Genomic DNA, 57,671 nt, shown 5'->3' with positions numbered 1-57,671 from the left:
TCACCCGGCACAGAGACGGACGAGCGGCACGGCATCCCGGAACGCCTGGCCGACGATCTCTTTCGCTTCCTGCGAGGGCACCGGAACCTGTTGTTCGGCGGCTCTCGGGAGCGGGTCGAGCTCTATGCGGATCGGCTCCGCCTCATGTGCGAGGAAAATCGGGTCCCGAACGAGTTCTTCCCCCATCACGGAAGCCTCTCCAAGGCCGAACGCGAGGATGTCGAGCTCAGGCTCCGCGACGATCCCCGCCCGACGACGGCAGTCGCGACGACGACTTTGGAACTCGGCATCGACATCGGCGACGTTGAGTCCGTTGCTCAGATCGGTCCGGGCTTTTCGGTGTCGTCGCTCAGGCAGCGCCTCGGCCGTTCGGGACGACGGGCCGGAAGCCCGGCCGTCATGCGGATGTTCGTCATCGAGCGCAATCCGGGTCGCGGACAGCATCCGCTCGAGCGCCTGAACCTCGGGCTTGTCCAATCGATCGCCATGATCGAATGCCTCAAGGATGGCTGGTGCGAGCCGCCTGCGCCGACAGGCGTGCACCTTTCGACCCTCTTGCACCAGATTCTCGCGCTCATCCTCCAGAAGGGGGGCGTTTCGCCGCAGGCCGCGTGGAAAGTCCTATGCGACCGCGGACCCTTCAAGTCGGTGGATCGCGCGATATTCGCCGATCTCCTGCGCTGCATGGCTTCTGACGAAAATAGGCTCATCGAGCAATCGCCGGAGGGCCTGCTGATGATCGGAGAGTTTGGGGAAAGGATCACCGAGGCGCACGACTTCTACCCGGTCTTTTCGACGGAGCGGGAATACCGGATCTTGCATGACGCCAGAACGCTGGGCACGTACCCGCTGGATTCGGCGATAAGGTCGGGAGAGACGCTGATTTTCGCCGGGCGGCGTTGGCAGGTCCTCGAGGTTGACGATGCCACTCGGGTCATATCCGTGAAACCGACCCGTGGCGGGAAGCCGCCCCGCTTCAGCGGAAATGGCGGTGGACTGCACGATCGCATCGCGCTGGAAATGAAACGCGTGCTCCAAGGCAGCGAGCAATACGCCTACATCGACCGCGTCGCTGCGGAAATGTTGGGTAACGCCCGGGCGTGTTTTGGCGAACTTGGGCTGGCAACGCGATCGATCCTGCCCTACGCCGATGGCGCTATGGTTCTCCCCTGGATCGGTACCAGGAAGTTGACCACCCTCGCCCTCGCTTTCCTCTCGCGTGATTTCCGGACAGCGCAGTACCAGCACTCCCTGGAACTCCAGGACTGCGATCCCGAAGGCATCGATCAATGCCTTGGTCGATGGGCTGCGGGAGACGTGCCGACGATCGAGGCCCTAATGACCGGGGTGGCCCGGCCGAATGTCGCACGCTTCGACAATCATCTCTCATGGAACCTGATGACGATGGTCACCGTTCGGGAGCGGCTTGATTATGACTCCCTTCAGGGCGTTGCTGCCGGACTGGCCTCGGTCGGTAGAGACTGACGCCTTGTTCCCGACAGGACGAGCGCACTGGTTTCAGGAAGCCTGGCATCGTGCAGATATGGTCCTCTTTACCCCGAAGCTGCGTTTTCTGAGGCCGGAGGGAGCGAGGGGAAGTCGCCGTCGAACGGCACCGCGCTTTTCGCTGTTGGCAGCAAAGGTTCTATGGCGCTCGAGCGAGCCTCTCTGGCAAAAGCCGGGATTCTGGGGCGTCCAGTTCGCGATAGCCTGACGACGTGTGAGAAAACTGCTAGGCAATCCACGGTTTTCCACGGTCGTTAAGCCCTTCTTAATATCGGCCGGCCACCGTCGGTAGCCGACACAATCAAAAATCGGCCTCCTGTGGCATGTTTCTGCTCGATACGAACATCATTTGCGATGCGCGGAAGCCCAAACCTCCGCCGGCGCTTAAAAGCTGGCTCCGTTCCCAGGACGAGATAGCCATACCCTTTCCCGCGATGCTCGAGATCGAACAAGGTATAGCTGAGCTGCGCAAGACCAACCCCTTGAAGGCCCAGGAGCTCAGGGATTGGATGGACAGCGTTCTCGCTGGACGCCATTATTACCCGGCGATCAATTCGGACGTCGCGCGTATCCTGGCGGAGATGTACTGCTGCCGCCCCCTCAAGAACCTCTGGTACATCGAAACCGGAAAAAAGGAGAAGAAGCCGGGGCAGGACCTGTTCGTCGCGGCCATCGCGATATGCCATTCACTCCCGATCGCCACCTCGGACACCTACGATTTCGTCCTGATCAACCGCCATTTTCCGCTACCCGGGGTTTTCTCTCCGATGGCGCAGGAATGGGCTGTCCCGCTGCCCACCTTCACGCCGGAGCGCAGCCGGATACCGCCGAGGGCGACGGTCACCTTTGGGGATCACGCTCTTTCGGAACAGTCCGTTTTCTTTGGCTAGTCTTCGGAGGGGCCGCCTCGAGAGAGTACGTCCGCGGCGTTCTGACCGTTGTCGGCCCTGAAGGTGAGTTCGAATACGCCTTCGCGATCCACGATCCGCTGGACACGGCCTCGCTTGGCATCGTCGAAAACATCGACGATGCGCTGCTCCGCATCCGCCCTAAGCCATTCCCGGATCGTGTTTGACAAATGAGTCTCCGATAATTCATGACCTCATACACGAAAGAGGCAATAATTGGAACTCGCTGTCGGAAAACGCCATCGTGGCGCTTTGCCTTGGCAAAGCGGAAGAGTCCTCCAGCGGAGTCTTGAGAACGGGTCGAAAGACATAGCCAGCCCGCCGCCGTTGAAATTCGTCAGCTGTCCGGGTTTCTGTTCATCTTTGTTCGCTTCAACGGCCGTCTGTCGATACCCCGGCGGACTTGGATACGGTCACGTCTGACGATCTCACCGTCTTCCTCGATCGCACCAAGAAACGTTCCGGACGGCCCATCGTCACCCTCATCTTCAAGCGCCTTATCGACTTGTTTCTTGTCCGACACTTTGGTCCCTTCGTCGAAAAATGGAGACGGGACCCGTTCAAACGCATCCCATCGCCGGGCAGACATTAGCGTTAATGTGGTTTGAGAGAACGACGGCGCAGGGAGCCTCAGCGACCATTGACCTACCCCGCCGCGTCAGGGGCGGCAGCGTGTCATATGCGTGAAGGGCAAGAAAGCTGTGCCATGGTGCGAACATATAGAGAACGCATCATCCAGTCAACCCCTCGTGATGTCGGCGGCACGATGCGCGGTCAACCGCTGGCCAATTTCAGTGGCAACGTGAACTCGAAACGGCATCCGGGCGCGTCCCCCTGCACCAGCCGCATCTGCCCTCCATGGTTCTCCACGATCGTACGGCAGATCGAAAGCCCCATGCCCATCCCGTTCGCCTTGGTCGTTTCGAAAGGCCTGAATATGTTTTCGACGCGGTCCTCGGTGATGCCCGGTCCGTTGTCATTGACGCCGATCGTCGCAAATTCACCGTCATGCCTGATGTCGATGGCGAGGGCCCGGTCGCGGTCAGACATTTCCCGCAACGCCTCGATGGCGTTCAGGATTAAATTCACGACAACCTGTTGAAGTTGCACGCGATCGACCGGAACCGCCGGAAGGTCGTCGGGAATGTCGAGCTTGAGCGCGACCTTGGTTTTCTGAAGCTCACCGCGTGTCAGGGAAATGACGTCACCGATGAGCTCGGCCATCCCGATGGGTTCGACCGTCGCCATCTCCTTCCGGAACATCTTCCGAATTCTGGTGACAATCTCGCTGGCGCGCCTTCCGTCGTCGATGACGTTCTTGAGGCTGTCCCTGGCTCTGGCAACGTCCGGTGTCGCCTTGGAGAGCCACCGCAGCGCAGCTCCACCGCTGGCGACGATCCCCGTAAGCGGCTGGTTGACTTCGTGCGCGATGGAGGCGGCCAGTTCACCCATCGTGGTTGCGCGCGCTACATGCTCCAATTCGGCCTGGACTTCCCTGAGATGCGCCGCGCTTCTGAGGAGTTCCGACTCGACCCTCTTGCGCTCGGTTATGTCCATCGTCGTTCCGACATAACCCGTCACCTCGCCCGACTGCCCGGTCGAGGCCCTCCCGGTGCAGAGCAATTGAATCACATTTCCGCCGGGAAGTGTCGCCTGGTACTCGAACTGGAGATCCGTCCTCTCCGCGACCGCCCTCCGCATAGCATCCCTCACCAAGGTGGCTTCCTCGGGACGCATTCTATCGAGCATGCTGCCGAGCGTTCCCCCGACCTCCGATACGTTGTAGCCAAAGATGTTGCCATGTTCTTCCGACCATTCCAGCTTGTCGTTCGCTACGGTCCAAGCCCAGCTGCCCGTGTGCGAGATACGCTGGCCTTCCGCGAGCATCGCCTCGCTCTTCCTGAGCGCGTCCTCGGAAATCTTGCGTTCCAGGACAAAGCTCGCGAGCTGTGTGAAGCGGTCGATGGTCTGTCGCTCGCGATCGCCCGCCGACCGAGGCCTGTTCGAGTAGACGGCGATAGTGCCGAACACGGATCCGCGACCGGACATGATGGGAGTGGACCAGCAGGCCTTGAAGCCGAAGCGTTCGACCACGTCACGTGCGCAGTCCCATCGGGGATCCGTATCGACGTCATCGATCCACACGGGCTCCTGCTTGAAAGCGGCGGTCCCGCAAGAGCCGAATTCGGGTCCCACGGGAATTCCGCACACCGCGTCGTTAAACCCCTCGGGAACTTTATGCCCCCCGCCCGGCCGTAACGTGCGGCCCTCTTCGTCCTGCAGCATGATCGTGACAAAAGTCGCGTCGGTGAGCACGAAGAGCGTCTGGCAGAGCGAATCCAGGATTGTCGTCAGCGGTTGTTCAGTCGTCATCATCTCGAAGGACCGCTTCTCTCCCGCCAGGAGAATTTCGGCTCTCTTGAGATCGTCGATGTCGCTCTCAGCGCCATAGCACCTGACAATGCGTCCGGTTGCGTCGCAGTGGGGCTTCGCTCTCACGATAAACCAGCGGTACTCTCCGTCGTGACGGCGCTTCCGCGCCTCCAGCCCGCTCATCTCGCGCTTGGTTACGATTCGATGCCATGTCGCAGCGGACTCCGCCCGGTCGTCGGGGTGGAAGACGTATTTCCATCCGCCGTTGCAGGCTTGCTCGGGTGTCAGCCCGGTGTATTCGTACCATTCCTTGTTGAACCACTCGTTCGCCCCGTTGGCGTCTGCGCTCCACGTCATCGATGGCATCGTGTCGTTCGCCATCCGGAACTCGTGCTCGCGTTCCGCGAGGTCGGCCTTCTCGCGCTCCAGTTCGGCGAACAGTTTCGCATTGTCGAGGGCGATCGCGGCATGCGGTGCGATCGCGACGAGTGTTGAGAACCCTTCCCGGCCGAGCTGTGCGCTGTCCTCGACACCCGACAGATAAAGGATGGCGATGAGCCGGGATTTCTTGACCAGCGGGACAAAGTAGCCTTCGTGGGCCGGGCGTTCGATACTCTCCTCCTTGAATAAGGAGTCTCCGCCGTCTTCTCCCAGAAAGGGTTCCATGGTACGTGCGACCTGGAGGACAGCAGCTCGGGATATCTCCCCTTCTCCAGCAGCCGTACGCTGGACGCTGTAGGAAATTTCGCCCCCCTCACGAATTCCGGATGCGGCGATCCATATCTCTGAGCTGTCCAGCTCGATCAGCATCACCCTGTCCGCTCCGGACATATCCAACGCCGTCTTGAGGATAGTCTCCGCGAGCGGGGCATAGCCGATGATGGAAGACATGGCCTGGGAAATATCGAGCACGGCCTCCAGTCGACCGCCTTTGCCGACGGTCGACGATTGCCGCGGTTGCGGTTCGACATATCCCGCAAAGACGCCGGAAGAAGCGCTCTCGAGTTGCGCCACCTTGCCTCCGGCTCCCCAACGGAGATAGCAATCCCTTGCCCTCACGAGATGTGATTTCGCCGACTGTCCCATTCCAGACGTCGCGTAGAAACGACCGGCGACTTCACAGGCAAGCGCCTCGTCTACGAGCAGACCGAACCTCGCGGCCGCGTCGATCGCCTGCTCGTAGAGGCGCTCGGCCCGCTTCGCATCTCCGTCGATCCGTGCAAGTTCGGCTAGAGCGAGCAGCCGCTTGCTCTGGAATGTCTCGGGGCATGTATCGGCCCATCGGGCAAGCCAGTCCACATGGCCGACGATCGCGGCCCTGTCGGCTTGGGTGCCATTGTCGGATTCCGCGGCGAGAGCCAGCGCGGCGATGAAGTGATACACGGCGAGCTGGAGATGTCCGGTGCATGCCCAGATGAGGCCTGAGATGCGCCTGACGGCGTCCGCCGCGGTATTGAAATCGCCGTACACGAAGGACGCGTGCGCCTTGAGAATCCAGTAGAAGCAGATGTAGGTTGGCGTCTGTTCAGGGATGAATTTGGCCTCGAAGGCGCGGGTGTCGAAGCCATCGCGATCGAAGATATCGCCGACGCCGCGGCCCTCCGCCATCGTGCGGACGAACGCTCTCTGTGAATGCAGAGCCATAAGAGGAGCGGCAAAGCTCGCTTTTTCGACGAACCCGACGGCACTATCGAGTTCTGCCGAAACGTCGACAAGGCTGTCGCCTTGAGCGAGCCTGTAGGCCACGATACGAACCCGGGCGTAACATGAATAGGGAATGTCCCTGCTACCCGCCGCCGCCGCAATGCACGATCTGGTTAGCTCGATCACTGAGCGCAATGGACGTGCCCATACGGCAACCAGCTCGATATAGCTGATGGCTTTTACTTCGTGCTCCCAGAATCCGTGGACCTGGACGAGTTCCCTTGCGGCTTCGCAGAATTTCAAACCGTCGTGGTAACGCCCGAAATGGTTGCTGAGAAAGAAGCCGAAGAGGCCAAAGGCGAGAACGGCCGCCTTGGTGATCCCGTGCTCGAGGGTCAGATTGACCATATGGCTGAGTGTGACACCCAGCAGCCTTTCGTCCGTTAGTTGTGCGGAATTTGTCATGGCGGAGAGGACGCTGACAATCGCTTCCACCTCGGGATTATCCATCCTCGGTAGATGGACGAGTTCTTCTACCGGACGTCCGTAAAGTCGCTCCCATACGCCGATAGTGGCGGTCTCGAGATCGACCTGGTCTGGCCGAAGCGGTACGTCGAGACCGAACTCCTTGAGGCATTCGAGACCTGCCGCGACGCTTTCAGGAACCTCCGACCTACGAAGATGCCAGTCAATCTTGAGACAGCAGACCTCGGCCTTTTGGACCTTTGTCGTCGCCATTGCGGAAGCAAGCAGAATATTTCGCTCGGACGCGGCGAGATCAGCGGCGGCCAGGCTGGTCTTGGCCGCCTCTAACGCCGTGTAGAAGCTCCCGTGGTCCTCGGTGTCGGTGGTAACCGCCGTGCGATCGTCCGGTTGGCTGGAATTTTCGACTCGGGATGACATCCGTTCGCTCTGTGACCGTGCTTTCAAGCCGAAGCTGACATCTGTTTTGGCATCGATGCTTGCGATTGGGAACCGTGCTTGTTCTATGCTGAGAAGAAAATACGCAGAAATGGCTACGTGGCAGCCGTGTCATTCGGAAAAAACGGAAACACGACGTCATTCCCGCCACGACATCGACACCTGAAAGCGAGCGCGGCGACACCGGACCCCGCGCTCGCGGCCCAGATCGTCACGAGCCAGTCAAGTCGGCCCCAAAGCGACGACGGTCCGGAAGCCTTGTCCATCAATGGTATCCCTCCCCTGCCTCCACCTTGACGCGGAACACGTGGTAGGACCCCGTCGTGTAGGCCAGAATAAACGGGCTGATGAAAAGCGCGTCGACCAACGCGAACCCGAGGCTCTGGGGGTGCCGAGGCCGCGTCCCAGATGGAGATGGCCGGCGGCAGATGTTTGGCCCCATGCTGATCGCCAGTCCCGTGTAGCCGAGGAAAAGCAACGTCAGAGTCAGTACGAACGGCAGCGCATGGCTTCCGCTTGCTAGCGTCCTGGACAATGCCAGGTAGAAAGCACGACCAGAATAGGGAACAGGCACAAATAGGAAGCAGTTCGGCAGCGAGAACCAACCCCCAGCGATCGCGTCGTGCGCCAGCGGCGTCCAAAGGCTTATGGCGACAAATCACGACAACACGATCAGCCCGCCTGTCCGGTGAAACGGGGAGCACTCCGACCACGACTTGAAGCATGATCGGGTATCCTAGATTTCGATGACAAGCCCCGGTTCGAAGCCTGTCCTCTCTCCCGGATAACCGCGGGGGTTGGCGACGACCCTGCACTCTCCGACCCAGTAATCGACCTTCTGATGAACGTGACCATGCACCCACAATGAAGGCTGCCCTTCAACGATCAGGTCCCCCAGTTCGCTGGCGTAGCAGGCGGACAGCGGATCGCCTTGGAACTCGAGCGGAATTGACCTGGATGACGGAGCGTGATGGCTTAGGACCACCGTCTTTCCATCCGAGGTCGCCGACAATGCGGATTTGAGGAACGCCCTGGATTCGTAGTGCTTTCGGTAAGCATGGATCGGCCTGAACTTCCTGTATGGAAGCTTGGTAAACTTGACCTTTTTGTAGTCGTTCATCCCGCTTTGGGCGGCCGCCATCGCGAGTTCAGGATCGCCGCCGTTGATGCGGAAGTCGGTCCAGAGTGTCGCGCCAACAAACCTGACGCCGCCGATATCCACGACCTCGTTTTCGAGAAAGTGAAGGTGCGGAAAGCGGTCACGCAACAGGCGCGCGTCACGGATGCTCTCCTGCACGGAGGCTCCATAGTATTCATGGTTCCCCGCGGTGAATACAACGGGCATCGAAGAAGGAATGTTGGTCGCCAGCCATTCGATGCTAGGGACGATGCCGCGTGTCAATAGATCGCCCGCGCAAACCAGGACATCGGCCTCAGGAGGCGGCCCAACGAAGGGTTGGCCGAATTCCAAATGCAAGTCGGAAATAATCCAGAGTTTCATGCTTCGGCACCGTCTGTAGGTCGAAGCGTCGTCTGAACCTGATCGTCGACCGAATTCCGGACGACTTCTGCGTATTCATGACACGTCTGCTGATTTTGATCTCTTGATGCCATCCTAACCTCGATACAATAGCTGCCGCCTCCGCTTGCGCGGGTGAACGTCAACCTACTCGTATGGGAAACAGGACAGCTTTGATCATGGCAAGAACATTTAGAGAACGCACATTCTCCCGTCAAGAGGGTTCTGGGATGTCGAGTGGCTAGTCTGACTGTTTTTGTTCGGGCGGGACCTGTCAGCGCTTGCCGGATGACTGCCCGGAGCTCAAGGTGCGTTCGACCAAGTAATGGGAGAGAGCGATGGCTCGGCCAGCATACCGCAAGCCCCAACGAAAGGCAGTAAGGGAAACCTCGCTGGGCCGCGCCTTGGACGAGATAGGATTCAAGCCGCTCGGCCGTCGGATAAAAATTAAGCAGGGCGTCGATCAGGTGAAGCTCCGCCTGCGTTTGATTGCAAACGCCGCGGGACAGCGAGAGTCCTAACTGTTGGCCGTCGCGTCTCGTCCGTCGTAGTGGGCATGACGCTTTATCGTTTTCCGGTAGGCACGCCACCTATTGCTGGCACGCTGGCGACTCCAAAGTGATCGACGACTAAACCGCCAACCAACGCGCCTGATCCAATGCCGAGTTGCGTAGTCGAAACAAACAACACTGCCCACGCTTTCGCGCTGGTCGGGCGCGAAGCTGAACATATAGGTTTGCATGGCGACCAGAAGCATCCCGAAGCCGAAGCCCCAGATGAGTGTACAGATCGTAGCGGCCAGCGCGCTATCTCTATTTATCGGCGAAAGGGTTAAGTCTCGCCTTTTCCAGAGATTGGCAGACGCCAGCTCTATTTCCCGCGCGGCGGACATACCGCCGGGTTCGCGTTCACGGGTGCCTTCGCGTCCAGGTAAATTGCGGCTATGGGTGCTCCGCATAGCGCTTTAACGGTGCAGTCACATGCCCTCAAAACGGTGACACGTGACTGCTGTGGACTTTGGCAACAACGTCGCTCCAACGCCTAATTGTCAGCTGGCCAGCGGTACCGCGCGCGAAACCGCGGCCTGTGCAAGCCGATCGGCAGCCTCCTCGGTCGTCCACAGCGCGTTCGCGAACCAGCGGAAGTTCACAAGAGCCGCGAGATAGGCATCGCCCTCCGGCAGCTTGCTCCCCGCGGTGGCGTCGCGGACCACGGCGACCTCGAAGCCCTTCTCGACGAAGTCACGGAGGTGGGATTCGACGCAGAAGTTCGCTGCCATGCCAGCCAAGATCACCTTGTCGATGCGCTTCTTGCGCAGCTGGAAGACCACGTCGTTGGTCTGCGGCCCTGCGATCTTGTGTGGCGAGCACACGATCGTCTTGCCGTCATCGATATACTGCTTGTACTCGGGCATCCAGTCCGCGCCCGAGTTCTCGAAGCCTTCAAGCGACAGCGGGTCTTGGCGGTCGAACATCCGGAGCTTGTGCATTAGCGTCTCGCCGGTCGCGGCGAAATCCCAGCGGTGATCGAAAGGGTAGTAGTAGTGGGGCGAAATGACTACCTCGATCCCGGCCTTCTTCGACGCCTCGAAGAGCTTGCCGATGTTCTCGACGGTATTGTGTTCGGTGATGCTTTCGCCGAAAGCGCCCCATCCCGCGCCCTTGGGGCTGAGGAAGTCGACCTGAGGGTCGGTGATGACCAACGCCGTCCGCGGGATATCGATCTCGACGTCGGTCTTGGGAAGTGCGGGGTTCTGCGGGTCGCGGTAGGCGAGCGGAATGACTTTTTCGGTCATGGAAGTTTCCTCTAGGGCGGTTTGCCTTGCGGCGATCTCTCGTCGTCGCGATCGCGGGCCTTGTGACTGATTTCGGGAACCAGTATCCATCGAGATCGGCCAGCGATCCGATGCGACGTCGCGGACTTAATTCTCGAGGATACAGAGACGAGAATGGGGTCGCGGGAGGCCGCGGGATTGTAACATCCTGTCACCTTGTGTCCCGTCAAGCTTCCTCAGGCATCGCCGCCATTCTCAACGCGGTGAAGCGATGGATCGCATACGATAGGTCGAACGCCAAATTGCTGATCAGGTACTCGAGCACGCATCACTAGGCTCGCGGCAAGAAGGATCGCAGCTTTCACGTCATTTCCCGCTGGCACTCCCAGCCCACTGAGGTCAGACCTGCCGAGGCGTTGTTTTTGCCGCCGAGTTTCGTCCCGCGTCAATCATGTAGTCCCGGGGGAGAGGAAGCGCCGAAACGTTCTTTGTCAGCTGAAGCTGCCAGTTCATGTGGCCAAAGCGGCACGCGCCCGAACGGCAGGCGCGGAAGCTCTCACGATGCCGCGTTAGCCGCCCGCCATCGCCAACGGTTAATTGCCGTCGCGTGCTCGACTGTGGGCGTCGGCAACGCATCGCACAAGTTCATCCGCGTCGATCGGCTTATTGAGAAAATGCACCGCCCCGTTCTCGAGCGCCTTCATCCTCGTGACATCGTCATCGTGGGAGGTGACGAAAACAATTGGGAGCGTGCTGCGCTGTCGCTGCAATTGAGCCTGGAGCTCCAAACCGCTCATTCCCGGTAGCCGCTGATCCAGGATCAGGCACTCCACTTCGTCGTGACAACTCGAGGAAATGAAATCTTCGGCTGACCCGAAGGCTTTCACCTCGTATCCGTACGACGACATCAGGTCCGCATATGCGAGCCTTACCCCGTCATCGTCCTCAACTATTGCGATCGTCAGCAATTCACATGGCTCCGACGGCCTCTTTGGAACTCCCGCGATGACTTTGCGGTATTGGGTATGGTGCAAAGCATCCCGGACTTCATATTCCAACGCGGCTAACGACTTTACAGACGAACGCTCGGATCCGATTCCGGAATCCGACCCTGGGCATCCAGTTCGCGAAACCGCGAACATGCGCGCGACCTTATCGGACGCCAAGCTCCAGTCCACCTAGCTCTAGGTATAGAGGCGCGCCAAACGCTCTCGTACACGATGATACAATAAAGACGAGTATCGTCGTCGTAAATTTACTCCCACACGATGACTGACGAGCGGCCGAAAGCCGACGAGCACACGCGGCATGTCGAAAACGGTCGCCGAATGGGAGTTTGAAAATGGACAACGCCAAGACGATAGGAAGCTTCTCCGGAACCTTGAAAATCGGCGATTTCGTCGTAAACAGGCTGGGGTTCGGGTCGATGCGGCTCACGGGTCGCGGCATCTGGGGTCCCCCGGCGGACCGCAACGAAGCGCTGGCAACCGTACGCCGCGCAGCCGAACTGGGAGTGAACTTCATCGACACCGCGGACTCCTACGGCCCGGACGTCGCCGAGGAACTGATAGGGGAGGCCCTGGCGGGCCGCGACGACATCCTCGTCGCCACCAAGGCCGGACTTCGCCGGCCCGGTCCAGACCAATGGATGCCCGACGGTCGACCTGAGTACCTGATCGAGCGCGCAAAGGGCAGCCTCAAGAAGCTGGGCGTAGAACAGATCGGTCTTTGGCAGTTGCACAGGATCGATCCGCGCGTCCCCATGCAGGAGCAGTTCGCCGCCATCCGTGAACTGCTCGACGAGGGTGTGATCGCCAACGCCGGACTCAGCGAGGTTTCTATCGAAGAAATCGCGGCCGCCTCCCGGTACTTCAAGGTCGCCACCGTCCAGAACCGCTACAATCTGGTCGACCGTGGAAGCGAGGACGTTCTCGATTACTGCGAGCGCAACGGCATCGGGTTCATTCCCTGGTTCCCCCTGGCTGCCGGCGACCTCGTCCGTCCGGGTGGACTTCTCGACTCGCTCGCCAAGCACCACGCCGCGACAGTTGGTCAGATCGCGCTGGCGTGGATGCTCAAGCGGAGCCCGGTCATGCTGCCGATCCCCGGCACTTCGAAGATCAGCCACCTGGAGCAGAACGTAGCGGCTGCGCGTCTCCAGCTTTCCGACGACGAATTCCAGGAACTCGAGAGAAGTGTACGCTGATCATGTCCCGTTCGACCGGCCGCCGCGGCAGACACGTCGGTGGCGATCGGCGAAGTCTTCGGTGTCCGGCAGGATGTACGGAAAGCCCGCTCCCGCGAAATAGTCGGCGTCTTGCTAACGAGACGCACTCCCTTCTCTCAGCCGAAATGCGCGTTCGGAAGCCTGTCCCACCAGACCTTGGTTCCTGCCGTCATGGCAGGGCCCGAGCTTTCCGACTGCGAACTTCCAACACAACCGAGGATCTGTCATGACCGCCACCCTGGAAGCCGCAGTAACTGAATATGTAGAAGCGCGAGGAGCGAAGCTCGCCTATCGCCGGATCGGACATCGGTTCGCCCGGAAGCTGGTCCTTTTGCAGCACTTCACCGGAACCATGGATGCCTGGGACCCCTCCGTCGTGAACGCTCTGGCCGAGGTCAGCGAGGTCTTTGTGTTTGACAACGCTGGCGTCGGCTCCTCCGGCGGCACGACGCCGGACAGCGTGGAGGGAATGGCGGACTACGCCGAAGGTTTCATAGCGGCACTGGGTCTCGGCGAGGTCGATCTTCTGGGCTTTTCGCTCGGAGGTTTCCTCGCCCAGGTGATGGCTGCGCGCAAGCGTGTGGCGATCGGACGGATGGTCGTCGCCGGGAGCGCGCCCGCCGGTGGCGAGGAGCACCTCCTCGAGGTAGTCGAGAAGGCATTCGCGCAGAACGCCCCTGACGTGCGCCTTCCATTGTTCTTCACTCCGTCCGCAAAGAGCCAGGCAGCCGGGAAGGCATTCGTCGACCGAACGCTTGCTCGCTCCCACGATCGGGCTCCGGACAAGGGTGTTTCCGTAAGCGATCCGCAGGCCAAGGCGATCATCGAGTGGTGCGCCCGGACGGATCCCGAGCATCTGTCACTCAAGTCGATTGCTACCGCCACGCTCATTGTGCACGGCAGCGACGACACGATGTTCCCCTCCGACAATGCCTACACGATGTTCAAGAACATGCAGGACGCCACCCTGATTCTCTATCCGGACTCAGGGCACGGCGCGCTCTTCCAGCAGCCGGAGACGTTCGTCACGCACGTGAAGACCTTTCTGGAACTCTAAATCCCGCAACTCAAAGGATAATGAAATGAAAGCGATCGTCAGCAAGATCATCGACGCCCATGGCGGCCTCGAAAGATGGAAGAGGTTCTCCCTTCTCAAGGCGCGGCTCAGCCAGGGCGGAGCTTTGTGGGCCCTCAAAGGACAGCCCACGACGCTTTCCGAAACCAGCGTGACCGTCGATCTCGTGAAGGAGTGGGCGTCGCACTCTCCGTTCGGCCCGGAAGCAAAGGTCTCGAGCTTCGAACCGGGCAGGGTCGCGCTGAGCAACGCGCAGGGCAAGGTTCTCGAAGAGCTGCACAACCCGCGTTCGTCGTTCGCCGGACATACGCTTGAGACACCGTGGAACGAGCTTCAGCTCGCGTACTTCGCTGGCTGCGCCATGTGGACCTACCTGAACATGCCGTTCCTGCTCGTCCACGAGGGCGTTCTGACGGAGGAACTGTCAGACTGGTCCGAGAACGGCGAAACCTGGCATAGGCTCAAGATTACTTTTCCAGCGGACATCGTCAGCCACAGCGCGGTGCAGACGATCTATTTCGATGACGCGGGCTTGCTCAAGCGCCACGACTACGACGTCGAAATCGCGGGCGGCACTCCGGGAGCCCATTACATCGGCGGTTACAAGGAGGTCCAGGGCGTCAAAATCCCGACGCACCGCCGCATCTTCCCGAGACAGCCGGACGGTCAGGCGATGGCGGAGCCTCTCGTCGTTTCGATCGATCTCTCCGACATCGTGCTAACGTGAAGGACGCGGCCGTCTCGGCGAAATGTACACCGAGACGGCTGTTCGGCTTCCGTTCCGGTTACTGCGCCACGACCCAATCTTACAATAATAGGCGCTGGCCCCCTGGGATAAGGCAAAGAGCATATCCGCTAAAGGGCCACACAGAGCGCGTCATGACTGATACGACAGAAACCTATCTCGCCGTCCAGGCCGTCTCGCCTGGCAAGCTCGAGCTTAGCAGGAAGCCGATGCAGGCACCGGGTCCCGGTCATGTCCGCATCAAGATCGAGGCCTGCGGGGTCTGCCATTCGGACGCTGCCACCGTCGAGGGCGTTTTTCCAATCAGTTGGCCGCGGGTCCCGGGGCACGAGGTCGTCGGGAAAATCGAAAGCCTCGGCGAGGGCGTCGAGGGCTGGAACGTCGGCCAGAGAGTCGGTGTGGGCTTCTTGGCAGGCAGCTGTGGACATTGTTCCGAATGCCGCTCCGGCCACCTAGTAAACTGCAAGAACCAGGAATTCACGGGCGTCCACCACGACGGCGGCTATGCCGAATGGATGGTGGCCAAGGCCTCGGGACTGATGTCTGTTCCCGACAACCTCACCGACGTCGAGGCCGCTCCCCTCCTGTGCGCTGGACTCACGACCTTCAGCGCGCTGAGAAATTCCGGCGCTAAGGCCGGGGACGTTGTTGCGGTCATCGGCATCGGTGGGCTTGGCCACCTTGCTGTTCAATACGCGCGCGGCATGGGATTCGAGGTCGTGGCGATCGGGCGCGGCCCGGCCGTCGGAGAACTGGCGGCCAAGCTGGGCGCTCACCATTATATCGACAGTAACGCCGAGCCCGTCGCCGACGCGCTACGGTGGCTCGGTGGCGCGGACCTCGTGCTTGCGACCGCCTCGGGCGGCAAGGGTGTGGCGGATTCGGTCAAGGGCCTCAAAGCCCGCGGCAAGACGATCGTCATCGGGGCGACAGCCGAGCCCATCGAACTCGCGTCCGGCGACCTCTTCCTCAAGGAGCGTTCGGTCGAGGGCGCGCTCACCGGAGATCCGGCGACAGGCGACACGACGCTTCGCTTCAGTTCGCTTTTCGGCATCTCCGCGATGATCGAAGAATTTCCGCTGGAACGGGCGGTCGAAGCCTACGACAAGATGATGCACGGCAAGCCACGCTTCCGCGTCGTTCTGACGATGGGCTCCTGACCCCGCCGGGAAGCGCCCACCCCGATTCAGTTCCCAGGGTGGGCATTTTCGAGCCCTCGCTCGCCAACCGACACCATTGGCAAGCGGTGAGACACATGCCGACGCCTTGTGGCGTCGGCCGTCCCCCGGCGTTGACGCAGAACCGGAGCCTGTCATGAGCGGAGACCTGACTATGCAAGAAGCGATCGCCGACAACATGATAGCGCTCGTCAACGCTGCGGACGGCATGGACCAATCGTCGTTTGCCCGCCTACTGGAAAGCGTCGCCCTCAGACTGGCGTCCGAAGGCAAGAAGCGGCGTTCCGGAAGGGTCAATCTTTCGACAACCGAGTTCCTGCGCGAAGGGTTCTGCTCGCATTCGAAACAAGTCCGTACGGATGATCACTCACATTTTCCAAGCCCCTGATCTCGTTCCCTGCTTTACGAGATGGCCGCAACAAACCGCCTTGTAACGCGGCCTTGCGTAAGGGGTCTACGCAAACGTTTTCCGACTTCTACGCGCATCGTGACCTGTCTTTAGGGATAGGTCGGATCACCCCACAGTACAATTGTTCCCAGCCACCGGTCGTATATCGATTACATGGGGCGAGCCTATAAGGCGCTGTCCCTGGTTTTTATCTTGGAATCGCTACGGTGGATTTGGCCGGATCGATCCCAATGTGAGCGCAGGTGGACGATGACGATACTGCGGTTTGACGATTTCGAAATGGACATCCAAGCCCGAAGCCTCAAACGGTCCGGTGGCGACATCCGTATCGGCTCCCGCGCCTTCGATCTATTGGCCGCTTTGGCATCGAAGCAGGGAGAAATCCTGTCGAAGGCGGAATTGATGGAGGTCGCCTGGCCCGAAACACATGTAGAGGAGAGTTCTCTGCGTGTGAACATCGTATCCCTACGCAAAGCACTCGACGGGGGCAATCCCTACAGTATGGTCGAGAATGTCGCCGGACGCGGCTACACGTTTACTGTCCCGGTCACAAAGCTGGACGAGAACCGAGCCGCCGGATCGACGCTGCGGGCGTCGCGGACGCAAAGCCTCCCGAACACATGCGCGCGCCTCGTCGGACGTGAGCAACTGATCTCGAAATGGGCGGACGAAATTGGCGCGGGCATCACGACAATCGTCGGACAGGGAGGGATCGGCAAAACCGCGGTGGCACTCCAGATGGCCCGCCTCCTCCAGGACGCCTATGATAGCGTTCAGTTCATAAACATAGTGGACCAGACCGCGACCCCGACTACGCCGATCGCCGAGGCCTTATGGGCAGTGAGCCTGACGTCGGATACGCTCCGACAGGCTATGGAGAGCCTCAATGGAAGGTCAGTTCTGCTGGTTCTCGACGGATGCGACTGGTCCATCGACCGGGTCGCGCTAATCGCCGAGTCGGTTGCAGACAAGCATCCGGACGTCGCCATTCTCACGACAAGCCGTGAACCTCTCGGGATCATCGGCGAAAACGTGCTTCATCTTCCCGGGCTGGCCGTTCCGGCAGCCAGGCAGCGCATAGACGATGTTGCGACGTTCAGCGCCATGGAGCTGTTCGCAGAACGCGTGTCCATGGTCGCTGAAGAATATGCGATCGACGGTCCGAGAGGCATCGAACTCGCCGCCGAAGTTGTGCGCAAGACGGACGGCAATCCCTTGGCTATCGAGCTGGCTGCATCTCGCGTCGCAGACCTCGGGCTCGAAAACCTGGTTATATCCCTCGATCGTCCGCTGAGGACACTGCGGCGCGGAAACCGGACATCGCATCCACGCCAGCAGACGTTGCGTGCTAACATCGACTGGAGCTACAACCTTCTCGACAGGAACATGCAGTCGCTGCTCGGTCTGCTTTCCACGTTCGAAGCCGACTTCACGAAAGATACCGCGCGCGATCACTGTGGTTTCGAGTTCGCCCGTTCCGACTTCGAGGAAGCGTTTGACGGCCTTGTCGTCAAGTCCCTGATCGCGGGTCAGCAGCGCGGCGGTACTTACGCGCTGCCCAAGCTGATACGCGAGTATGCCATGGAAAAGCGCGCCGGTGTTACGACTGCCACTCCCTGGCTCTCACCGGAGATGGAGCTCGTGACGCGCGACGTCGAGTATCAGCGTCCCCAGTTTCCAATGTCCCTATCCACGCGCGCTGACCTACGGCCATTCGCTACGGAAAGCAGGGCGGCCTAGTTATCACCCTTAGGAATTGACTGCTCTTGCGCGAGAAGTTCAGCCTTCTTGACCAGGTCGGCGACGGACCTGACACGCATTTTTTTCATCACGTTTGACCGATGAAGCTTCACCGTGACCATACTGATCCCGAGCTGCCCGGCGATCTGCTTGTTCATGTAGCCGTTCACGACCGCATGCATCACCTCGACCTCCCTCGGGGTCAGGGTCTCCCTAAGTTTCTCGACGTCTGAGCGGGTCTGCGATTGCGACCTGATTACTTCGTCTCGCCTGATCGCGCCGGTTACGGCGTCGATGAGGTCCTGTTCTCTGAACGGCTTGGTCAGAAAGTCTATGGCTCCGGCTTTCATCGCCCTGACGGACATGGGAATGTCCCCGTGTCCCGTCACGACGATTATGGGCATTCGGTTGCCCGCCTTCTGTAGATCGGATTGAAAATCCAGGCCGCTAACCCCGGAAAACCTTACATCAAGCACAATGCAGCCAGGAGTGTCGAGATTGTCGGCCTCAAGCAGAGCTCGGGGCGAGTCGTAGGCGATCGCTTCGAGATCGATCGACTTGAAGAGGTCGAGAAGAGAGACGCGCACCGAGCTGTCGTCATCGACTATGCGGATAAGCGGTTGTGATGACGATTTCTCTTGCACTGGGCGATCCTTGATCCTCGGCGGCTCCAGCCGGGAAAGATCTCGCCGAAACACCAGTGCCGTCCTAAGAGAGATTTAGCCCGGGAAAACTAGCGTTGCAATTCTCCAAAACCCATAGATGTGTGGGAAATGGCTGGAAACAGCCCTTAGCCGATCATTCGCCGCGGACGGGAGCCTTGCCGGATCGCCGAAAGAACGACGACGAGGTACCGCTCCGGCGAAAACGGTTTCTCGATAAAGGCAAACGCTCCTGTCGCCCTCAACTCGGCGGAGGTCGATCCCCCGCCCCGCGTAGACATGACTATCACCGGAGTTTCTATCCTATTTGATCGAAGGAAGCGCAGCGATTCGAGCCGCTCGTGCGCGGCATCTCGACATCGCTGATCACGCAATCGATTTGCCTCAACGCGGAAGAACTCAGAAAGCCCTCAGCCTTGCCGAAGACGTTCGTCGGCACCGCAGCGGCGGCGCGCAAGCTTTCGAGGGGAACGTCGTCAGCGTTAAAGAAGTTTCCCGCCAATACGACGCTTTGAGGTAGTCTGAATCACAGCGTTCGCTCCGAAAACCCAAACTTAACAACATTTCACATGCGTTAACTCACCTTTTCGGTGAAGGTCGGATATGTCCTCCAGTGCGTGCCCGACCGCCTCTCGATCCGAAAGATTTACCTTGGATGGCGATGAACGGATGGGACACGGTGCACCCGCATGGGTCGTCATTTTAGGCGGGTGATCTGCTGCGAGGCCTCGGAGCGTTGTACGAGGAGACAGGGAGAAATGACGAAAACAAACCTGGCAGCCATTCCCGAGCCCGAAGGGATTGCCGACCCGGTCGGGAAAAATGAAAGCGGTTCGCCATCGACTTTTTTCTCCGAGGCCAGCGTGCCCGTTGGCGAATATGCCCCCGCGTTCATCCTGCCCCACAGGGATGGGGGAAATTTAGGGATCGTCGAACTCGTCGGAGCGCCATTCGTTCTCCTTTTCTATTCAGGATCAGGCGAGAGGCTACAGCAGACAGCTTGCCTCGACGCGACAGCTCCGACGCTTGGAATACTCGGCGTGGCACTCGTCGGGATAGTTTGCGCGGAACGAGGGCCGGTACGGAGTCAATTCGAACCCGCCGCGGAAGGTTATCCCGTCCTGTTGGATTGGGAACCCCTCGTCTCCCGTCTCTACGGTTTTAACCGCGACAGGGCCGCGCCGGAGATATCGGCAACGTATCTCGCGGATCTCCGTGGTGTCGTCAGCTGGGTGGAATTCGATCGGGCCAAGGAGCGCGGCGACTCGGCGATTATCTTGAACGCAGTGAGATTTCACCTCTCGCGTCCTTCAACCCTCGACACAAGCGACTGATCCGAGAGGTCACCTGGCATGTCGCTCCTTCAATTCGACGACTACGAAATCGATATCGAGCAACGACGTCTGACCGAGAACGGCCAGCCGCTGCGGCTTGGAGGCAGGGCGTTCGACATTCTCTCGGCTCTTGTATGCAGGGCGGGTGAAGTCGTGACAAAGGAAGAGTTGATCACCCTTGTCTGGCCGACGACCATTGTCGACGAGGGATCGCTTCGGGTTAACCTGGTCGCTCTTAGGAAAGCTCTCGGGGACCACGCAAGACACTTGATAGAGACGATACCGGGTCGAGGATATGTCTTTGCGGGGAGCGTCCGGCAAATCTCGCGGGAAGAAACGGCCCCGGAGCCAATCTCGCATTTCGCCGACCCTTTGGTCGGCACCCTGCCCCGTATGCCGAGAAGGCTTATCGGCAGAAACGAGTACATCCGATCCACGCTCGATTTGCTCGATACGGCCCGTCTTCTGACGCTTGCTGGTCCCGGAGGCATCGGAAAAACGGCGATCGCCGTTTTCTGCGCGAACGCCGTCGCCGAGAGAAAGCGCGTCGTTTTCATCGATCTCGCAACCCTCACCGACGGCCAGGTTCTTTTGTCGACGCTGGCTACACAGCTTGGCCTCAGTACCTTTGGGGACGACGTCCTTCCAGGCATAGTCGCCGAGCTTTCGAAGAAGCCCACATTGCTGCTTCTGGACGGATGCGAGCGTATTGTCGACGCCGCTGCCAACTCGGCGGAGGTCATCCTCCGCGAATCTCCGACAACCCAAATCCTCGCGACGACCCGGGAACCGTTGAGGACGTCTATGGAGAAGGTGAGGCAGGTCGCGCCGCTCGAGTTTCCGCCCGACTTGGAAGAGAGCTCGGACCCGGGAGACTCTCCGGCCGTGGAGCTTTTTACCTCGCTGGCGGCTCTCGCCGGCGACAGCATCGATCTATCCGGAAGAGCAAACCTCCGGCTCGTCGCGGACATCGTTCGCAGTCTGGACGGGATACCGTTGGCTATCGAGCTCGCCGCCGCCCACCTCTTCGACATGGATTTGCCATCCCTTCACAGATCGGTCGCCGAGCCTATCGCCTTTCTCAGGCGTGGCCGAAGAACTGCACCGCCCCGCCAGCAGACGATGAAGGCGACATTGGATTGGAGCTACTCTACCCTGTCCGATGAGGAGAAGGAGCTACTGTTAAGGCTCTCGGTCTTTGCCGGTACGTTTTCCACGGATGCGGCATTCGCCGTATCGGAGAGGGCGGACGATCCCGATACCTTCCACGAGGCGTTTGACGGCCTCTTTCTAAAGTCGCTGCTGGTGGTCACCCAGCGCGGAGGGAGCTTCAGGCTGCTGTTGACGACGCGGGACTACGCCCGCGAGAAGCTTGCCGAAACGCATTTTTCCACATCGTGCAGGCTGGCGCATGCTCGATATTGTCTGGAACGTCTTCGCGCAGCCACCGATGAATGGCACCAGGTCGATCCAACGAACTGGCGCGTGCAAAACGGCGAGTTCGTTCACGACTTGCGTTCCGCTCTCCTTTGGACACTCGGCGAGGACGGCGATGAGGAGCTCGGCCTGGCGCTCGCGGCGACATCCGACACGCTCTGGGTCCAGTTTGGTCTCATCGCGGAACAGCTGGCGGTGTCCGAACGCGCGCTGAAGCTGTTCGAAGCCAGAGGTGTCGCGGGTACGGGCCTCGAAATGAAGCTTCGGATGTCATACGGCATCGCGCTCTATCACTCGAAGACCTTCGAACGAAATGGAGACGTCATCGATCAGTACACCAGGGTTCTGGACCTCGCCGTCGGCGCTCAAGACATCGCGATGCTGATGCGGGCTATAATCGGGACAGCGGCTATACATACAGCGAACGGTCACTATCAGAGGGCGATCGACCTCGTTCATCGTTTCGAGGAAGAGTTCGACCAACTGCCTCCGCAGGCCAGAAGCCACCTCCTGAACCACAACTATCACTACATCGGCGACTTCAACAACGCCATGGACCATGCGCGGATCGCACTCATACCTCCAAAGGAAGCCCCGAAACCCCCGCCAAACAGCGGAAGCAATTTCGACCTCCACATCAGCGCCTTTTGCACGATCGTCAAGACGCTCTGGATACAAGGCAGATACTCTGCCGCTGAAACCGCTCTCGACGAGTCCTTGCAGGAAGTGATTGAGAGGGATCACGCCATTTCGACATGCCTTTATCTGGCCGCGTCCGCCTGCCCGACCGCGCTCGGGATCGGGGATGCCGTCCTTGGGATGAAACTGGTGGGCATGCTCCGCGAGGCGTCGACGAGGAACTCGCTTCTGAGATGGCGAGCCTGGGGAGAGGCCTACGAGGCCGTGATCGCCGCGGAAAGGGAAAACGATCCGGCGGCATTCATCCGGACAGTTTCCCGGTTGGGGGGCACGCCTTTCGAAAATTGCCTCGTCATCGGCGGTCGTCTTGCCAGCGCCGAACTCCTGGAGCGGATCGCGCCGGAAGGGACCTGGTGCGGTGCTGAGATCCTAAGGCTTCGCGGCGAGTTGGCAATGCCGATTTCGCCGCAAGACGGACGCGCGCTGTTGCAGGAGGCTCACGATCTGGCCGTTAGGCAGGCCGCAAACACCTTTGCCTTGAGATGCGCTACGAGCCTCTACCGTCATTCCGCCCCGGCCCTTAGGAGTGCCTCGAGAAGCATGCTTCTCAAAGCACTCGAGGCCGTGGAGTACCGGGAGGACGTTACCGATGTGGCGGACGCAACATCGGTTCTCTAGTCTCGGTTCCCGAGGGATCAGCTTCTGCGGTTCGACTCGAACAGGAACCAAACGCGGCCTTCGGCTTCGTCCACCCAGCCTTCGAGAAGGCTCGTCGTCGCGACGTCGTGGTGCTCCGAGCTGAGCTCGTGGACCTGCCGCAAGATGCCGATCAGCTGCTCGTTGTCGCTTTTGAGCTCGGCGAGTATGTCCTCGGCGGTAACGAAGTCGGCGTCGTTATCGAGCAGTCGCTGGACGCGCGCGATATGACCGACAGACCGGAGTGTCGTGCCGCCGACCTTCCTCGCGCGTTCCGCGATCGCGTCAGTCATGCCGATCAACTGATCGGCGTGATCGTCCAGCATGAGGTGGAGGCTTCGGAAATTCGGCCCGGAGAGGTGCCAGTGGAAATTCTTGGTCTTGAGGTAAAGCGCGAACACGTCCGCAAGCAGGGCGGTAAGCGCGGCGGAGATGTCGTTACGAGCGTTCTGGCCGAGGTCGGTCGGGGTGCTGAGGGGAGTTTTTCGAAGCGTCGAGGCGGAAATCTGGTCCATGGCGGTCTCCTTCGGGTGCGGACGGACTTGAAGCGCCGTTGCGCGACACGTCCAGAGTCACCGGAACCTGAAGGGCATCGGACACTATTTCTTGCACAATCGCGCTGTTCCGTTCGAGCCTACCCCTCCCCGGCCGGACCGAAACGACCCTGTCGGCATCTCGGGATGAGGTGCCGCCTGCCCCAGATGTGTGTCGATCACAGCGTTGCCGAACATCTCCCGATCCATATCGGGGTACTCGCCAGATACTGGCTTCCATGAAGCAGGATGTTACGCCTAAAAGCAGGCCTGTTGACTTGGGTGAGACTTAATGCCTAGCGACAATTGAGGGATTAAGAGATATTCGTATTTGTGGGGACGGCCATCTGTACGGCTGACCGTACGAGGGCCTGAGCGGCATGACTGAACGACTGAGGAGACCATTGTTCCTGGCGGTGGCCACCGCTTTGGCCGCGCTTGTGTTCTGGATCGACAGCATAGCGGAATACGAGTCGTCGGTCGCGATCCTTTACCTTGCCGTCCTTGTCCTCGTCTCCGCGGCGGGCAACGGCAAAGAAGTGACGCGCGCTGCCCAGGGCTGCGTGGCGCTGGCCGTTTTGGCCTGGGTTGTCGTCCATCTTGACAGCCCCACGCCTGCAAGCGTGCTGCGGTGCCTGTTTGCCTGCATTGCGATCGGTGTCACGGCGGCCCTGCTCGTCAGCAGGAAGCGGCTCGAGGCGACCCAGCGGGACCTGGAGCGGAGCCGCGCCGAAGTCGATCTTTTCGCGAACTCCGTACCCTACGTCCTGTGGCGGTCGAACCCCCGCGGCGAGATCGAATACCTGAACGCGAGCTGGACGACGGTCACTGGTTTGGACCGGTTGACGGTTCTGGAAGGTCAGCGCTACAACGACGTCGTCCACCCCGATGACATTCCCGTTCTGAACGAGACCGTTTCCGCCGCTGTCGCCAACCGCACCGTCACGAACCTCAAGGTCAGGATACGCCAGGCGGACGGTTCTTACCGCTGGATGCAAATCTACGACAATCCGGCCTACTCGCCCCTGACCGACCAGGTGGAGCGCTTCGGCGGACTTTCTGACGTCCACGACGAGGTGGTCGCTAAACAGCAGCTCCAACTCGTCCGGGACGAATTGGAGATCAGCAGGACAGACCTGGTGAACTTCACGGACTCGGTCCCGCAGATTTTGTGGCGTGCCGATCCCGAGGGGAGAATCGACTTCTACAACCGTCGCTACACCGAAATCACCGGAAGGGATGTCCAGGCGACGATCGAGCGCCAGGATCATGCGGACGACATTCATCCGGATGACCGGGAACGGTTTTCGCAGGTATGGCGAGACGCGATCTTCGGCCGCACGGAAATGCGCGCGACCTACAGACTGCGTCATGCGACCGGAGAGTACCGCTGGATGTCGTTGGTTGGGCGACCCATTCGACTGGGCGAGACCCCGGACGAAATCAGGTATTACGGCGGTGTCTCGGATATCCATGACGAGGTGACGTCGCATCAGAAGGTCAAGGAACTCAACGAGACCCTCGAGCAGCGGGTGGCGGAACGGACTTCCGAGCTGATGTTGACGGAACAGCGGTACGCGGGGCTTTTCGACGTCAGCAACATGACCTTTGCGGAGATGGATTTCAGCGAAGCCGAAAAGATGCTCGACGCGATCAAGGACCGGGGCGTGACCGACTTGCGGGCATACATGGCGGCCAATCCCGACGAACTGGCGCGCACGCTCGGCGCGATCCGGACGACGAGGGTGAACGAAGCGCTGGCGCGGCTTATGGGGTACGAGAGTGTCGCCGACCTCGTCGCCAACCCGCCCACGCAGAACGCGGAGGATGGCGCGGAGGTTCTACTTCGCCAGCTCGAGATGTATTTTCACGGCATCCACCACATCGACGGCCGCACGGTCCTCGTTGGGAAGGCCGGTCGGCGTATACCCGTCTACTTCACGGTGACCAGGCTTTCCGACGGGCTGCATCTGTCCAGCCACCTCGACCTTTCCGAGCAGGAGCGCATCGAGCAGATGCGCCAGGCGGCACAGGCGGAAATGGCGCGCGCGAACCGCATCGCGACTGTCGGGGCGTTCTCCGCCTCGATCGCGCACGAACTGAACCAGCCTATCACCTCCATGGTCTTCGACGCGCGGACGGGGATCCGGATGATCGCACGCGAAGCCCCGGACATCGAAGGTGTTGACCGCATATTGCAGCGGATGGAGAAGAACGCGCAGCGTGTGGCGGGCATCGTCCAGCGGACCCGCGAGAACCTCGTCGGGCGACGGAGGGCGGTTGGAGCGACCGACCTTCATCGGCTTGCTCTGGAAACGCGTGATCTCATCGACCACGATCTGAAACGGGCGGACGTCGAACTCGATGTGGTCTGTGCAAAGACCGTCCCGGCGATCATGGGTGATCCGGTCGAGCTTCAGCAGGTTTTCGTCAACCTCGTGAATAATGCGATCGACGCCATGCGCGACCAGCACGGAGCACGGCGGGTAACGATCGAGTTGATTGCCAAAGACACCTCGGTGGAGGTCCGGGTCAGCGACACGGGGCCAGGAATACCCGAGGAGTTCATTCAGAAACTGTTCGAACCCTTTTTCACGACCAAGGCGACCGGCATCGGGATGGGGCTGGAAATCTGCCGCTCCGCCGTGGCGGCAATGGGCGGGCAACTGACGGTGGCCAATCTGCCCCAAGGCGGTGCCCGCTTCGCGTTCGACCTTCCGTTTGCAGTCGAGCGGCGCGCGTAAGGCTTTGATGCGTCCGGACGCGGCAAAGTGCGATGGCGGCGTTTTCTTACAATACCATCTCCTTAATGCTGACATCCTTCGACCGGGCAGAGAGGTCTGCGGGGCACGCGGCATTCCGTGGCACGCGCACGCGGATAGAACGGCAGAGAGGAACAGGATATGCAGGATGAGCGTCCGGAAGGTATCGAGAGCTACGATGACCCGGCGGGCGGCTGGGGTGCTCTCAAGGCAGTGGCAAAGACCCTGGCCCATCAGCAGGTGATCGCTCAGGGGACCGCGACGCTCCTCAAGGCGAACCAGCCGGACGGCTTCGATTGCCCCGGCTGCGCGTGGCCCGATCCCAAACACACCTCGTCATTCGAATTCTGCGAGAACGGGGCAAAGGCGATCACATGGGAATCCACGGCACGCCGTGTTGGCCCGGACTTCTTCGAGAACAACACGGTCGAAGAGCTTTGGACCTGGACCGATCACAAGCTCGAAGACGCCGGGCGGCTGACGACTCCACTTCGCTACAACCGGAGCCGCGACCGCTACGAGGCAATCGCGTGGGACGACGCGCTCGAAATTATCGCGTCGGAGCTCAACAGGCTGCCCGATCCGAACATGGCCGAGTTCTACACCTCCGGCCGAGCGTCGAACGAAGCGGCTTTCATGTACCAGCTGTTCGTTCGCGCCTTCGGCACCAACAACTTCCCCGATTGCTCGAATATGTGCCATGAGGCGACGAGCGTCGGGTTGCCCAAGTCAATCGGCGTCGGCAAGGGGACGGTCCTGTTGGAGGACTTTGATCATACGGACGCCATCTTCAGCTTCGGCCACAATCCGGGCACCAACCATCCGCGCATGATGACGACGCTGCACGAAGCCTCGCGGAGAGGCGTGCCGATTGTGGTCTTTAATCCGCTCAGGGAGCGGGCGCTGGAAAAATTCGCGGCTCCCCAAAACTCGGTCGAGATGGTGACCTTATCCTCCACGCCGATCGCTTCCGCATATCATCAGCTTCGTATCGGCGGCGACATCGCCACCCTTCGCGGTCTGATGAAGATGGTTTTCGAGAAGGACGATGCCGATATCCGCAAGGGCGGTGATGGCGTACTCGACCGCGCGTTCATCGCCGAGCACACCGTCGGGTTCGACGACCTGCGGCAGGACGTCGAAGCCACCAGCTGGGAAAGCATCCTCGAGGTTTCCGGGCTGGCCATGGAGGCCTTCTCCAGCGCGGCAGACGTCTACATCAACGCGAAGAACGTCATCATCTGCTACGGGATGGGAGTCACGCAGCACGAGAACGGAACCGCGAACGTGCAGCAGCTGGCGAATTTGCTGATGCTTCGCGGAAACATGGGTCGGAAGGGGGCAGGAATTTGCCCTCTCCGCGGTCATTCGAACGTCCAGGGCGATCGCACCGTCGGTATAACGGAAATACCGAACGCGGCATTGCTGGACGGCATGGAAAGGGCCTTCGGCTTCCGGCCGTCCGGCGAAAAGGGCCACAACGCGCTCGAGACGATCGCGGCGATAGCGGAAGGTAGGTCCAAGGCGCTCGTCTGCCTTGGCGGAAACCTCGCCGTAGCGATGTCGGATCCCGACGCCACCTTCGAGGCGATGCGGAAGCTTGGTCTCGCGGTTCACATCGCGACGAAGCTCAACCGCTCGCACCTCCTGCTGGCCAGGACTTCGATTATTCTCCCCTGTCTCGGTCGCACGGATCTCGACACCCAGGCGTCGGGCCCACAGTCGGTTACGGTCGAGGACTCCATGTCGATGGTCCACGCGTCCCGGGGTTTTCTCAATCCGCCAGGCCCCCTGCTCCGTTCCGAACCCGCTATCATCGCGGGGATCGCGAAGGCTACGCTCGGGTCGCGCCACGGCATCGACTGGGACGGGCTGATAAGCAACTACGACCGCATCCGCGACAAGATCGAGATCGTGTTCCCGGATTTCCACGAGTTCAACAAGCGCGTCCGCGTCAAGGGCGGTTTCCGCCTCGATATCCCGGCATCCTACCGCGTGTGGAAAACCGAAAGCGGAAAGGCGACTTTCATGCTGCCGCCCGGGCTGGATGGCGATCATCTGCTCCGCAATCGGGATGCGCTGATGTTGACGACGATCCGTAGTCACGACCAGTACAACACCACCGTCTACGGGCTCGACGACCGCTATCGCGGCGTTTTTGGCAGGCGGGATGTCGTATTCATGAACAAGACGGACCTCGACGACCGCGGACTGCGTGACGGCGATCTCATAGACCTGACCGCGACACTCTCGAGCGAGCCTCGGAAGGCGAGCAAGTTCACCGTGGTCGAGTACAACATCCCCAAGGGATCGGTGGCTGGTTACTACCCGGAACTCAACGTGGTCATCACGCTCGAACACTACGACCGACTATCCGGCACGCCGTCCTACAAGAGCGTTCCTGTGATCGTTTCCGCAGCGGCCTGAGCCGCCCACAGCATCCGCGAGAGCCGGGTTTGCAACAGAGGAGTAGGCCATGCGAGTTCTCGTCGATCTGGAATTCGGCGATCGTCTCGCGCTGGACGCATACGTGCCGGACGCTCCTTCAGGGGCGATCCTCCTTTTGCACGGCGGATGGCTCGCTGGCGACAAGAGCGGAGAGACGGCGCTGGCCGAGCGCCTGTGCAAGTCGGGGTTCGTCGTGTTCTCCGCGAATTTCAACCTTGATCGAAGCGGTCCGCACGGCCGGGCGCTGAACGACGCGGCCGCCGCGCTCCGCTGGCTTCGCGCTTCCGATTTCGAATTCGGCCGGGCTTGCGTCGCGGTCATGGGTGTGGGCACGGGCGGCACCGTCGCGATCGAGGTCGGCTTGCAGGAGGGCGTCCCCGTCGTGGCATGGTCCGCATTGATCGACTTCAAAGGCTTCATGGACAGCACGGCTGCTCTCGGTGACAGTGACCATCTGCGTGACTACTACGGTGTCAGCTGGGATGCGATCGCTGCGGCAGGCGAGCAGGTGCCGTATCTGAGGAGTGTCGTACTGGCTATCGTCGCCAACAACCTCAGCCTCCTCGCTTCGACCAGCCCTCTGACCCGGGTTACTCCGAAGGCGGGGCGGATGCTCCTTTTCAATTCGACGGATGAGGTCATTCCTGTCCGGGGCGTAGCTTTGATGCAAGAAGCGATGACAGAGCGTGGCGTGCCATGCACAGTGAGCCTTCTGGAAGGGCCGGAACATGGTTCGGAATACCTGTTGTCTGCGCTGCCTTCCACGATCCAGTTTTTTCGCGAAGTGCTTTCTCCCAAAGATTCCGAGATCTCCAGAAACGCCCTCGGCAACCCGGATCGCCATTTGACCGGGATTGCACCGGACCTTCCGGTCGACCTTTTTTACGCCTCGACCTGACGTCAACGTCGGACAGCGTTGCCTGTAGTGAGCCGTCGCCTTGGAGGCGGGAGCGATAAAAGACAATCCTGCTTCCGCCGCGCCGTGCATTCTTCTTTGGCCACCTAACCTAGCCGATGAAGAGCGACATGATCGAGCAACTCCTTTGGAACCCAGTATTGCAGTTCTCCGTCCTGGTCTTGGCGACGGTGGCTGTCCGCGTCGCCCTCGGCCGGAATCCCACGATCAGGTTCATCGTCAGCGTCTGCTTCTTCGCGCTTTTGACCGCCACCCTGTTGTCCCACGACATAGCTCCCTATTCTCCCGATTTCGGAGACGACGTGCTATCGCGGAGGATAACCACCGGACTTCTCAAGGCCGTGTGGTGGATCGGCGCAGCTGTGGTCCTGGTCAGTGCTGTCCGGCTGTTCCTCATTCTCGAGAACAAGCCACGGGAAGGCCGACTTGCCCAGGATCTGCTCGTCGGCATCATCTACCTCGGAGCAGGCCTGGCATTGATAGCCAATGTCTTCAGCCTTCCGGTCGGAACGCTGATCGCTACTTCCGGTGTGTTCGCGATCGTTTTGGGTCTGGCACTGCAGAGCACGCTCAATGACGTCTTTTCCGGTATAGCGCTCAACCTCGGTCGCCCCTACGCCGTGGGCGACTGGATCGTACTGGAAGGAGGCTTCCAGGGGCGCGTGGTGGAAACCAATTGGAGGTCGACGCACCTCGTGAACGGCACCGACGACCTTGTCGTCCTGCCGAATAGCACCTTGGCAAAGGCGCGCCTTGTCAACCTGACGCGCCCGGAAGAGATGCATGGCGTCTCGATCACCGTGCGGTTCCTCCCCACCCGCACTCCGGCCGCTATCGAGGAGACGATGCGGACGGTCCTGCTGAGCAGCCTCGCCATCCTCAAGTCGCCGCCGCCTACGGCGCTGGTCGTCGGTATCGACAGTCAGGCCGTCGACATCGAGCTGGCTTTTCGCGTTTCCGGATTCTCTGCCGCCGGCGCTGCGAAAAGCGAGGTCTACGATCTGATCTACCGACATTCGAAAGCCAACGGGCTGAAGCTGGCCGCGCCGCGTGAGGTCGCCGTCCTGTATCCCGAATTTTCCGCGGAGACCCAATCCGCCAAGCATCCGGGAACTCCTTGGCGGCTGCTCGAGTCGATCCCGCTTTTCGCTACGCTGACGGACGACGAGAAGGACGCTCTCGCGTCGGCGATGACGCGCCACACCTACCAGAAAGATACTCTCATCGCGTCGCAAGGAAGCAAGCTCTCGTCCCTTATGATCATGCGGACAGGCGTCGCGGCGATACAGCGCCAGGAAAACGGACATCTGGTCGAGCTTGCGCGGCTATCGCCGGGCGACCTCTTCGGCGAACGAGGGGTCCTGATCGACGCCGCGGAGTCTGGCGATACAAAGGCGCTCACCTTCGTGGTCATTTACGAGATAATCAAAGAGGATCTGGCGGCAGTCATGCGCGACCGTCCGGCCTTGGCGGAAGAACTCGGGATCTTGCTTTCAAGGCGAATGGAGGAAGAAGAGCATCTGTCCAACGCGAGCCTAACGTCGCATGGCACGCATCCCGACACCCTGGCCACGCGCATCCGGCGGCTTTTCGAGATTCCACGGGAAACGGCACTTAGGTAGCGGCCGCCGGAATTTCGGCGACCGCTGGGGCACGTCACCTCACGTTGGCAAAAAGCATATTCAGGCCTTCGGAAATAGTCGGATGGGCGAAAATCCCGTCTCTCAGAACCGTGAAGGGCAGATCGCCCAGCATCGCCATCTGCACGACGCTCATGACTTCACCTGCGTTGACGCCCAGCATTCCGAACCCGAGGATGCGGTCGGTGTCCTTCGCGACGAGCGTCTTCATGAATCCCTTTCTCTGTGAAAGGGTCCGCGCTCTCGGAACGACGTCCATCGGCAGCCTTGCTATGCGGTATTCGAGGTTCCTGGAACGCGCTTCGCTTTCGTTCAGACCCACACGCGCGAATTCGGGGTCGATGAACACGCAGTACGGAATCATCCGCCCGTCCGTGGTTCTATCGCCGCCCTTGAGTTGACCGGATACCACGCGATAGTCGTCGAGGGAGGCATGGGTGAACATCGGCGTTCCCGCGACCTCGCCCATCGCCCAGACGTCTTGCGCCGTGGTTCTTAGAAGGTTGTCCACCTTCACGAACCCTCGCCCATCGAGCTCCACTCCCGCTAGATCGAGGCCAATCCCCCCGGTGCGCGGACGTCGGCCAGCCGCGACCAGCAGGTGCGACCCTTCAAAAATGCGGCCGTCCGCCGTCGTGATGCTTACCGCCTGTCCGGACTTTCCTGCCACCGCCGTTCCCGCGCAGTTCAGAGCGACATTGACGCCCTCGTCCTGCAGAACGCCAAGCAAGGCGGCGCTGACATCTTCGTCTTCTCTCGGAGCAAGGCGTGTGCCGTGCTCGATGATGGTGACGTCCGCGCCGAGCCTACGGAATGCCTGCCCGAGTTCCATGCCGATATAGCCGCCGCCGAGAACGAGCAGGTGCGTGGGCATGTCGCCGAGCTGTAGGGCTTCGACGTGGGTGATCGGGTCGGCAGCCGCCAATCCGGGGACATCGGGTACGGCGGCCGTGGTCCCGAGGTTAATAAACACCTTGTCGCCCATCAGCGTCCTGACGCCGTTTCCGGTCTCCACGGCGATCGTCTTGGGAGAAACGAACCGTCCCCAGCCTATCACCAGCTCGAAGCCGCTGGCATCAAACCCGGTCTGGTTGAAGGCGACCATTTCCGCCACCACGCTGGCGGTACGGTTGCGGACGAGATCGAGACTGGTTCGGATGTTTTCGGCCTGCGTGCCGAATTCGGAGGCTCTGCGGGTGGCGTGCGCCACTTCCGCGCTCCGTATCAGAGCCTTGCTCGGGATGCAGGCGATGTTGATGCAAGACCCGCCGATGAGGCCCGCCTCGATCACGGCGACGCGCTTGCCTGCCTTTGCCTGCTCTATTGCGAGGGTCTTGCCTGCCTTGCCCCCTCCGAACACGAGGATGTCGAAGGTTTCCACTTGAGCCATTGTCGTCTCTCCTTTGGGATTGATCTCCCCTCGGAGAAAAGCAGCTGACGATGGCGGGCGATTGTAAAAATCGAGCCTCTCGCCAAACGTACGCTGTGGCTTCCGGCGACGGGGTTCCTCGTGGCGGTCAGCCCATCGGGAACAGCACGGAGAAGCGGAGGCCCGACCGCGTCACGGCATGCTCCATGTTTCCGCGAAGTTGGCTCTCCACGATCATCCGCATCAGTTTCGAGCCCTGGCTCGCAGGCGCGGTGCAATCGGCTTCCGGTCCGCCGATCTCTCTCCACAAAAGGCCGATCTCCCCATCGCAGCAAGTCCACTGGATCAGGATCTGGCCCGATCCGACGGAAAGCGAGCCATGCTTGAGGGCGTTGGTGGCCAGCTCGTTCGCCAGAAGACCCAACGCCACGGCAATCGTGGAGCTTATCTCTATATCGGGGCCTTCTGCCAATATCCGCGGCATGTCCGGGTCGTGATATGGAGAGAGGACTCCCGCAAGAAGCTCCCGCAGCGGAATACCGGGATTATCCCTGCCTTCGTTGTCTAGGAAGTCGTGCACCTCCGCCAAAGTCCTTAGGCGTTGCGCGAATTCTTTCGAGTGTTCTCTCGGCAGGGAAAGGTTGGCGAGGCCGATCGCCGAAGCATAGACGTTCTTGAGGCGATGCCGCACTTCGTCGCGCTCAAGCCTCAAATGCGCACTCGCTTGAGTCTGCTCACCGAGATCGATGCAGCGTGAGATCGCTGCCGACGCCGCGCGCGCGAGTGTCTGCGCTGCGACGATCTCACCGAGCGTATCGGACAGCGTATCCTCGGAGACCAAATTGGAAACCTCCTCGATCGGCGAATGAAGCAATCTCGATGGAGTCTGGACACCCCCGGCAAATCCCGACAGGGCACAGTCCTTCGAGCGAATCTCATCCCCCATAGCGCTAGCGGCAATCACCGTTGCGCCGGGATCGGGCAGGAACGAGAGTGCTGGCCTGGTGAATGGTGACGGTGCTTGCACGTCCCCGATCATCCCGGCTTTCGATTGGATCAGCGCGATGGCCTCGGCCGACAGGATGCGTCGCGCGGCATTGTGGGCAATTTCCGAAATCTGGTCGCTGTCGTTGGAAGCTGCGATCTGTGTGAGCGCTTCGACGAGGATGGGATAGGGCTGAGGCATGTTCGACACCAAATTTTCGCGGGTCGCCGCATGGGCTGTTGATCTCACCATGGCTATGCCCTCGTGTCCGAGCGGAATAGGACGATTCAGCCGGGTACTCGTCACGAATGGTTGAAACGTCCGTTTCACATCCGAGACGAATGCCATTCATCCTTTGGGGTCGTGCTGACGCATGAGCGAGATCGAGCGCAGCGACTTCATCCCCCTCAAGAACAGACGGTTTCGTTCGTCTCCGCGGCCGGATTCTCCAATATGGCCTGGAGCTTTATGCGTATCCGGAGGCATGCAAACTCCGATGACAGGATACGACATGACCATCGCCACATCCCGAATGCTGAGGACCCTCGGCGCGCTCGAGCATCTCTTTGCCGCCTACGGCGAGGACGGTACGATGAACTTCACGATTGCGGCGCGCATTTCCGGCACGCTGTCGGAATCGGCAGTTGTCGCCGCGCTCGCCAAGGTGCAGGAACGGCACGTCCTCCTCAGGGTTTCCCTGGGGTGGAGCGAGGATGGCACGCATTGCTTCTTGCTTTCGGAGCGCCCGATCCCCTTGTCGTCAAAAGCGGCCCCGATGACCACTTGGGAGCGGATCGCCGAGAGCGAGATGAACAACCCAATCATTTCGGTCGACATTCCACTTGTTCGTGCCACCATGGTTTCCGGATCCGGTTCGACGACATTGTTCCTCACATTCAATCATGCCGTCGCGGACGGTCTGGCGGCCGTCTTCGTGATGCACGAAGTGCTGACCGCACTGAGCGGAGCGGATATTTCCACTGCGGCCGACGACGTCAGGCTCGAGGACAGAATCGGGCTGGAGGTACCGCTCTTCCGCCGGCATTCCACAGTCGGCGGCGAGGCGGTCGGAAACGGGGCCAGATCCGGCTCTTCCTTAACAGGAACGACGGTCGATGCCGTGGAATTCGACAAGGCTCACCTGGCAGGGCTTCGTCAAACCGCGAAATCCCGGGCCACGACGATAAACTCCATAATTACCGCCGCGCTCGGGCGGGCGATTGTCTCCTTGAACGAACGCTGGGCGGAAAAACCGCTGCGGGTCATGTCTCCGATCGATCTCAAAACCGAGTTCGATATTCCCGAGCACGTCGGCCTATCGCTGTCGATCGCGATAACTCCGTTCGAGAAGGGCGAGACGGCGTTCTGGGACGAGGTTCACCGGGTGCACGAACAGATCGCCAAATTCCGCGAAAGGAAGATGGCCCTTTGGATGGTCGGGGATATCGCAAAGCGTTGCGTCGACGACCCGAGCTACGAAGCGACGAGGACGCGCGTGGTCGAGCACGGTCCATTTGACGGCGTGATGACGAATTTCGGCGTATTGCGGATGCCGACCCGCTTTGGCGATCTCGTCGTCGAGAAGATGTGGGCCCCGGCGCTTCGCTCGGTTCCGGGCCAGGACGTAGTGGCTGCAGCCACGTTCGACGGGGCCCTCAGCCTCGTACATACTTCCGTGGGGGGGACCGACGGACTGCTCGCGCGAATGGTTGAAATCCTCGAAGATGCATAACCGCTTGCTGTCGCCGTCCGGCTTCCAATAAGTCCCGGTAGCTCGCGTCCACGGAGATTTGTCGGAGACCGGCGGATTCGGGACTGGCGGTCGCCCCCCGTCACGCTCATATGGGGGCGAACGGCGGGCTTTTCCCCCCTGCCGACCCCGCGGTTTGCGGGCGATTCTCCCGTCGATCGCCCGCCCAAGCTCGACGATTTTCAGTCCCGCGCGGAGGGCTGCCTCGATCCCATCCAGTACCCTTGCGAGCCCCGTCGCCTCGTGAACTACGGAACTGGTCGGCCTGTAGCCAGTCCAGCAACACATTGAGCCTTCGAACGCCAGGGTCCACAAGCTGCGCCGCGTACTGTGCGAGTTGGGAACCGTTCGTTGTCAACGTCCACTCGTCGTGCCCCGATCCGATCTTGCGACCGAGCGCCTGGACAAGGTCCATCATTCCCTTGCGCACCAGAAGCGAAGCCATTCGAGTTCCCGATGGTCAGGAGCCCGTCCTTTGGAAGGAAATGCGGAAATCGCAACGGCCCGTCGCCGACACACGCAAATAGCTGACGCTACGGCCTAAGCCGTCCGTCATTCGGTCGATCGCCGATAGTTCCACGTTTTCTCCCGCCAGCGAGGTCGCGGTTTCATACCGCGGCCTCTGAAAGGGGGAGCGACCTAATGCGTTTTCCTGTCGCCGAGAATATCGCGTTCGCCAGCGCGCCTGCGGCCGCCGCCGTTCCGGCTTCCCCGACGCCACCGGGCTTCTCGAGGCTCTTCACCTGATAGACCTCGACTTTGGGCGCTTCGTTGATGCGGAGGATTCGATAGTTGTCGAAATTGCTCTGGTCCACGGCTCCGTCGGTGAAGGTCACCTCGTTGAACATCGCGGTGCCAAGCCCGAACAGCACGCCTCCTTCCATCTGCGCCCTGACGGTATCCGGGTTGATAACAATCCCGCAATCCACCGCCAATACGGAACGCAGAAGCTTCACCTCCTTGCCGGGGACGACCTCGATCTCGAGAATATGCGCGAGGTAGGTGTTGAAGGCGAACTGCAGATTGACGCCGCGTCCGCGGCCCTGGGGGAGCTTGTCCTTCCACCCCGCCTTCTCGGCAGCCAGTTCGAGTACGGCCAGCGCCCGCGGGTTCCTGGTCAGCATCTTTCTTCTGAAATCGACGGGGTCCTGCCCGATCGCGTACGCCATCTCATCCACAAAGCTCTCAATTACGAAAAGATTGTGGGTAGCGCCGACGCCCCGCCACCAGGCAGTAGTCAGTCCCTCCGGCTCGTGGCGGACATAGTCTGCGAAAACGGAGGTCTCGTCGTACGGGGTCTCGGCTGCACAATCCAGAGAGTCTGGATCGATTCCGTTGACAAAGGCCGGGGGTGCCCAACGGGCCATGACGGACGAACCTGTCACCCTGTGCGTGCGCCCCACTAGGCGGCCCGCGTCGTCCAGTCCGGCCGATACACGGTCGTAGTAGTACGGTCGGAAGAAATCGTGCGTCAGGTCCTGCTCGCGAGTCCAAACCAGTTTAACGGGATACCGTATATTCCGCAGGAGCTTTGCCGCCTGCTCTATCGTGTCGATATCGAGACGCCGTCCGAAAGCGCCGCCCATAAGCTGATTGTTCACGGTCACTTTCTCGGGAGGAAGTCCCGTCGCCTCGGCTACCGCCTTCTGGGCACGGACCGGGACCTGGGTCCCGACCCACAGCTCCGCACGGTCGTCCTTGATGTGCAGCGTGCAGTTCATCGGTTCGAGCGGGGAATGCGACAGGAATGGCGAACGGTAGATGGCATCGAGCTTTGTCTTGGCCTTCCGTATCGCCTCGGCCGCCCCTTTGTCGTCGCGCACGACCACGCCCGGCTTGAGGGATGCCTCATGCATGTCGTTTACGATCGCTTGGGTCGAGACAGACGCATTCGGCCCGCTTTCCCAGCTCAGTTCGAGCGCGTCTACACCGAGCTTGGCGGCCCACATATGTTCGCCGATGACGGCCACTGAGTCCTCGGTTCGGACGACATCGCGGACGCCCTTGACCGCTCGCGCGGCTGCCTCGTTCATGCTCGCGATCCTGCCGCCCTTCACGGGCGCGATCGCGAGGGTCGCGTAAGCCATTCCCGGAAGCCGGGTATCGATCCCGTATACCAGCGATCCGTCGACTTTGGCCGGGGTGTCCAGGCGCTTTGCCCTGGTGCCGATAAGCCTGAACTGTGACGGGTCCTTGAGCGGGACCTGTTTGGGTGCCTCTCGGGTAGCGGCGTCCGGCGCGACGTCGAGATAGCTCAACGAACGGCTGGAAGGGTCGTGACGGATGATGCCTTTCTCGACCCTGCAGTCGTCCGCGGAAACTCCCCACCGTTCCGCCGCGGCTCCGACCAGCATGATCCGCGCGGACGCCCCCGCTTCCCTCAACCGCACCCAGTCCGACTGCGTGGACGTGGAACCACCCGTCGCCTGGTCGAAGAGGATGGGGTCCATGTACTTCTTGAGGTCGGGAGGCGCTGCTTCAACGCGCACCTGGTCGAGATCGACCTCGAGTTCCTCGGCCATGAGCATCGCGCTGGAGGTGTAGATACCCTGGCCTACCTCGGTGTGCGGCATGATCAGCGCAATGCCGTCGGTATCTATTTTGACAAAGGCATTGGGTATGAACTTTGACTGCTCGCCAACCGCGGCGGAGGCGCGACGGGTGTTTCCGGGAAGCTGGACCGCCAACACGAGCCCTGCGGTTGCAAGGGCGGTTCCCCGGAGGAAATTCCTGCGTGATACGAGGTTCTCGATCATTGTGAAGCCCTCACACGGTGACCGAATGGATTGCTTCGCGGATTCGGACATATGTGCCGCAGCGACAGATGTTTCCGGCCAAGGCGTCGTCGATGTCGGTGTCGGTGGGTCTCGGGTTGTCGGTGAGAAGAGCCGTAGCGGACATGATCTGCCCGGACTGGCAGTATCCGCATTGCACGACTTCCTTCTCGAGCCATGCCGACTGGACTTTCGCGCCGATCGGAGTGTCGCCGACACCTTCGATTGTGGTGATTGGTATGTCCTCGACCATGTCCATCGTCGTTTGGCAGGAGCGCACCGCGACGCCCCCGAGATGGATCGTGCAGGCCCCGCACTGGGCGATGCCGCAGCCGTATTTCGTACCGGTCAGGCCCAGCACGTCGCGCAGCACCCAAAGGAGCGGCATGTCGTCCGGCACATCGACATCGTGGACCTGGCCGTTGATCGTCAGCTTTTTCATTTTCGCCTCTTCTCCGTGACATTCCGGCGAATACGCCGCATTTCGGCTGCCCGGCTGTCAAACTGTCATCGCGCACGGTGACAGAATTTGAGGCTGGATAATTGGACGATCCTGCACGGGTATTCATCACGAATGGTTGAAACGCCCGTTTCACATCCGAGACGAAGTTCAGTTCAGGAATTTCTTCCTGGCATGCGGCCAACCCCTGGGCCGCGTGACTGAAGCGGCACCCGGCAGGAACGTCCCGCCTCCGCCGAAAGACCATGGAGCGATCTCCCACTCCGCCCGTCCGGCGTCTTGGGTCGCCGTCCGGGTCGGGTTCTGCGACCCGACGATCTCCGCGCCAACACGCCTTCTTGTGATACTCCTTGTTCAGCCCGTTCCACCCGGACCATACATGCCTCTGACCATTCCTCACGGGTAGGTCGAGGGTGACATGGTCCGAGCCGTTCGTCGGCACCGCGACGGTGCCCGTCGAGGAACGGGGCAGTCTCTCGGAATAACCCATCGCCCGACGGGCGATGGTAACGGATGCGGCGGCATGGACGCTCAAGCCGTAACGGCGGGCGAACTTCACGCGACCGATATCGATTTATAGGCGGGATTGACACGGCCATGCGCGACGGCGCTTCGGTGGCAGGCAAAGGCGAGCGCCCCGCCGAACGCCGAGTACGCGAACCCCGATAACAGGCGGGCGTAACGAGCATCGCCCGAAGACGCCAGCGCCAGCTTTTTCTTTGCGAATTTTAGGTGCTCACTGACGACCGGCACACCGTGACGTGCGGCGAGCGACGCGATCGCGGCGGCGACTTTCCGGACCGTGTCCTTCGCCTGGTCCGATGTCTTCCCGTATGCAGGGAAAATTGAAGATTTCGACCGGATTGCCGGAAGCGTCGAGCAGTGCCGCCGAGATATGTCCAGCGTTGAGGTCGACGCCGAGCGCGCCGCGACCGAAGTCGGCCGCCACCCGATCGATCCTGTCGTCGACGGTGACCTCCATGACACTCGTCTCGGACGAACTTCAGGGTAATCGGAGACTTGCCCCCAGCGCTGACTCAATGACGTGGTTGCCATAATTGAAAGAGAGACCGACGAAGTCGATACAATCGACAGGCTGACCGGCGAACCTGATGGAGCGCCCTGCCGCGTGCGCCAGCGCACGTGGCAGGCGCAGCTACAGATCGAAGTGGCCGTCATCCGTTCGACCAGCAGTTTCGAACCGGTGGCCTTGGCCTTTGTAAGGGCCATCTGTTTCTGCCTGATATCGGCGCGTTTGCTGTCGATCCTGCCAGTCGAGTCGTGGCTGCGGTCCTTCGCCAGTTCCGACACGGACTTGAGCTTCGCCTGGAACTGCCGGTACGCCATGTCCAGATGCGTCGCCGAGATCCCCAGATGTTGGTAAAACGAGACCTTGAGATCGCCGGTCCAGACCCGGCCAGCCTTGAGCTTCGCCAGCAAGAGCCGTTCGGCACGGCTCATCAGCACCGCATAGTCGTTGAGCACCGAGGACAGGGACGAGCCATAATTGCAGTGCCCCGAAAAACTCATGACAAGCGTCAGGCTGTTCAGAAGACTCGATCGGGCGGTTCAACCAGTCGTAACGATTACCCGCCGTTACCGATCGTGGCGGCGCGCAAGGGAGGCGCGCGCCGCGTGGCCTAACCGACGGAGACCTGAGCGCCGCGGTCGGCTTCCGGGCGGGTGCCCGCGGTAAGGTAGTCCCACTGCCTAGTCTTCGACACGGAGGCATTCTTGCGCCACTTTAGGGGCGTTGTTCCGACAAGGCGCTTGAATACCTTGGAAAGGTGGGCCTGGTCGCTGAGACCGCAGGCATGGGCGATCTGGCTGAGCGGCTCCTGGGTCGATGCGATGAGGTATTTCGCCGCCTCGATGCGCCGGGAGAGAACGTAGTCGTACGGGGGGCGACCGAACGTCACGTTGAAGCCCTTCGAAAATCTGCTCACGCTCAGGCGGACCTGCTCGCTGAGATCGCTCACGCGGAGCCTGGTGTCGACGTTTTCATCGATATAGCGAATAATTTTCTTCCGCTGCCATTCGCTGAGTCCGGAGGCGACCTTCTCTTTGACCACGGCGACCGCGGGGGCGCTTCTGTCGGTGAGGGTCTGTCGATCGAGCCAGCCTTCGATCGTTCGATAGTCTATTTCGGCATGCCAGACCTGGGAGACGTCGCTGCCGTCCAAGGCTGTATTGAAAGAGAGGGAGGTGTCCATCGCGATGTCCTCGCTGCTTCGATGCAGTGAGGTTGCCGTGTTGGGACGTGTGAAATCGAGTTATAGGATGTAAAAAGAAGTTATGGTGTTAAGGCCAGACCTTTAACAATTTTCAGAACCGGATTTTACAATACTCGCCGACGCCGGGCCGATAGCTACCATTGGGAGGACCTTGCCGTTTGTCCGGCTCGCGTTCTCGCGGATCAAAGCAAGCTATGAGGCATCCAGTGAGCGCGGTGGGACTTAATTCGAACCGGGTCGCAGGCTCCCGGGTGGCTCTCGTCACGCGGGCAAGCAGCGACATCGGCGTGGCGACTGTCCAGGCGCTCGCGCAGAGCGGAGCGGATTTGGCGCTTGCGCTGGAGAGCGAACCTCCTCCCCATTTCATCGAATCTCTACGATCTTACGGCGGGCGCGTTGTCTGGTTTCCGATCACGGGATCGCCGAACGGCGTCCAGGCGGCGCAACTCGTGCGCTCGGTGGTGGCGGCGCTGGGACGGATCGACGTGCTCGTCGCCAACACGATCCGCCGCGTGGAAGGCCAGATCGATGACGAGGACGTCGATGAAGACGCACTCGACGAACAGATGGCTACGGATGTCCGGAGCGTCATCGCACTTATCAAGGCTACCTCCAAGTCAATGAGCGACGGCGGACGGGTGGTCGCGCTGGGCTCCAGCCTTGCCGACCGTGTCGGCACTCCGGGACTTGCCGATTTTGCGGCTACGCGGGCGGCGATCGCCGCTTTCTGTAGGGGGGCAGCGCATGACCTCGCCCCCCGGGGCATTACAGTGAACGTGGTTCAGATCGGCGCGATCGAATCCCAGGCGGATCATGGCTTATCCAGAGAAATGCTCGCGGCAGAAAGAGAGGCTAATGTTCTCAGAAGGCTTGGCAAGCCGTCTGAAGTGGCCGACGCAATCATGTTTCTCGCAGGGCCTGGAGCGGCATTCATCACTGGTAGCGTCCTGAACGTGGACGGCGGGTACAACGCGTAGCCCCCCTTGTCGGCGCTGGCCGCGCCGTTCACCGCGACGAAGTAGGCCATTCGACAATCCGCCCGAATTCAGGCTTCATAGACTGATGATACCGCGCTTGAGGCCGAGCGCCACTGCATGGGCCTTTCGTTCGCGGTAAGCTTGTTCAGTATGCTCGTGATATGACCTTTGACGGCTTCCTCGGTGATCGACAGACCAGGCCGATCTCTCGGTTCGAGTTACCTTCCGCGACGGCATATGTCGCCAAGGTGTTGGCGACCTCCGCATCGATGTGACGTCGCCCACTTACCACCGACCTGATCGTGTTTGTAAGATCTTTCCAGAGGGATTGAGTAGGTAGGCTTGAGCCCTCGCGGCGATGGCCTTGCTCGCCAGTTGCTCGAACTCAGAGGTCGTTAGGTCGATGACACGGGTGTTCGGATACGCTTTGTCTAGTCCCCCTCTTTCGAGGGGGTTTGGATCGATCATGCGAGTTAGATTGGCGGTGTCGGAAACGAGTACGCCGAACTGACTCCGAACATGGGCAAGCGGAAATTCCAGAACTTTATGAGCGGCGACGCTCTCGGAGACGGGATTTCCATGTCATGACCACAGCGGCTCTCACCTGCGCCAGGCGCGATCGCTAACCTGTCCAGATGCATTCCAAGCATCATTTCGCTCGCATACCGTCAAGGCGCTGACCTACCACAATGGATAGGTATCGGACCGGGAAGCATCGGTGTTAGCTCAAGTTTGTAGCGAAACCTTGGGTAGGGAGCTCGCGAGGTTGTCGGAGGCAGGGGTGCCGGGTAGATTGATCGCTCCGATTTCGGGATCGCCGCAATCGTGGCGACTCGAAAGCTGAGCTCGGAACTCCATAGGCAGGAGACCGGTGAACTCGACATTTAAGCTCCCCCCACCAAGAAGTTTTCGGGCCGAATACCTCGAAGCAATGTCTAAGAACCTTACGCGGTGGAGTTTTGAGAGGAAGCGATGTCGAGCACCCGGAAAACGTTCGTCGCTGGCCGTCGCTTTGGGGTGCCCAACGGAATCGCTTCCTCGATCTATTGTGTTACCGCGCAGTCGCATCTAGCGCGCGGCGTGCGGTCGCTGGCTTTCGTGTCCGCGCTCCTGATCTGCCTATTTTTGATGGCGCTACGCGACTCGCTATCGACCGCTCTACCCTACGCCTGGTTCGAGCTATACAATCACGCTTTACTTACGACTGTCGCGATGGCCGCGTTGGCAATCTTCTTTCTGCGGAACCGTCGCCGCGGCCCGTCAGGCTCACCCCTTTGCCCCACAGATCGTCGCCAGGAACTCGCCGATGCACTACCGCATGTCCTGTGGGGCACCAGCGCTGATGGGCGCTGCGAATTTCTCAACGAACGTTACACCGAGACATTCGGTATCCCGCGTCTCAAAGCGATCCGCGATCAAAGCTGGGCCGATCCCATACACCCTGCCGATCGCCCCAAGATGTATCAGGCTTGGCGCGACGCGGTCGAAGACGGTAACTCAAACTATTCGGCTCATGCACGTGTGCGCATGAACGACGGCTCGTATCGCTGGATGGAATCGCTCGGACGATCGGTGAGATCGCCCGAATCCGGGGAGGTCGTCAGCTGGTTCGGCAGCCTGGTGGACGTACAGAGTCAGGTGGAAGATCGCGAGACGATTTCGAGGCTGCAGTTCGATCTGCAGACCATTGCCGACAAATACGAGAAATCGCTCGCCCGCGCTGACGAACGTCTTAGGTCGCTCTTCGAGCCGCGGGAAATAAGCTGGGTCGAGTACGACATAAAATCCGCCAAACCGATGTCCGACGCGCTGAGAACGAGAGCCGTGGACGATGTTCCTGCGTATCTAGCCTTGAATCCCTCACTGACTGACGAGTTGAGGCGGACCATTCGGGCATGCGGAGCGAGCGAGCATGCTTCGCGAGTGCTGGGCTACAACGGCACTGCCGATATGCTCTCAGACTGGGCAAAAGCCGACCGCATTCGCAACCTCGATGTCGAAATTGCTGTCCTTGCCGCCCTGCGCAATCGGGCATCGGCGACATGCGGAATTGCGGAACTGGTCGATGCCCATGGCGAGATATGTTCGTTTCCCTTTTCGGTCTGGATCACCGAAGACGGCGTCGCCAGGGTTTCGTTCTTCGACACCCGAGGCTCCGATCTGCGCATGGAGAAGGCCGGAGCAGCACGGCAGGAACTTGCTAAGGCGAACAGGATCGCCTGCGCGTCTGCGCTTTCCACATCCCTAGTTCACGAGATAAGCCAACCCATCACCGCAATCTCGCTGGATTTGGCGACGGCCAACAGGCTCGTCGCAATGGGTCCGAGCGGCGCGGAAGCCGTCGGCAAGGTCATGGATAGGCTTAGGTGGAACGCCCAGCGCCTAACGGAGATCGGAACGAGAACCAGAGACAGCCTCAAACCGAACAGACATAACCAGCAACCTGTAGACATCGTGGAGTTAGCTACACGATCACGCGATCTTATACTTGGTCCACTCGACCGGAAGCACGCCGTAACGATAACCGCGGACGGCGATCTCCCGGTCCTAAAGGCCGACCCCGTCGCTTTGCAGCAAGTTATTTGCGCCCTATTGCAGAATGCGTTGGAAGCAGAAAGTTCCGAGGAACGGCCCGCGGCTGTCTCGGTATCGATCTCCTGTTCGCTGCAAGCGACGGAACTGAGGGTATCGGTATCGGATCGTGGGCCCGGAATAGGGGAGGAACATTTGGCACTCGTCTTCGATCCGTTCTTCTCGACAAAACCCGACAGATTGGGATTCGGCCTGACGGTGTCTCAGAGCGTTGTCGAAAGCGTTGGTGGCACGTTGAACCTTAGAAACAGAAGCGGTGGAGGAGCAGTCGCGGAGTTTTCAATTCCGATGTTCGATGGAGCAATACCCGAAGCCTCTTCGGAGACCTGACCGGGGCGACTGGTGATGCGGCCGGCCGCACCTCGCTGCCTCAGTCGATCTGGTAACCTGCTAGATGCATCACGCTGGCGATTATGTCATCGACATCGCTTCCCTTGCTGAAAAACGCTGCGGCTCCCGCCTGTATTGCCTTCGCTTTGGTGTTATCGTCATCTTGCGACGTGATGAAAACCGTTTTGAAGGCGACATTTCGTTCTTGCAGCAAGCTCTGAAGCTCAAGGCCATTCATCCCCGGAAGCCGTTGATCCAGAATAAGGCAAGCCACTTGCTTGTCCGCAATATGTTCGAGGAACTCTTCCGCTGTCGGGAAAACGACGGTTTCGCAGTCATAGGAGGAGAAAAGATCTGCGTAAGCTCGCTGTACGGCAAGGTCATCTTCCACGATCGCGATTGGAGGGCGAGACAGTGTTTTCATCCTCAGGCTAGAGCCAATGGCCTCATTACAGGCATCAGGTCCTAACGTACATGGTGAGCGAAATCGATCGAGGTCGGGTTTCGGTCGTGTTCATTCTCAGGATCGCCTTTGTTCCTTGGCCCTGTTGGCTGGATATCGAGAGCGTCGAGATTCGACGCACAGCTCACAATACCGGTGATGCCATAGTGACCTGAAAATTGCATCTGTTCGGATCCGGGCGGCATCCCCTTTTCCATTGCCGCTAACGACGGTTCCATGCGCGCGCCCTCGAACCTAAGTAGGCAGTCGATGATCTGGACTCCTGAATGACAATAAGCGTTCCTCAGCGCTTCGCGGCAGATTTGACGAAGTTCATCACGGACTTCGACTGCAAAGCGCGGTGGTTTTCCTTCCACCTTCAAAGAGAAGCTAGCATGCGTTCCGTCGGTTGAGTGGACGCGAGTTCGGCAGCATCCTCCTCGACCAACATCCAGAATGTCCGCCGTTGCCTTGGCGGGGTCACGAAGAGACTGGATGGTGTCTCGCCCTCGACAATAGCGTCGTCACTCTTGAGCAAAATGACGTTGAGCATTTCCGATGCCTTCACTGGCTCTCCGGGAAGCAGGATTCCTCACCGCCTCGAGGCGATAGATCAAGCCCTGGAAGCTCTGTAAGAGCGTGTCGTGAAGATCTCAGGCGACGCGTGTCCTTTCGCCAAGCCGTTCCTCCAGTAGGGCGTTAAACAGCGTTTCGACCTGCATCGATGCGTGCCTTGTAGGCGGCGATGACCGCCGCTATCGCCTGCAGGCAGACAACCGTGATGAACCACCAGGTACCCGATGACTGCTTTTCAGACCTTCAGAAAAGTTGGCTTGTTCGACCGAGCTTGTCGAACGCTCTACCTCCTGAAGCTGGGCGTTAAGACGAACCTCCGCTGGCTTGGAAGAGACAGGCCTGCCATCGACGCCGCCCGCAAACCTTCGGCGCGGTTGTGTGGCTACGTGGATCGTCTCGAAGCTTGATCGGATCGACCAGCCCGGATTGTTCGGAGCGTCTATAGGTTTGTGCTAGAAGGCTGTCGATCGCACAGCCAGATGCCTGCCCGGAGTCAGGAGAATTTCCGGTGCAATTGGCATGCTTGCCGGAATCTTTGTGACCGTTGCTTTAAATCCATGCAGATGTGATATCCGTCGTCGGGATGAATTCTGGCGGGATCTGCGGTTTCACGATGGCTGTTATCAAGTTCGGCACTTTTGAACTCGATCTGGTCGACAAGAAGTTGACGGAATCTGGCAGACCCTATCAGCTCGGGAAGAAAGCTCTGGAATTGCTGGTGGCTCTGGTCAGTAACGCCGGCGAAATCGTCTCCAAGGAAGAGCTTATGAGAGCCGCCTGGCCCACGACGACCGTCGACGAAGGCGCGTTGCGTGTCCACTTGTTGACGCTCAGGAAAGCGCTCGGCGAATACAGCGAGCAGCGGTATATCGAAAACATCGCGGGACGGGGCTATGTGTTTGTCGCGCCGGTAGAGCTCTCCGTCACGGACTCAGGCACGCTAGCGCTTGCCCCCGATACCAATTTACCCCGTTTTGCAAGTCATCTTATCGGGCGCGAGGAGTTCATAGCGACGAGCGTGACCGCCCTTGCATCGACGAGATTGCTGACGATCTCGGGCGCGGGCGGGATAGGGAAGACCGCTGTCGCGCTGGAGATGGCCGCGCGCATCCAAGCATCGAGACGGGTGGTCTTTGTCGATCTGGCGGTTTTGAAAGACGGTCGTTTGCTTATGCCCACGCTGGCGTCTTTGCTCGGGCTGGTTCTCTATACGAATGACTATCGGCAAGCGGTTCTCAATTCCCTTCATTCCAGCGATATCCTCCTTCTTTTTGACAACTGCGAACATTTGATCGAGACCGTCGCGGTCGAAGTGGATCAAATTCTCAAGGCGACCGCACGCGTTTCGATATTAGCGACAAGCCGCGAACCGCTTAGGGTGGCGGGCGAGCGTGTCAGGAAGTTGCCTTCCCTGCACGTCCCCGACTTCGGGATGTCAACGCAGGAGCTTCTGTCCATTCCCTCCGTCGAACTGTTCGTGGAGTCGGTCAAGCTTGCCTCCGACCTCGAGAATTTCGGGGACGAAGAGAGCCTGCAGGCGGCTGCCGCGATCGTCCGAAGCCTGGATGGCATCCCACTGGCGATCGAACTAGCGGCGTCTCGGGTAAGCAGCCTCGGCCTGAAGAGCGTTCTCGGCTCTCTGGGCGACCCGCTATCGATCCTGCGTAGGGGACGGCGTACCGCTCCTCCGAGGCAACAGACGCTGAGGGCGACCTTAGACTGGAGCCACGACAGCCTCAATGCCGACGAAAGAGAACTTTTCGCGACCATCGCGGTCTTCCCCGGCACGTTCTCGGACCACGCTGCGGAGTTCCTGGTGCGGGAAAGGTTGTCCGGCGAGAGGTTCGACAACGCGTTCGACGGCCTTCTGCTCAAATCCCTCATCGCCGTTTCGAGTGCCGACGGTCGATATCGACTTCTGGACACGACCAAAGGATACGCGTTGGAGAAACTTGCCGCAGGCGCTTTCGAGGCGGCCAGTCGCTTTTCTCACGCCCGATACTGCCGCGAGGAGCTGTTGAGGGCCGAGGCCGATTGGCGCGGGCTTCCCACGGGCGACTGGCTCACGCGCTACGCGACACTGATCAATGACTTGCGGGCTGCTATCGAATGGGCGAGCGCGCCTCAAGGTGACCTCGATCTCGCAGTGGAGCTCGTCGCGATCTCCAACACTGTCTGGGTGCAACTCGGCGCGATGAACGAGCAGCTCATCGCGGTGGAAGGCGCTATCGGCCACCTCCCTTCAACCCGGCATCCGGGAACCGACGTGGAACTCCAACTGAGGATCGCGAGGGGAAGCGCCCTATATCATATCGGTGGCTTCCGGAGCGACCAGGAAGCGAGTGCCGAGTTCGAACGCGCTGCCGTGATCGCCGAACAGCTTGGCAATCCAGGACGCATCATGCGTGCCTATGGAGGGATGGCCTCCGTTGCTAGCTCGAAGGGCCTGTACCTCCGCTCGATCGCCATTGCTACCGATCTGCAGAGGCGGTTCCCCGGGGCGCTCAGTTACAGCAGACTGCTTGAGCACAACTACCTGTTTCACGGCGATCTGAAATCCTCCCGCGAGCAGGCCGATCTTTCGCTTTTTGAAGCCAGCCGTGCCGTCCGAACGACGCAGAACTACGGCACGGGATACGATCAAGGTACGATTGCGAGATCGGTCATCACGATGATCGATTTTCTCGAGGGCAACATCGATCGAAGTCTTTCCGGTATCGAGGAGCTGATCGTCGATTGCGAGAAGCTCGGACATTCGATCTCCACCTGCCTGATGCTGTGCTTGAGCGCGATACCGATCGCGTATCTTGCTGGACAGATTGAAACGGCAAGGGCCAAGCTGGACGCAGTGAAGCGGATCGCCGGAAAGGACATGTTGGTAAGATGGCAGGAGTGGGCCGGCGGCTACGACCTCGTCGTGCCACAGGACACTCAAACCCAAGAAATGCAGGCCACGCTGCAGCAGGCCCTGCAGGACGGCGTCGGCATGCGGCTCGAGTACATGACCGTGCTTGCCGGATGCAGGGCATCTCCGGCGGCGCTCGACCGTGCACTAGCAGGAGACGCCGGATGGTGCAGGCCGGAACTACTGCGTCTCAAGGCGGTGTCACTGATCAAACGGGACGGGGCCCAAGCCCGATCAATGCTTATCGAGGCAATCGACCTTGCCCGCTCCATAGGGGCGGTGATGTGGGAACTCCGATGTGCGATCTGCCTTGTCCGTTTGGCCGAGCCGGGAAAAGCCGCTTCCGTGATGGGCGAACTTGCGTCTGTTTTGAAGAGGGTGGATAGCAACCGCCCGATCCCGGACCTCGAGATCGCGCGCGCGCTACTGGCGGCGCGAGACGCGTAGAATCGCCATCCCGTCGTGGATGTCCAGTTTTACAATGAACACAGGGCCGATCCTCGTACAGAGAGGGAGCGTTAAAAGCTTTCAAATCTCTAGCCAAGGAGCAATTGCATGACGGACCTGTTAGATATCGCCGTCGAGGCACACGGGGGAATGGATCGGTTTCAGAAGTTCTCCTGCCTGACGGCCAAGCTTCATCAGGGCGGCGTCCTCTGGGGTCTCAAGGGCAAGGCCGAAGTCCTGGTGGACTGCCATGTCAAGGTGGACCTCAAAAAGGAATGGGTGTCGCATTGGCCGTTCGCCCCGACCGATAACAAGTCGGTCGGCGTTCACGCCAGGCCGCGTGACGATCGAGACACCGGAGGGGGCTGTCGTCGAGGAGCTTCTCGATCCCCGGAAATCATTCGAGGGTTACGAGATGGAAACTCCGTGGAGCAATCCGCGGGTGGCTTACTTCTCGGGGTACACGATGTGGACCTACCTGACGTCGCCTTTTATCCTCAAACGCTCCGGCGTGGTTTGCAGCGAGATCGAACCCTGGCAGGAGAACGGCGAGACACTGCGTCGTCTGCACGTTCGCTTCCCCGATGAAATCGCCACACACAGCACCGAGCAGACCTTCTATTTCAACAAGGACGGCATTCTTTATCGGCACGATTACGAGGTAGACATCCAGGGCAAGAATGCGGCCGCGCGTTACCTGACCGATCCGGTCGAGGTGGACGGTATCGTGCTCCCACGAAAATGCGTATCTATCCGCGCAAGCCGGACAACACGCCGCTTCCCGAACCGCTTATCGTCTCGGTGGACCTGTCCGAGTTTCATTTCGACTGAGACCGGCTACCCGACAGTGTGGGTTCCGAAAGACGATGGCCTCAGCGGTGAGCTGAGACCTCTTTTTTGCGCTGAGTATTCCGGCGAGCTCGCCTTCAGCGAGGCTGGATCAGACCGGGATCGGTTCGGCCACGAGCGCTTCGTTGAACTTGTTGAAGAAGTCATGTTCCTTTGAACCGGGATTGTCGCGGAGCATCTGGATCGCGTCCACATAGATTTCTTCGTGGTCTGTCGCAAGTTTGGTCATTGTCTCATTGATGAAGGCGTCGAGCGGCATGGCGCGCGGGTCGCCGCTTTTCTTGATCAGATCCGTATCGACCCACGGCGGCGCGATTTCCTGTACTTTCACCGATGTGTCGCGGAGCGTGAACCGCTGCGACATCGAGTAGGAATGCAGAGCGGCCTTGGTCGCCGAATAGACGGCATTGTACGCCAAAGGCACAAAGGCGAGCACCGAGGTGTTGTTTATGATGACGGCTGAGGGCTGTGCCTTGAGGTGCTCGACCAGTGCCGAGGTCATTCGGATCGGGCCGAGGATGTTCGTGGTGACGACGTTCTGCATCGACACTTCGTCAATCGTGCCGGAGGCGTCGTCGAACGGCATGATTCCGGCGTTGTTGACCAGAACGTTGAGTGCCGGGTAATCGGCGACGATCTTCTTTGCCACCGACTGGATACTTTCCGGGTCGGTGATGTCCATCTCGTAGGCAGCCATGCCGGGGTTCGCCTTGACGGTCTCTTCGAGGTTGGCCTTGCGGCGTCCCGAGATGATGATTTGGTTCCCGAGCTTGTGGAATGCCTCGGCCAGCCCGCGGCCGATCCCGGAGCCGCCGCCTGTAATGAAGATCGTGTTGCCTGTCATTTTCATGGTCATTCTCCTTGAGGTTGGACTGTTTTCGTGGGGATAAATCGCACGGATGTCGCCTGCTTTAGCGGGCGGGCGACGTGCTGGGGGACGCCGTCCTTGCGGCGAAACCGTAGAGAAGTATGAGGCCGATGACTTCCGCCAGCGCGGCAGCGAGGCCAAGGTCCGCTACCCGCCCTTGGGAGACGACGACTGAACCGATTGCGCTGCCGAGGGCAAAGCCGCCGTACATGGATGACGTGTTGAGAGACAGGACGATGGGGGCTGAGGCTTGCCCGCCAACCTGTATCAGGTGGGACATCTGGGCGGGGAAGAAGCCGAATACGGTGACGCCCCAAACGGCAACGGAAATCACGATCGGGATGACGGCGTGGGCCGGAGACAGGAAGAACGCCGTGAACGAAAGCAGCAGGAAAGCGCAGGTGAGAAGTGCGAGGCAAGCTCCCATCACGGCCTTCGCGCTAAACTTATCGCTGAGTGCGCCGCCGCTGAACATCCCGACTGCCGCACTCACTCCCCACAGGCAGACGATGACGCTAATGCCGTGGGGGCCAAAGTTCGCAACGGACTGCAGGTAGGGTGCGATATAGGTCCATACGGTGTAGGCACCGATCGCCCAGAACAGCGTGATCGCCAGGCCGACCAGAATCAGGGGGCGTTTGGCGACCGCGATCCGGGCAGCAAGGCCCGGCACCGCAATCCCCGATCCCGCCGACCGATCGAGGCCGACGAGCAGACCGACGACCGCTATCAGAGCGAGGATGCCGACTCCGAGGAACGTCACGCGCCATCCGAGCGCGTTCCCCACGAGTGATCCGATCGGCAATCCCAGCGCGATCGCGATGGTCATCCCGCCATTGACGATGGCGAGCGCCCTGCCCCGCTTTTCGGGGGCGACCAACACACTGATCAGCGCGTTGGCGTTGGGGGTGTACAGACCAGCCGCGAGAGCCAGAAGCACACGGGCGGCGAAAATACCCCAGTAGCCGCTGGACTGCCATGCCACGAGATTGGCCAGCGCGAAAAATCCCATCGTCGAGATCAACAGACGACGCCTGTCCACGCTTCCGAACAGCGTCGTCAGTATCGGCGAACTGAAGGCTAGCGTGAGCGTAAAGACGGTGACAAGCGTTCCCAGCGTTGCGATGGATAACTGCAGATCTTCGGCCATTTTCGGCAGAAGGGGTACGATCATGAACCCTTCCGTCCCGATCGCGAACGTGCCGAGCGCCATGATCCAGGCTGGCGTGAGCTTCTGATTCCGGATTTCCGCCACCATGGCTTCGCGTCTCCGTTAGAGTGTGTGGACTAATACGACTGGTCGTATTATACGTCAATTCAGTTTATTTTTGCCGCGGCATGCAGCGGCGGTCTTGAAACCGGATCGGCTCGTTCATAAGCAGGGGCTACGGGAGATCACCATGGTCACAACCATCAGACAGAAGATCGTAACTGCCGCCCAGGACCGCTTGAACGCTTTGGGCTATAGCGGTTGCGGCGTACAGGAGATTGCCGACAGCGCCGGAGTTCCCAAAAGCAATTTCTATAATTACTTCAAGAGCAAGGAGAGATTGGCTCTTGAAGTTCTCGAAGAGTATATCGCCTCATCCAAGCGAGAAATATTGTCCGATCCTGTCCTTTCTCCCTTAAACCGGATCAAGGCTCATTTCGGATTTTTCATTTCGAGATATGAAAAGAACGGGTTCGATAGAGGCTGCCTTATCGGGAACCTATCGGCCGAGAGTTCGGACAACGTGCCTCTACTCCGGGCGGCGCTCAAAGACGCGCTGACATCGTGGACCGACCTGCTCGCGAAAGTCATCGAAGAGGGACAGGCGCGTAATGAAATCAAACGTGGGCTAGACCCTTTGGAGATGGCCCGTTTCCTGATCAATAGCTGGGAGGGAACGGTTCTGCGTATGAAGCTTACGCGTGACCGTCGACCCCTCGACGATTTCATGTCGATTGCCATGGGGCTTCTGGATAATCGGGACGCATCAGAGCTTTCGACGTAATCTCCTGTAGACACCGATGTTTTGCGCCGAACCTTCGTATGCTGAAAACTAGGAGGGCGGCTCTTTACTCGCTACGGGGGCAGCGCAGGCGACTTCTCGGCGGCTCGCGAACCGCTAAGACTCTCTGCTGCTCCAGATTCCGTAAATCTCTTCCGATGCGATCGCAGCGATGTCGGCCACCAACGAAAGGGCGAGCGACGATGAATCCCTTGCCCTGTCGAATATGCCGATGGGCGCTTTAATCCGCGCGGTCTCCGCGTGGCTGTAGCCCAATTCGAGCAGGCCTCTGTGTCGCCTGTCGTGCGTGCGACGGCTTCTCAATGCGCCGATGTAGAACGCCGGTGATCTCAGCGCGGCTTGGGGGCGATACGCCTCATGAATCGTTCGAATGCCAGCCGGTATCTCTTGGAGAAAGACAGATCAGGGTCTCCGATTCGGGTCCGTAACGGAAGGCTCAGTTCCCGCCGCATGCCGACGAGATCCAAGACCCGGTCGATCGGCTCGACGTCCCTGAGGATATGTATTGGAGAGCCGGATGCCGCCGCCGCAGGGCAGGACGATGTCGAAGAACGGGAGATCGTGCCCTGCCTTGAGCCTCGATCGCCTCGGCCGCGACGGCGGGCCCGTGCATCCGCCGGAGACAAAGCCGCTGTGGTACGATTGCGAGAGTGGCCCGCGCCTTGCCTTCCGCGGGCCACTCTCGATCTCTTTTTCGATCAGCGTGCCGTGGAGACCTGCTCGGCGGTGACCGTTCCCGCCTGCCCGCTGAAGTGCTCGACGACGTAGTTCGCCAGCGCGGCCACATCCTCGTCCGAGTAGATTTTGGCGAAGGCAGGCATGATCTTTCCCGGAGCGGCCTCATGGTCGGAGGAGCCCTGCAAGACTACCCTCACCACGTTGCTAGCCGTCGGATCGCTGAGGGCGTGTCCGCCAAGGATTGCGGCCCGCGGATTGAACTGCCCTTCGCCGTTCCATCCGTGACAACTCGCGCACGCTCCAGCGTAGATTCGTTTTCCGCGTTGAGTGACGGAGGAAACCTGGGTCGATACCGCAGTCAGTTCCTCGTCCTTGCGCCGCACCGCCATGAGATCGGGATCGCCCGCTACCGCCGGAACCGTCCGGAGGTAAGCCACGATGGCGTCGATATCGGATTTGGGCAGCTTGCTCAGGCTGAGGTCGATGGCCTCGCGCATCGGCCCCGCGGCCACGCCGCGGTCTTTGGCGTGCCCGGCCGACAGCATTTCCGCTATCTGGTCGTCACTCCAGTTTCCGAGGCCGTATTCCTTGTCGGAGGTGATGTTCCAGGCCTTCCAGCCATCGACGTCACCGCCGGACAGGGCCACTCCCTGCTTTCTCTGGAACATCAGGCCGCGTGGGGTGTGACACTCGCCGCAGTGAGCCAGGGCCTCGACGAGATACGCGCCGTCGTTCCACATCTTGCCCTTGCCGAGATCGGGTTCGAAAGGGCCCCGCGGGACGAAGAGAAGTTTCCATCCGCGCATCAGCGGCCTCTGATTGAACGGGAACGCCAAGGCGTTCTCCGGAGCGGGCTCGCTCACCGGAGCGAGGGTCGTCAGGTAAGCGCGGATAGCGAGGATGTCGTTTGTCGAGAGAAGCGCATAAGAGGTGTAGGGGAACGCCGGATAGAGATCCTCTCCGTGCTTGCCGATACCAGACCGCATGGCCCTGACGAACTCGGCATCGCTCCAGTCGCCGATCCCGACCGTATTGTCGGGGGTGATGTTGGGCGAGTAGATCGTTCCGAACGGTAGCTTGAACGCCAGACCGCCAGCGAAAGGCTTGCCGCCCTTGGTGGTGTGACAGGCGGCACAGTCTGCCGCGACCGTCAGATACTCGCCGCGGGCGATGAGTTCGGCTCCGGTCAGCTGGGACTTGCTCGTCTGCACCTCCGGAAGTCGGTGGGGCCAGAAGAAGAAACAGGCCGCACCTAAAAGGCCGACGACCGCGATGGTACAGATCCCGATGATGTATTTCCGCAAGCGTCCCATGGCCGTGCCCTTTCCTTTTGAACCCGGCGCTCCACTCGCACTTTGGATGCGCCCGCCGCTCCGTTCCGTCAGGCCGGGCGAACCCTCGGTCTTTCGAACTCAGGTATGCACAGCGCGTAACTATCGAGAGGAGTGGATTTCCCGGCTGCTGGATTGCACAATCCTGCACTCGCGACGCGCTGATCGCTCAATTCATTCGTTTCCATGAGTGGCGTCGTCTCGGTGCCGCGAAGGCGGCGATCCCTGCTATGTCTGGGAGGGGCGGCCAGAAGCAGGGATCGCAGAGCCGCAGCCACGGGGACGGGCTACGCTGGAAGGCAACGGGTCACCTTCGCGGAAAAGCGGTCGATGGGAGGAGGAGGTCGACCGTGTTTCCTCGCCTGCATGTATAAGGTCTCAAATCAGGGCGATTTTCTTGCAAGATTCGATTTCTGAGGAAGACGTTTTTGTATGATCCCTCCTTTTGCTTGCCCGGTCAAAGAAGAAGCGCCGACCCTGGGGGTCGGCGTTTATTGTAAGAATTGAATGTCTGGAGCGATCAGGCAGCGACCTTCATCTCAGGGTCGGCGGCCGGACGCGGCTTGTGGTGGGATCGCAGGAGGACGAAGAAAACGGGCGTGATCCAGCGCGACGATGGTCGTCAGTTCCGTCTGATCGGCCTGCACGAGATTGCCGGGGGAAATCATGTGTCTGTCGCTACGTCCGCTCAGCGGAGCGATGATCTGGGTATTCGGGATCCAGTTCCGCCCTGTCGGCGCTCGCCTGCGCACCGGGGGACATTGGCTTGTGCCGTTACCCACTCGCGCCGGCGTTCGTCCAGTATGGAAATCGATTAGCTGCCGTTCGCCGATAGCGTCTCGTCGCGATGGAACTGGCCCTCGGCGTAGATCAGCGTGGATTTCGCGACTTCCAGAGCGGACGTGGCTGCCTCGAGTGCCATCCTGAATGGCCTCTGGTCGATCACGAACAGCGGATCGCCGCTCTTGACGAGCGCGCCGTCCGTAAACTGGACTTGTCGAGGTATCCCCGACCCGCGCGCGGACAAGGACTTCCTGGAACATGCCGACAAGTCGTCCTGTTCCGTGACCACGCGGACACGGGCTTGGCGGCGGTGACTGGAGGCGGCGCGGACATGTCCTGTCCGAACGTCGTCGTTGCGAAATAGAATGTAACCAACGTCGCGAAGATGGCTGACTGCACATGCTTCCGCGCTCTGGCGGGTAGGTTGGGTTTCATAGTCGGAACCTTGTCTCCCGAGGTACTCCGGGAGAAAGTCTGTCCGCGGTCATGGCTGCGTATCTACGCCTCCGCCCGGCCGCGTTTCCCCGGTTTTGGACAATCCTGCCCACTCGATCCGGCATCGCCCCCGTGCCGTAATTTCTTACAATAACGCTCCGGTCGACGGTTCTAGCGTCCGCTCATCAACACCTTCAGCAAGGAGAAAATCGATGAGAGACAGCTATCAACGCGCCCCGGCCAGCTATGGCACGGGCCCCATGATCCTCTTCATCCTCTGCTTGATGGTCGGCATGCTCGGATATCTCGTCGCTTTCGGCGAGACCTTCAGGGCGAGCCCGACACCCCGCGTCTATCTTGCCGACATGCCCGGACTCTAGGGGCAGCCCGTCGCTAAGCGCTGACAGCCCTCGGCGCGGTTCACCCCGACGGTCCTGTTCATCAACGAAATCGACTCGCTGGCTCCGTCTCGCGGGGGCGGTCTCGGTGAACCGGCGGTGACGGAGCGCGTGGTGAACACCATTCTCGCCGAGAGGGGACAGGCTTGAGGAGCTTCAGGGCGTCGTTGTCCTGGCGGCGATTAACAGACCGACGCTTCTCGATTGCGCGCTCCTCAGGGGAATACCCCTTTCGTCGGACGTCGCTCTCGACGCTCTCGACGCTCTCGCTGAGCGCGAACGCTTTACAGAGCCGACCTCGAGGATTTGACAGGGCGTGCCGGACTTCTGGCATTGCGTTCGAATATCGACATGACCGAGGTACGCCCCGATGATTTCGAACGGGAGTTCCATGAAACACGTGCTTCGGTGACGCTGGAGCTGGAGCGCGAATACGAGGACATGGTGAAGACGCTCAGGCAGGACTCTCCGACCCGCCAAGGCATCGGTTTCGTCCAGTGAGGCAGGGCGGCTAGCTGTCCGTATAGAGCAGGTCGAAGGCTAGAGCGTCGGACTCTCAGATTGAATCGACTGGGATTCCGTTGATCTTGCTTTCGTGATTCACTTTCGTGAGGAGGTGATTTGCGATGCCAAGAGCCTATTCCCTTGATCTTCGGACGCGCGTCGTTGGCTATGTCGATGCCGGTTATCTGCGCGATGTTCTCGCCCGCTGAATGCCGGAATTACTTCAAAGCCGCGGGATATGGATTCACTTGAACGTCGGACGCTCTAGGAAGATCGCCTCCCTGCCCGGCGTTTGCCGCCCCGCCCCACCGAGAGCCTGATGCAGGGCTCCGAAATAGGAACGGCCCCGATCGTCGATCCGGGAGTCGCCGGATTGCAATCAGGGGCTCCGGTTTCGAGTCCTGGTGGGGCACCACTTTTTCCTATGCCTGGTCAATGGCTTAGGCTTGAATGCAGGGTTCAAGGCTGCAGGCTGCGTGTAGACGTAGCTTCCAGCAATTATCGCACTTTACGCTCGCTTGCGGAGACTTCCCGGCACATGGATGGCGCATGCTGCGGGCCGATGTCACGAAATTTCCCAGGAACCATCGTGCGACAGACGACACCCTAAACGTATCGTGCACGTATTGTCGCAGGCGTAATTGATGCATTTGTGACGCATTCTCGTCCGTAGGAGCGGAGCCAGCGATTTCGGATCACCGTTGGTTCACGCAGATTCGACGCAATTTGGTTACCCATGCTGAGCTTGCCTCCGCAAACGAGTTTGAGAACCAGTGACGCGGCTGACGACATGAACCGCCCCGGCTTTGCCGGAGACCCCAACTCGTGAGAAGTAGGGTCTATGACAAGCAAGACGACGAACAAGTTCTCCCCTGAAGTCCGCGCT

43 protein-coding genes (1 of these 43 running past the window's edge) are annotated in these 57,671 nt (G+C 60.2%); 23 read left to right on the top strand and 20 right to left on the bottom strand.

Translation table 11 applies throughout. The annotated features are described in order from the left end of the window. Window positions 1-1,485 carry the 3' portion of a DEAD/DEAH box helicase gene (locus tag GGQ64_RS24475; protein WP_246422909.1) on the top strand. The gene continues 768 nt to the left of window position 1, outside the view, so only the last 1,485 of its 2,253 coding nucleotides appear in the window; its start codon lies beyond the left edge, outside the window; it ends in the stop codon at window positions 1,483-1,485. Window positions 1,486-1,829: 344 nt separating this feature from the next. Then, window positions 1,830-2,396, top strand: a complete 567-nt coding sequence (locus GGQ64_RS24470; RefSeq protein WP_183807953.1) for a PIN domain-containing protein — start codon at window positions 1,830-1,832, stop codon at window positions 2,394-2,396. Here the strand turns inward: GGQ64_RS24470 and GGQ64_RS24465 are convergent. The 6 genes from GGQ64_RS24465 to GGQ64_RS24440 all read right to left on the bottom strand — a co-directional run bounded on the left by GGQ64_RS24465 (window position 2,393) and on the right by GGQ64_RS24440 (window position 11,613). Then, the gene (locus GGQ64_RS24465; protein ID WP_210300420.1) at window positions 2,393-2,584 is read right to left on the bottom strand and encodes a hypothetical protein; all 192 of its coding nucleotides are present in this window, start codon (window positions 2,582-2,584) and stop codon (window positions 2,393-2,395) included. The genes GGQ64_RS24470 and GGQ64_RS24465 overlap by 4 nt on opposite strands. Before the next feature lie 167 nt (window positions 2,585-2,751). Further along, window positions 2,752-2,937 carry a hypothetical protein gene (locus tag GGQ64_RS24460; protein ID WP_183807952.1) on the bottom strand — a complete coding sequence of 62 codons (186 nt, stop codon included), beginning with the start codon at window positions 2,935-2,937 and terminating at the stop codon, window positions 2,752-2,754. 251 nt (window positions 2,938-3,188) lie between these two features. Further along, window positions 3,189-7,334: a PAS domain-containing protein gene (locus tag GGQ64_RS24455; RefSeq protein WP_183807951.1), complete on the bottom strand. Its 4,146-nt coding sequence runs from the start codon at window positions 7,332-7,334 to the stop codon at window positions 3,189-3,191. A 754-nt stretch (window positions 7,335-8,088) separates the two neighbouring features. Continuing rightward, the gene (locus GGQ64_RS24450) at window positions 8,089-8,853 is read right to left on the bottom strand and encodes a metallophosphoesterase (protein WP_183807950.1); all 765 of its coding nucleotides are present in this window, start codon (window positions 8,851-8,853) and stop codon (window positions 8,089-8,091) included. A 1,066-nt stretch (window positions 8,854-9,919) separates the two neighbouring features. Next, window positions 9,920-10,666, bottom strand: coding sequence for a cysteine hydrolase family protein (locus GGQ64_RS24445; protein ID WP_183807949.1), 747 nt, complete (start codon window positions 10,664-10,666; stop codon window positions 9,920-9,922). Window positions 10,667-11,238: 572 nt separating this feature from the next. Beyond that, the gene (locus GGQ64_RS24440; protein WP_210300418.1) at window positions 11,239-11,613 is read right to left on the bottom strand and encodes a response regulator transcription factor; all 375 of its coding nucleotides are present in this window, start codon (window positions 11,611-11,613) and stop codon (window positions 11,239-11,241) included. A 374-nt stretch (window positions 11,614-11,987) separates the two neighbouring features. On the opposite strand from GGQ64_RS24440, the gene GGQ64_RS24435 reads away from it, so the two are divergent. The 6 genes from GGQ64_RS24435 to GGQ64_RS24410 all read left to right on the top strand — a co-directional run bounded on the left by GGQ64_RS24435 (window position 11,988) and on the right by GGQ64_RS24410 (window position 18,019). Further along, a complete protein-coding gene (locus GGQ64_RS24435; protein ID WP_183807948.1) occupies window positions 11,988-12,851 on the top strand; it encodes an aldo/keto reductase in 864 nt (287 codons plus the stop codon). A gap of 247 nt (window positions 12,852-13,098) precedes the next feature. After that, entirely contained in the window at window positions 13,099-13,929 is an 831-nt protein-coding gene (locus tag GGQ64_RS24430) for an alpha/beta fold hydrolase (RefSeq protein ID WP_183807947.1), read from the top strand. Between the two features lie 25 nt (window positions 13,930-13,954). Then, entirely contained in the window at window positions 13,955-14,674 is a 720-nt protein-coding gene (locus GGQ64_RS24425) for a hypothetical protein (RefSeq protein WP_183807946.1), read from the top strand. A gap of 152 nt (window positions 14,675-14,826) precedes the next feature. Beyond that, window positions 14,827-15,852 carry an alcohol dehydrogenase catalytic domain-containing protein gene (locus tag GGQ64_RS24420; RefSeq protein ID WP_183807945.1) on the top strand — a complete coding sequence of 342 codons (1,026 nt, stop codon included), beginning with the start codon at window positions 14,827-14,829 and terminating at the stop codon, window positions 15,850-15,852. 154 nt (window positions 15,853-16,006) lie between these two features. Then, complete coding sequence (locus GGQ64_RS24415; RefSeq protein ID WP_183807944.1) at window positions 16,007-16,258, top strand: hypothetical protein; 252 nt, start codon at window positions 16,007-16,009, stop codon at window positions 16,256-16,258. A gap of 270 nt (window positions 16,259-16,528) precedes the next feature. Further along, on the top strand, window positions 16,529-18,019 hold the full coding sequence (locus GGQ64_RS24410; RefSeq protein ID WP_183807943.1) for an ATP-binding protein: 1,491 nt from the start codon (window positions 16,529-16,531) through the stop codon (window positions 18,017-18,019). Here GGQ64_RS24410 and GGQ64_RS24405 read toward each other — a convergent pair. Next, window positions 18,016-18,663, bottom strand: coding sequence for a response regulator transcription factor (locus GGQ64_RS24405; RefSeq protein WP_343059564.1), 648 nt, complete (start codon window positions 18,661-18,663; stop codon window positions 18,016-18,018). The genes GGQ64_RS24410 and GGQ64_RS24405 overlap by 4 nt on opposite strands. Window positions 18,664-19,439: 776 nt before the next feature. On the opposite strand from GGQ64_RS24405, the gene GGQ64_RS24395 reads away from it, so the two are divergent. Together GGQ64_RS24395 and GGQ64_RS24390 are read left to right on the top strand one after the other, a co-directional pair. Continuing rightward, window positions 19,440-20,015, top strand: coding sequence for a redoxin domain-containing protein (locus GGQ64_RS24395; RefSeq protein WP_183807941.1), 576 nt, complete (start codon window positions 19,440-19,442; stop codon window positions 20,013-20,015). Between the two features lie 18 nt (window positions 20,016-20,033). Next, a complete protein-coding gene (locus tag GGQ64_RS24390; RefSeq protein ID WP_183807940.1) occupies window positions 20,034-22,769 on the top strand; it encodes an ATP-binding protein in 2,736 nt (911 codons plus the stop codon). Between the two features lie 17 nt (window positions 22,770-22,786). On the opposite strand, the gene GGQ64_RS24385 is transcribed toward GGQ64_RS24390, so the two are convergent. Beyond that, a complete protein-coding gene (locus tag GGQ64_RS24385) occupies window positions 22,787-23,302 on the bottom strand; it encodes a Dps family protein (protein WP_183807939.1) in 516 nt (171 codons plus the stop codon). 398 nt (window positions 23,303-23,700) lie between these two features. On the opposite strand from GGQ64_RS24385, the gene GGQ64_RS24380 reads away from it, so the two are divergent. The 4 genes from GGQ64_RS24380 to GGQ64_RS24365 all read left to right on the top strand — a co-directional run bounded on the left by GGQ64_RS24380 (window position 23,701) and on the right by GGQ64_RS24365 (window position 31,068). Next, window positions 23,701-26,064 carry a PAS domain-containing sensor histidine kinase gene (locus tag GGQ64_RS24380; protein WP_183807938.1) on the top strand — a complete coding sequence of 788 codons (2,364 nt, stop codon included), beginning with the start codon at window positions 23,701-23,703 and terminating at the stop codon, window positions 26,062-26,064. A 159-nt stretch (window positions 26,065-26,223) separates the two neighbouring features. Then, window positions 26,224-28,509: an FdhF/YdeP family oxidoreductase gene (locus GGQ64_RS24375; protein ID WP_183807937.1), complete on the top strand. Its 2,286-nt coding sequence runs from the start codon at window positions 26,224-26,226 to the stop codon at window positions 28,507-28,509. 49 nt (window positions 28,510-28,558) lie between these two features. Beyond that, window positions 28,559-29,428: an alpha/beta hydrolase gene (locus tag GGQ64_RS24370; protein ID WP_183807936.1), complete on the top strand. Its 870-nt coding sequence runs from the start codon at window positions 28,559-28,561 to the stop codon at window positions 29,426-29,428. A 128-nt stretch (window positions 29,429-29,556) separates the two neighbouring features. Further along, window positions 29,557-31,068 carry a mechanosensitive ion channel family protein gene (locus GGQ64_RS24365; RefSeq protein ID WP_183807935.1) on the top strand — a complete coding sequence of 504 codons (1,512 nt, stop codon included), beginning with the start codon at window positions 29,557-29,559 and terminating at the stop codon, window positions 31,066-31,068. Window positions 31,069-31,102: 34 nt separating this feature from the next. Here GGQ64_RS24365 and GGQ64_RS24360 read toward each other — a convergent pair whose 3' ends face one another. After that, a complete protein-coding gene (locus GGQ64_RS24360; protein ID WP_183807934.1) occupies window positions 31,103-32,476 on the bottom strand; it encodes a dihydrolipoyl dehydrogenase family protein in 1,374 nt (457 codons plus the stop codon). A 127-nt stretch (window positions 32,477-32,603) separates the two neighbouring features. Beyond that, complete coding sequence (locus tag GGQ64_RS24355) at window positions 32,604-33,788, bottom strand: sensor histidine kinase (RefSeq protein WP_183807933.1); 1,185 nt, start codon at window positions 33,786-33,788, stop codon at window positions 32,604-32,606. 163 nt (window positions 33,789-33,951) lie between these two features. On the opposite strand from GGQ64_RS24355, the gene GGQ64_RS24350 reads away from it, so the two are divergent. Continuing rightward, complete coding sequence (locus GGQ64_RS24350; protein ID WP_183807932.1) at window positions 33,952-35,172, top strand: hypothetical protein; 1,221 nt, start codon at window positions 33,952-33,954, stop codon at window positions 35,170-35,172. 626 nt (window positions 35,173-35,798) lie between these two features. Here GGQ64_RS24350 and GGQ64_RS24345 read toward each other — a convergent pair. The 4 genes from GGQ64_RS24345 to GGQ64_RS24330 form a co-directional block, all read right to left on the bottom strand. Continuing rightward, on the bottom strand, window positions 35,799-37,946 hold the full coding sequence (locus GGQ64_RS24345) for a xanthine dehydrogenase family protein molybdopterin-binding subunit (RefSeq protein ID WP_183807931.1): 2,148 nt from the start codon (window positions 37,944-37,946) through the stop codon (window positions 35,799-35,801). A gap of 10 nt (window positions 37,947-37,956) precedes the next feature. After that, window positions 37,957-38,406, bottom strand: coding sequence for a (2Fe-2S)-binding protein (locus tag GGQ64_RS24340; protein ID WP_183807930.1), 450 nt, complete (start codon window positions 38,404-38,406; stop codon window positions 37,957-37,959). 573 nt (window positions 38,407-38,979) lie between these two features. Next, a complete protein-coding gene (locus GGQ64_RS24335) occupies window positions 38,980-39,954 on the bottom strand; it encodes a hypothetical protein (protein WP_183807929.1) in 975 nt (324 codons plus the stop codon). Window positions 39,955-40,064: 110 nt separating this feature from the next. After that, window positions 40,065-40,637 carry a helix-turn-helix domain-containing protein gene (locus tag GGQ64_RS24330; RefSeq protein ID WP_183807928.1) on the bottom strand — a complete coding sequence of 191 codons (573 nt, stop codon included), beginning with the start codon at window positions 40,635-40,637 and terminating at the stop codon, window positions 40,065-40,067. 272 nt (window positions 40,638-40,909) lie between these two features. Between GGQ64_RS24330 and GGQ64_RS24325 the strand changes: the two genes are divergently transcribed. Next, complete coding sequence (locus GGQ64_RS24325) at window positions 40,910-41,635, top strand: SDR family NAD(P)-dependent oxidoreductase (RefSeq protein ID WP_343059563.1); 726 nt, start codon at window positions 40,910-40,912, stop codon at window positions 41,633-41,635. A gap of 972 nt (window positions 41,636-42,607) precedes the next feature. Next, window positions 42,608-44,557: an ATP-binding protein gene (locus GGQ64_RS24320; RefSeq protein WP_183807926.1), complete on the top strand. Its 1,950-nt coding sequence runs from the start codon at window positions 42,608-42,610 to the stop codon at window positions 44,555-44,557. A 40-nt stretch (window positions 44,558-44,597) separates the two neighbouring features. Here the strand turns inward: GGQ64_RS24320 and GGQ64_RS24315 are convergent, their stop codons facing one another. Then, window positions 44,598-44,981 carry a response regulator transcription factor gene (locus GGQ64_RS24315; RefSeq protein WP_183807925.1) on the bottom strand — a complete coding sequence of 128 codons (384 nt, stop codon included), beginning with the start codon at window positions 44,979-44,981 and terminating at the stop codon, window positions 44,598-44,600. 1,207 nt (window positions 44,982-46,188) lie between these two features. On the opposite strand from GGQ64_RS24315, the gene GGQ64_RS24310 reads away from it, so the two are divergent. Together GGQ64_RS24310 and GGQ64_RS24305 are read left to right on the top strand one after the other, a co-directional pair. After that, window positions 46,189-48,927: a winged helix-turn-helix domain-containing protein gene (locus tag GGQ64_RS24310; protein WP_183807924.1), complete on the top strand. Its 2,739-nt coding sequence runs from the start codon at window positions 46,189-46,191 to the stop codon at window positions 48,925-48,927. Between the two features lie 340 nt (window positions 48,928-49,267). After that, complete coding sequence (locus GGQ64_RS24305) at window positions 49,268-49,933, top strand: hypothetical protein (protein WP_343059562.1); 666 nt, start codon at window positions 49,268-49,270, stop codon at window positions 49,931-49,933. Here GGQ64_RS24305 and GGQ64_RS24300 read toward each other — a convergent pair. Both GGQ64_RS24300 and GGQ64_RS24295 read right to left on the bottom strand, forming a co-directional pair. Then, on the bottom strand, window positions 49,868-50,626 hold the full coding sequence (locus GGQ64_RS24300; RefSeq protein ID WP_183807923.1) for an SDR family oxidoreductase: 759 nt from the start codon (window positions 50,624-50,626) through the stop codon (window positions 49,868-49,870). The two genes, GGQ64_RS24305 and GGQ64_RS24300, sit on opposite strands and share 66 nt — an antisense overlap. 61 nt (window positions 50,627-50,687) lie before the next feature. Beyond that, window positions 50,688-51,902: an MFS transporter gene (locus GGQ64_RS24295; protein ID WP_183807922.1), complete on the bottom strand. Its 1,215-nt coding sequence runs from the start codon at window positions 51,900-51,902 to the stop codon at window positions 50,688-50,690. 142 nt (window positions 51,903-52,044) lie between these two features. Here GGQ64_RS24295 and GGQ64_RS24290 point away from each other — a divergent pair, with 142 nt between their 5' ends. Next, window positions 52,045-52,638 carry a TetR family transcriptional regulator C-terminal domain-containing protein gene (locus GGQ64_RS24290; RefSeq protein WP_183807921.1) on the top strand — a complete coding sequence of 198 codons (594 nt, stop codon included), beginning with the start codon at window positions 52,045-52,047 and terminating at the stop codon, window positions 52,636-52,638. A 114-nt stretch (window positions 52,639-52,752) separates the two neighbouring features. Here the strand turns inward: GGQ64_RS24290 and GGQ64_RS24285 are convergent, their stop codons facing one another. From GGQ64_RS24285 to GGQ64_RS28260, 3 genes are all read right to left on the bottom strand, one after another. Further along, on the bottom strand, window positions 52,753-52,989 hold the full coding sequence (locus GGQ64_RS24285) for an XdhC family protein (protein WP_210300427.1): 237 nt from the start codon (window positions 52,987-52,989) through the stop codon (window positions 52,753-52,755). A gap of 365 nt (window positions 52,990-53,354) precedes the next feature. After that, complete coding sequence (locus GGQ64_RS24280; protein WP_183807920.1) at window positions 53,355-54,647, bottom strand: c-type cytochrome; 1,293 nt, start codon at window positions 54,645-54,647, stop codon at window positions 53,355-53,357. A gap of 832 nt (window positions 54,648-55,479) precedes the next feature. Beyond that, complete coding sequence (locus GGQ64_RS28260; protein ID WP_343059560.1) at window positions 55,480-55,692, bottom strand: efflux RND transporter periplasmic adaptor subunit; 213 nt, start codon at window positions 55,690-55,692, stop codon at window positions 55,480-55,482. 403 nt (window positions 55,693-56,095) lie between these two features. On the opposite strand from GGQ64_RS28260, the gene GGQ64_RS24270 reads away from it, so the two are divergent. The 3 genes from GGQ64_RS24270 to GGQ64_RS28370 all read left to right on the top strand — a co-directional run bounded on the left by GGQ64_RS24270 (window position 56,096) and on the right by GGQ64_RS28370 (window position 56,782). Further along, window positions 56,096-56,263, top strand: coding sequence for a hypothetical protein (locus tag GGQ64_RS24270; RefSeq protein ID WP_183807919.1), 168 nt, complete (start codon window positions 56,096-56,098; stop codon window positions 56,261-56,263). 54 nt (window positions 56,264-56,317) lie between these two features. Beyond that, window positions 56,318-56,431, top strand: coding sequence for a P-loop NTPase family protein (locus GGQ64_RS28375; protein ID WP_425488540.1), 114 nt, complete (start codon window positions 56,318-56,320; stop codon window positions 56,429-56,431). Window positions 56,432-56,632: 201 nt separating this feature from the next. Continuing rightward, window positions 56,633-56,782, top strand: a complete 150-nt coding sequence (locus GGQ64_RS28370; RefSeq protein WP_425488538.1) for a hypothetical protein — start codon at window positions 56,633-56,635, stop codon at window positions 56,780-56,782. Window positions 56,783-57,671 lie beyond the last annotated feature (889 nt).

This window comes from Mycoplana azooxidifex (assembly GCF_014196765.1).
In the GTDB taxonomy this organism is placed as follows: Bacteria; Pseudomonadota; Alphaproteobacteria; order Rhizobiales; family Rhizobiaceae; genus Mycoplana; species Mycoplana azooxidifex.
The sequence above is the reverse complement of the archived record's forward strand: the minus strand, read 5'-3'. Positions and strand labels throughout refer to the sequence as shown.

Coding starts and splice junctions, on each gene's coding strand:
- GGQ64_RS24470 (WP_183807953.1), top strand. CDS start 1,830: ATGTTTCTGCTCGATACGAACATCATTTGCGATGCGCGGAAGCCCAAA.
- GGQ64_RS24455 (WP_183807951.1), bottom strand. CDS start 7,334: ATGTCATCCCGAGTCGAAAATTCCAGCCAACCGGACGATCGCACGGCG.
- GGQ64_RS24450 (WP_183807950.1), bottom strand. CDS start 8,853: ATGAAACTCTGGATTATTTCCGACTTGCATTTGGAATTCGGCCAACCC.
- GGQ64_RS24445 (WP_183807949.1), bottom strand. CDS start 10,666: ATGACCGAAAAAGTCATTCCGCTCGCCTACCGCGACCCGCAGAACCCC.
- GGQ64_RS24435 (WP_183807948.1), top strand. CDS start 11,988: ATGGACAACGCCAAGACGATAGGAAGCTTCTCCGGAACCTTGAAAATC.
- GGQ64_RS24430 (WP_183807947.1), top strand. CDS start 13,099: ATGACCGCCACCCTGGAAGCCGCAGTAACTGAATATGTAGAAGCGCGA.
- GGQ64_RS24425 (WP_183807946.1), top strand. CDS start 13,955: ATGAAAGCGATCGTCAGCAAGATCATCGACGCCCATGGCGGCCTCGAA.
- GGQ64_RS24420 (WP_183807945.1), top strand. CDS start 14,827: ATGACTGATACGACAGAAACCTATCTCGCCGTCCAGGCCGTCTCGCCT.
- GGQ64_RS24415 (WP_183807944.1), top strand. CDS start 16,007: ATGAGCGGAGACCTGACTATGCAAGAAGCGATCGCCGACAACATGATA.
- GGQ64_RS24410 (WP_183807943.1), top strand. CDS start 16,529: ATGACGATACTGCGGTTTGACGATTTCGAAATGGACATCCAAGCCCGA.
- GGQ64_RS24395 (WP_183807941.1), top strand. CDS start 19,440: ATGACGAAAACAAACCTGGCAGCCATTCCCGAGCCCGAAGGGATTGCC.
- GGQ64_RS24390 (WP_183807940.1), top strand. CDS start 20,034: ATGTCGCTCCTTCAATTCGACGACTACGAAATCGATATCGAGCAACGA.
- GGQ64_RS24385 (WP_183807939.1), bottom strand. CDS start 23,302: ATGGACCAGATTTCCGCCTCGACGCTTCGAAAAACTCCCCTCAGCACC.
- GGQ64_RS24380 (WP_183807938.1), top strand. CDS start 23,701: ATGACTGAACGACTGAGGAGACCATTGTTCCTGGCGGTGGCCACCGCT.
- GGQ64_RS24375 (WP_183807937.1), top strand. CDS start 26,224: ATGCAGGATGAGCGTCCGGAAGGTATCGAGAGCTACGATGACCCGGCG.
- GGQ64_RS24370 (WP_183807936.1), top strand. CDS start 28,559: ATGCGAGTTCTCGTCGATCTGGAATTCGGCGATCGTCTCGCGCTGGAC.
- GGQ64_RS24365 (WP_183807935.1), top strand. CDS start 29,557: ATGATCGAGCAACTCCTTTGGAACCCAGTATTGCAGTTCTCCGTCCTG.
- GGQ64_RS24360 (WP_183807934.1), bottom strand. CDS start 32,476: ATGGCTCAAGTGGAAACCTTCGACATCCTCGTGTTCGGAGGGGGCAAG.
- GGQ64_RS24355 (WP_183807933.1), bottom strand. CDS start 33,788: ATGGCATTCGTCTCGGATGTGAAACGGACGTTTCAACCATTCGTGACG.
- GGQ64_RS24350 (WP_183807932.1), top strand. CDS start 33,952: ATGACCATCGCCACATCCCGAATGCTGAGGACCCTCGGCGCGCTCGAG.
- GGQ64_RS24345 (WP_183807931.1), bottom strand. CDS start 37,946: ATGATCGAGAACCTCGTATCACGCAGGAATTTCCTCCGGGGAACCGCC.
- GGQ64_RS24340 (WP_183807930.1), bottom strand. CDS start 38,406: ATGAAAAAGCTGACGATCAACGGCCAGGTCCACGATGTCGATGTGCCG.
- GGQ64_RS24335 (WP_183807929.1), bottom strand. CDS start 39,954: ATGAGTTTTTCGGGGCACTGCAATTATGGCTCGTCCCTGTCCTCGGTG.
- GGQ64_RS24330 (WP_183807928.1), bottom strand. CDS start 40,637: ATGGACACCTCCCTCTCTTTCAATACAGCCTTGGACGGCAGCGACGTC.
- GGQ64_RS24320 (WP_183807926.1), top strand. CDS start 42,608: ATGTCGAGCACCCGGAAAACGTTCGTCGCTGGCCGTCGCTTTGGGGTG.
- GGQ64_RS24315 (WP_183807925.1), bottom strand. CDS start 44,981: ATGAAAACACTGTCTCGCCCTCCAATCGCGATCGTGGAAGATGACCTT.
- GGQ64_RS24310 (WP_183807924.1), top strand. CDS start 46,189: ATGGCTGTTATCAAGTTCGGCACTTTTGAACTCGATCTGGTCGACAAG.
- GGQ64_RS24300 (WP_183807923.1), bottom strand. CDS start 50,626: ATGAAAATGACAGGCAACACGATCTTCATTACAGGCGGCGGCTCCGGG.
- GGQ64_RS24295 (WP_183807922.1), bottom strand. CDS start 51,902: ATGGTGGCGGAAATCCGGAATCAGAAGCTCACGCCAGCCTGGATCATG.
- GGQ64_RS24290 (WP_183807921.1), top strand. CDS start 52,045: ATGGTCACAACCATCAGACAGAAGATCGTAACTGCCGCCCAGGACCGC.
- GGQ64_RS24280 (WP_183807920.1), bottom strand. CDS start 54,647: ATGGGACGCTTGCGGAAATACATCATCGGGATCTGTACCATCGCGGTC.
- GGQ64_RS24270 (WP_183807919.1), top strand. CDS start 56,096: ATGAGAGACAGCTATCAACGCGCCCCGGCCAGCTATGGCACGGGCCCC.
- GGQ64_RS28370 (WP_425488538.1), top strand. CDS start 56,633: ATGACCGAGGTACGCCCCGATGATTTCGAACGGGAGTTCCATGAAACA.